This is a genomic window from Actinophytocola sp. (assembly GCF_035634895.1).
Lineage (GTDB): Bacteria > Actinomycetota > Actinomycetes > Mycobacteriales > Pseudonocardiaceae > Actinophytocola.
The window spans coordinates 56,832-110,415 of the sequence record NZ_DASQCC010000189.1 but is presented as its reverse complement, the minus strand read 5'-3'; the positions used below and the strand labels follow the sequence as shown (position 1 = coordinate 110,415).

The window sequence follows — 53,584 nt, the reverse complement described above, 5'->3', positions numbered from 1 at the left end:
GAGATGCCGAGGCCGGCGTCGAAACCGTCCTCGAAGCGCACGGCCAGCTCGGCGAAGTAGGCGGTCAGGCAGTGCCGGGCGTGCGGGTGGTCCGGGTCGGCCGGCGCGACCGTGACCAGGCCGGCGGTCAACAGGCGGTCGACCCCGCGCATGGCCTCGACCAGCCGCGCCCGCTGCCTCGCGTTCAGGGGCGCCAGGAGCGAGCTGGCGAGGTCGTCGGCCCGCTCGTCGAGGATCGCCCGCTCGCGCCGGCCGGGCGCGGTGAGGCGGGCGATCCGGACCCTGCGGTCCTGGTCGCTCGGTTCGACGGTCACCAGCCCGGCCGACTCCAGCGAGCGCAGCAGCCGGCTCAGGTAGCCGGAGTCCAGGTCGAGCCGGGCCCGCAGGTCACGTACGTCCGCGCCCTCGTCGATCTCCCACAGCAGCCGCGCCTCGCCCAGCGGGCGGTCCCGTGCCAGGTAGTGGTCGTTGAGTGCCCCCACGCGCTGGGTCACCAGCCGGGTGAACCGTCGAACCTCCGCGACAGCGTCCATTCGCTGACTTTAGTCAGAGATTCGAGGCGTACGCCAGTACTCGCGTCTCGCCGTCCCACGTACCGGTCAGCGCCGGCCGGCTCGTCCCGGTGTCGCCGATCCGCCGGAGGACGGTCAGCTCGACGGTGTCCGTGACCACGACGGTCGGGTCGCCGTCCTCGACGCGGCGAACCTGCCCGACCCCGGGTGCCCCGGCCCGTCCGCTCCCGGCGATGGCCATGGTCGGCTCGCGGTACACCCGCCTGCCGTCGTCCTCGAAGTACTCCTCGGCCTGGTCGTCGCCGGCGAGGATCGCGCGGGCCAGCGCCGCGGCGTAGACGGGGTCCCCGCACGCGTCGTACACCCAGCGCGTGCCGAGCGTGCCGTGTTCGGCGGTGGCGACGAGGAAGTCGTCGGCGCCGGGCAGCGGCGTCTCGCGGTAGGACAGCGGGACCTGGTGGACCGGCCCGCCGGCCGACCGGACCAGCATGGTCTCCATGCCGACCGCGCCGGCGGGGTCGTCGAAGCGGAACCCGGCGACCCGCTCGACCTCACCGTCCCCCTCGTACCAGCGACGGGTGGGCAGCCAGACCGACAGCAGCTCGAGCTTCGTGGGACGCAGTGTCGTGCGGTGGAGAAGTGCCATGCGGCAGATCGTAGGGACTCCTACGAGACGGCGAACCCGTGTCGGCGCGCCACCGTGCCGTACACCCGCGCGTTCGGGGGCAGCTCGTCCAGATGCGCGGTCACCACGTGGGCGAAGTTCACCGCGACCGAGGCGCCGTCCGCCAGGCCCACGGAGTCGACCTTCGCCGCCGACAACAGCTCCGGCAGTCTCGGCGCCAGCTCGCGCGCGACCTCGTCGGACAGCGCGAACACCACCGGCTCGCCACTGCCGGTCATGTGCAGCACCAGCGCGTGTTTGGGATCAGCCATACCCCAACACCACCACCGACCGGCGCGCGGGGCAACGAGAGTTCGCCGCCAGCGGATCCGCTAGAAGCGGAAGAACCTCTCCCGCCTGCCCTGCCGCACCAGCTTGAGCCACTGCATGAACGCCTTCGGGTCCCGCTTGGTGCCGAGGAAGTACAGGCCGAACCGGACCAGCTCCAGCATGCCGATCTTGCGCAGTCCCGGCTGCGACAGCAGGTACCCGCGGTTGCGGTAGGTGTAGTACCGCTTCACCTCGTTCTCCGGGTCCTGCGCGTGGAACCGGCCGCCCAGCATCGGCTTGAACTCCTCGGAGCCGTCCGGGTGCAGGTAGGCGGCGCGCAGCGAGGTGCCGAACGGCAGCCCGGACCGCACGAGCCGCCGGTGGATCTCCACCTCGTCGCCGCGGAAGAACAGGCGGTAGTCCGGCACGCCGATGACGTCCAGCGTCGCCGCGCGGAACAGGGCGCCGTTGAACAGCGAGGCGATGCCGGGCAGGAAGTCCGTGCCCAGCTCGGCCGCGCTGCGCTTCCACGTCAGGCCGCGCCGGAGCGGGAACGCCAGCTTCGCCGGGGACTCGATGTTCGACACCACCGGCGAGATCTGCGCCAGGTTGCGTGACCGAGCCTCGTCGAGCAGGATCTCCAGCACGTTCTCGTCCGCCGGGCGGCCGTCGTCGTCCGCGCACCACACCCACTCGGCGCCCATCGACAACGCGTGCAGCATGCCAAGGGCGAAGCCACCCGCCCCGCCGAGGTTGCGGTGCGAGGCGAGGTAGGTGGACGGCACCGGGCAGCTCTCGACGATGTCCGCGACCGGGTCGTCAGGGCCGTTGTCGACCACGACGAGGTGGTCCGGCGGCCGGGTCTGCGCGCCGATCATCTTCAGTGAGTCGGCGAGCAGCTCCCTGCGATGGCGGGTGACCACCACGGCGACCACCGCGTTCGACGGCAACTGCCCATCGAAGTTCATTCAGACCTCGCCGCCGTTGGTTGTGAGCGCCTTCTCGACGCCGAGACGGTCGAGAGTCTCGGTGTCCATGCCCGGGAACGGGTCCCTACCCTTGTAGCCGGTGATGACCTCGCGCAACGAGCCGTGCATCTTCACGTGCCCCTCGTCCATCCAGATGGCCGTGTTGCACAGCTCGAACAATAGGTCGTCCTGGTGCGAGGCGAACACCAACATGCCGGAGCGCTTCACCAGATCCACCAGACGGGTCCGCGCCTTCGCGAGGAACGCCGCGTCGACCGCGCCGATGCCCTCGTCAAGCAGCAGGATCTCCGGGTCGATCGAGGTGACCACGCCCAGCGCGAGGCGGACCCGCATGCCGGTCGAGTACGTCCGCAGCGGCATCTGCAGGTAGTCGCCGAGCTCGGTGAACTCCGCGATGTCGTCGACCCGCTTCTCCATCTGCTTGCGGGTCATGCCGAGGAACAGACCGCGGATCATGATGTTCTCGAGCCCGGAGATCTCCGGGTCCATGCCGACGCCGAGGTCGAAGACCGGCGCGACCTTGCCGATGGTCCTGGCAGAGCCGCGGGTCGGCTCGTAGATGCCGGCCAGCAGCCGGAGCAGTGTCGACTTGCCGGCGCCGTTGTGGCCGACCAGCCCGACCCGGTCGCCCTCCTTGAGCGACAGTGAGATGTCGTGCAGTGCCTCGATGATCGGCACCTTCTGCTCGGTGCCGATCTTGCCGCCCACCTTGCCGAGGACGAGCTTCTTCAGGGAACGGGACTTCGCGTCGAAGATCGGGAAGTCGACGGAGGCGTTCCAGACGTCGATACTGACCATTGGCTTCTCTCTCGCCTCGCTCAGACCCAGTAGGAGACTCGGGCACGGTAGTTACGCATGGCCACGAAGGCCAGCGCCCACCCCACAACGGTAAACCCGCCGACGACAGCCCAGTGATGCCAGCTCTGGGAGTTGCCGATCAGCGGTGCGCGCAGGATCTGCACGAAGTGGTACAGGGGGTTCAGCTCGGCGATCAGGATCTTCCAGTCGGCGCCGCCACCGATCCGGTTGGTCAGGATGTCGGTGGTCCACACGATCGGCGTCATGAAGAACAGCAGGTTCACCACGCTCGAGATGACCGGGGGGATGTCCCGGTAGCGCGTGGAGATGATGCCGAAGAGGATCGCGACCCAGCCGCCGTTCAGGGCCAGCAGCGCGAACGCGGGGATCGCCAGGAGGATCGTCGCGCTGATTCCCGGCTGCGGGTCCCCACCCGGCGAGATCTCGTAGCCGGACGTCGTCAGGTCGCTCCAGAAGATGACCACGATGACCACGTACACCAGCAGGTTGTGCGCGAGCATCAGGGTGAGCCGCCACACCGTGCGCAGCGCGTACACGGTCAGCGGCGCGGGCAGGTGCTTGATCAGGCCCTCGTTGCCGATGAACGTGTCGGTGCCCTCGATGAGGCAGCCGAGCATGAAGTTCCAGACGATGAACCCGACCGTGACGTACGGGAGGAACGTCGGGATGTTCGCGCTGAACAGCTGTGAGTAGAGCAGGCCGAGCCCGATGGCGGTGATCGCCATCGAGAGCGTGATCCACAGCGGGCCGATCACCGACCGGCGGTAGCGCTGCTTGATGTCCTGCCAGCCGAGATGCCCCCACAGCTCGCGCTGTTTGACGCCCTCGACGATGTCCTCCCACGCACGCGACCAGCTACGGCTGGAAGGGGGTGGAGGTGCCTGCTCCTGCTCGGCAGTGCTCGTTACTGACACGGTTATCGAGCGTACCGGCGGCCACCGTGCGTGCCGCAGGGGATGCGGTTCGCGCAGACCGTTACGTTGCGTGCAGGGAAACCGTTACGTTCCAAACAGGGCATTCGTTTCAGTGTGTAGGCCTGGTAACTTCTCCGCCCATGGTCGACGTCGTCCCTGTGCAGAGCGTCATGCGCTCGCTTGTTGACGTCTATGCCGAACACCCGGAACCACGCACCGTGGCCGTCGTCGGCAACATGCCGATGGCGGCGAACGAGGAGCGCGCCAAGGCGATCGACGCCTGTGACCTGGTCTTTCGGGTCAACGGCTTCGTGACCGACGAGCCAGGTGCGCCGCCGACGGTCGGCAGTCGTTGTCACGTCGTGGTGTTCAACCGTGCACTGCGGGCGACGAAGTACGTCTTCGAGAACTACCGCAAGCGGCTGTACCTCATGGTCGAGCCGGGCCGCCTGCACTGGGAGCCGGACATGCTGCCCGGCTGGTGGCCCGAGGACCTCGGCCTGGTGCCGGTCAACAACGCGGAGGTCACGCTGCCGTTGTCGGACGCCCTCGGCCTGCCCACTCGTGCCGAGGGCACCTGGGCGACCACCGGCACGATGGCGGCGTGGATCGCGCGAACCTGCTACCCGGAGGCTGAGCTGCTGCTGACCGGGTACTCGTTCATCGACGACCCGAACCAGACCTCCTGGATGCACGCGGCCGGCGACTCCTGCATCGTCGGACCGGAGCACCAGATCGCCGCCGAGGGGCGGCTGCTCGACTCGTGGACCAAGACCGGCCTGACCAGGCTGCTTCGCTGAGGGAATGACATTGAGCAACATTCGCAACCTGTGGGGCGCACGGCAGGTCGTGTCCGACCGCGTCAAGCGCCTGATCGACTACCGGATCAACGAGCGGGTCCCGCTCGAGGAGTTGCGGCACTACTACGACAAGATCAACCGGCTCCACGACGAGTACCACGGCACGGTCGGCGACATGCGTGGGCGCCTCGACGACCTGATCCGGCGCTTCGACGAGGTTGAGCGGTTGCAGAAGTGGAGCGCCAACGAGCTGGAGCGGATCATCCCGCAGGTGGCCGCCCAGGAGTCCCAGCTGGAGTCGCTGCGGGAGAAGATCAGCGCCGTCCCGGCCGCGGACGGCCCGCAGGTCGACGAGGCGCGCTCGCTGATCGACGAGATCCGCCGTGAGCACATGCAGATTCGCGTGCGTCTTACCGCCGTGGCGCAGTACGAGGACCGGCTGCGGAAGCTCGAAGATCGCGCTGAGTGATCGTTAGGGTTCTCGAGTCACTTTCCGTTGCCGTTCTTAACAGTTTAACGTTCAAGTGGGAAATGTTGAACTGTGTAGTCTTGGGATCAACTCTGTTGCCCGCTACTCCATTCGTGGACCCTGAATCCTGTATACAGGCGCGATAGGGGTCCGGGACATGGTTGAAGTGCAGTGGTGGCGGTCCGCTTACGACAACCGGGTGCATGCCTTCGGCAACGAGGAGGCTGGACGCGACTTCGGGGAGGCGCTGTGCGAACACTGCGTCCCCAATTCCAAGATCCAGTGCACGGACGACGGTGAACGCTGTCTGGCGTGCATGTTGATCTTCGGGGATCTGTTGGCGGACACGTATGGCGAGTCGTCCTGGCGGGCTTCCTGAGCCGGTTTTCCGGAGTTTGATAGGAGGCCTGACCAGTTCGGTTTCGGGCATCGGCCCGGGCGGTGGCGGCATGGTGGGGGCCATGTCTTTCGCCCGGGGTACGTTGCGTGTATGCGTGAAGTCCGTATCGGTAAGCACACTGTCGGCCCGGGGCACCGGCCCTTCGTCATCGCCGAGATGTCCGGGAACCACAACGGGTCGCTGGACCGTGCCCTCGCGATCGTCGACGCCGTGGCCGCGTCGGGGGCGCAGGCGCTGAAGCTCCAGACCTACCGGGCGGACACGATCACCATCGACGTCGACACGCCCGCGTTCCGCATCTCGTCCGACCACTCGCTCTGGGGCGGGGAGAACCTCTACTCCCTGTACGAGAAGGCCCACACGCCGTGGGAGTGGCACGCGCCCATCTTCGAGCGGGCGGCCGCGCAGGGGCTCACGGTCTTCTCCAGCCCCTTCGACCCGACCGCGATCGAGCTGCTGGAAAGCCTCGACGCGCCGGCATACAAGATCGCATCGGCCGAGATCGTGGACCTGCCGCTGATCGAGCTGTGTGCGCGGACCGGCAAGCCGCTGGTCATCTCGACCGGGATGGCCAACGTGGCGGAGATCCACGCCGCGGTCGCCACCGCCCGGGCCGCTGGCAACGACCAGCTCATCGTGCTCGGGTGCACGGCGTCCTACCCGGCGTCCCCCGCGGACAGCAACCTGCGAGGCATCCCGCTGATCGCCGACGCCTTCGACGTCGTGCCGGGGCTCTCGGACCACACTCCGGGCATCGGTGTGCCGGTGGCCGCGGTCGCGCTCGGGGCGTGCGCCATCGAGAAGCACGTCACGCTGGCCCGGTCGGACGGGGGAGTGGACAGCGACTTCTCGCTCGAGCCGGCGGAGCTGGCCGCGCTCGCCGTCGAGACCGAGCGGGCGTGGCAGGCGCTGGGTGTCCCCCGGATCGGGCCCAAGGAGAGTGAGCGGGAGGTCCTCCGGCTGCGGCGGTCGCTCTACGTGGTGGCCGACGTTTCGGAGGGGGACGAGGTGACCATCTCGAACGTGCGTTCGATTCGACCGGCCGGTGGGCTGCCACCCGTCGAGCTGTCCACAGTCCTGGGTCGGCGGTTCCGTGTCAGCGCGGTGAGGGGCACGCCGCTGACCTGGGATCTCATCTAGTTATCCACAGGCATGTGTATCGCAAACGCTTGCTGGCACACAGGTTGTCCACAACAGGGTCAGTTATCCACAAAATGATCCACAGGCAGGCGAGCGAGGCGGCGGCGCGCATACGTTGGCTCCATGAACCACGCATTCGCCACCTCCCAGGCGTCGACGGCCGCTCTCGCGCTTGCCGTCGCCGCTGCTGTTGACCCTGCCGCTGTCCTTGCCGTCGTCCTTGCCGTCGTCGTCGCTGTCATAGTCGCTGTTGTCGCCGGGACCTGGTGGCCGGGTAGGTCGCCCAGGTCCAGCCACGGGTGGTCCACGCGCGCCTCGTCCCAGTCCAGGAAGCCGATTCCGCCGTCGTCCTGGACGCGGATGTTCGCCGCGCAGGGGTCGCCGTGGACGACGGTCGTCGGGCCGGTCAGGGCTCGCCACGCTTTCCGGCACGTCGCCACGACGGATGCCGGCATCCTGGTGAGGTCCACGTCGCCGCCCTGATCCCGGGTCAGCAGCTCACGGGTGCCGGGGAAGTCCGGGCGCGGTGGCCAGCCGGCCATCAGGGCATGGAGCCTGCGCAGCTCGTCCGCCACGAGCGGCCAGTCGCCGTCGGCCGGCTCGCGGCCGGGCAGCCACTCCTGCACCACCACGCCGTCGACGTGGCGGCGGCCGTCCCGTGCCGGAACCACCGTCGGAACGGTGAAGTCGTTGCGGGACAGGTGATCCAGGAGGTCCAGCTCCCACTCCAGGGACGCCGGCGAGCGTCGGGAGCGTCGGGCGACCCGGTCGCCGGCCCGGTAGACCTCGTTGCGGTGACCGCCACCCAGGCGCGCACCGAGCGGTGGCGAGCCCCATGGCGACAGGTCCATCAGAAAAAGCCACGCACCAGGTCGATCACACGGTCCACGTCCGCGTCGGACAGGTCCGGGAAGAGAGGTAGGGACAACTCTTCGGCATAGAACTGCTCGGCGTTCGGGCACATGCCGCGCTGGTAGCCGAGGTCCTCTAACACCGGGTGCCAGTACACGGGAAGGTAGTTCACCTGCACGCCGATTCCGTTGGCGCGTAGGTGTTCGTAGAGATCCCGCCTGCGCCCGTCGAGCACCCGCAGCGCGTACAGGTGCCACATCGGGTCGGCGCCCGGCAGTGTCACGGGGGTGCGCACGCCGTCCACATCGGACAGGCCGGCGGTGTACCTGGCGTGGATCTCGGCGCGGCGTGCCCTGAACCGGTCCAGCCGCCGGAGCTGACTGGAGCCCAGGGCACACAACACGTCGGGCAACCGGTAGTTCAGGCCGAACTCGTGCACCTCCTGGTGCCAGCCGCCCTCGTCGGGGTAACGCAGCCGGTCGGGGTCGCGTACGAGGCCGTGGTTGCGGAACTCGGCGGCCCGCCGTGCCAGGTCCGGGATCGGCGACGCGACCGCGCCGCCCTCCGCGGTGGTGAGGTTCTTGGTCGGAAAGAAGGAGAAGGTGGTGATATCGGCCAGTGTGCCGACCGGTCGGCCCTGCCAGGCGCCACCGATCGAGTGCGCGGCGTCGTCCAGCAGCAGGGCGCCGCCGTCGTGCGCGATCTTGGCCAGCTCGTCGTGCTGGGCGGGGTGGCCGGCGTAGTCCACGGCGGACACGACACGGGTGCGCGTGGTCATCGCGGCCGCGGCGGCGTCCGGCAGCAGGTTGCCGGTCTCCGGTGACACGTCCGCGAAGACCACCGTGGCGCCGCGCAGTATCGCGGTGGCGGCGGTCGCCACGAAGGTCATGGGCGCGCAGACGACCTCGTCACCGGCGCCGATGGCCGCCGCGGCGTACGCGACGTGGAGTGCGGCGGTGCCGGACGTCACGGTCACGGTCGCCGCGCCGCCGGCCAGCGTGGACAGTTCCTCCTCGAACTGGCGTACGGCAGGCCCGGTCGTCAGCCAGTCACCGCGGAGGACCGCCGCGACCGCGTCGATGTCCTCATCGGTCACCGACTGCCGGCCGTACGGGAGTGTCGGACGGGTAGCTCCGTCCCTCGGCTCCCGAACGTCACCCATACTGCGCCACCAGCGTCCGCAGGTCGTCGTCGGACAGCCACAGGTCGTTGGTGTCCGAGCGGTACGCGAAGCCCTCCGGCACGGACTTGCCGCCCGCCGGGGGCTCGTAGCCCCAGCCGGCGATGTGCGGCATCACGACATACCGGTCGTCGAGCAGGAGGGTCCGGCGGGAGTCGTCCGGGGCGATCATCTCCTCGTGGAGCTTCTCGCCGGGGCGGACGCCGACCTCCTTGGTCGGGCTGTTCGGCGCGATCACCCTGGCCAGGTCGGTGATCCGCATGCTCGGGATGCGTGGCACGTACAACTCGCCGCCGTGCATCTGGTCGAAAGAGTTGACCACGAACTCCACGGCCTGCGGCAGCGTGATCCAGAAGCGGGTCATCCGGTAGTCGGTGATCGGCAGGGCCTCGCCACGCTCGGCCAGGGAGCGGAAGAACGGGATGACACTGCCGCGCGACCCCATGACGTTGCCGTAGCGCACGACGGAGAACCGGGTCACATGGCCGGCCGCGTAGTGGTTGCCGGAGATGAACAGGCGGTCCGCGCAGAGCTTGGTCGCGCCGTAGAGGTTGATCGGGCTCGACGCCTTGTCCGTCGACAGGGCCACGACCTTCTTGACCCCACAGTCGATGGCCGCCTCGATCACGTTCTGCGACCCCGTGACGTTCGTCTGGACGAACTCGAACGGGTTGTACTCGGCGGTGTCGACCTGCTTGAGCGCCGCGGCGTGCACCACGTAGTCCACGTCGTGCATGGCGCGCTCGAGCCGGCGCCGGTCCCGCACGTCGCCGATGAACCAACGCAGCCGTGGGTCGTCGGCGAACTGCTGGCGGGCCTCGTACTGCTTCAGCTCGTCCCGGGAGAGGATCACCAGTCGGCGCGGGTTCAGGTGCTCCAGCGCGTAGGCGATGAACGCCTTCCCGAAGGACCCCGTCCCGCCGGTGAGCAGGATGCTGGCCCCTTCCAGGAGCGCCATGGTGTTACCTCCCCGGTCGGCGTGTTTCTGCCAGTGCGCCATCATGACACCCGTGCGAGTCAACGCGGTCATCCAGGCACGGTTGTCCTCGACCCGGCTGCCCGGCAAGGTGCTGCGGCCGCTGGGCGGAAAAACCGTGCTGAGCTGGGTGATCCGCGCCGCGGCGCGGACACACAACGTGGACACCGTGATCCTGGCGACGTCCACCGACCCGGCGGACGACGCGGTCGCCGAGGAGGCACGACGCTGCGGCGCCGCCGTCGTCCGCGGCCCGCTGGACGACGTGCTGACCCGGTACATGCTGGCGGTACGCGCACACCCGTGCGACGCCGTGCTGCGCCTCACGGCCGACTGCCCCCTGCACGACCCCAGGCTGATCGCGCAGGTCGTGGGCCTGTGGCGGGCCGACCCGACGCTCGACCACGTGTCGAACATCCTGGGCCGGCACTACCCGCGCGGACTGGACGCGGAGGTGATCCGGACCGCCACGCTCGAGGAGCAGGACCAGGTCGCGACGGGCACCCACCGTGAGCACGTGACGTCGGACATCTACACCCGACCGGAGGCCTACCGCTGTGCCGGGGTGGTGTCCGCCGTGGACAACTCGGACCTGCGCGTCACCCTGGACACCCCCGAGGACGCCGAACTGCTGGACGCGGTGGTGCGGGCGCTGGGCGACGACGTGCCGCGCTGGGAGGACGTGGTCGCGTTCCTGCGCTCCCGGCCGGACGTGGTGGCACTCAACGCGGCCGTGGCACAGAAGTCCTGATGCCGTCCCTGCTGCTACGCGCCGACGCGACCGCCGAGACAGGCGTGGGACACCTGTCCCGCTGCGTGGCGGTGGCGACGGCGGCCCGAGCCCGTGGCTGGGACGCCACACTCTGCGGAACCTTCACGGCGGGCCAGTGGCTGCTGGGCGACCTCCCCGTGGTCCCGTCCCCGCAACCGGCGGACGCGGTGCTGATCGACCACTACGGACTGGGCGAGGTGTCGCTCCAGTCACTGGTGGTGTCCATCGAGGACGGACGGTTCGGCCGCCGCCGAGCGGACATCGTGGTGGACTCGAACCTGTACACGACGGACCGTCCGGCCGACGGCTCACGGTTGGTACTGCGGGGTCCGCGGTACGCCCCACTGCGAGCGGAGATCCTCGCGGCCAGGGCGGCACGCGGCGGGGGATCGACACCGCCACGAGTCGTGGTGGTGATGGGAGGCGGCGCGGCCCCGGCGGCAGTGGCGGCAGCCGTGGAGGCATTGCGAGCGACCGGCGTGCCCGTGACGGTGACGGCGATCTCGTCGGCGCCCGTGCCGGGCGTCGAGGTGGTCCCACCCACGCCGGCGCTGCCGTCCCTGCTGGCGTCCGCGGACCTGGTGGTGAGCGCGGCGGGCGTGACGCTGCTGGAACTGTGCTGCATCGGCGTCCCGGCGGCACTGGTCCGAATCGCGGACAACCAGAAGGCCGGGTACGAGGCGGCGGTCACGCAGGGCCTGGCAGCGGGCCTGGGCACCGACCCCCGCGACCACACAGCCGACCTGCGCGCCCTGCTCCTCGACCCCGAGCGACGAAAAGCCATGGCGGCCAAGGCAATGACAGCCGTGGACGGCGAGGGCGCGAACAGGATCCTCAACGCGATCGAGACCGAGACCGCCGAGGCCGAGACCGCCGAGACCGAAACCGCCGAGGCATCCCTGTCGCACCCGCCGCACGAAAGTCCCATTGGCACGCGCGGGGGCCCCCCGTTCTCAACGCTACCAGCGGGGTCCGACGAATCCGGGGCGCGCGAGGGGTTGTCCACAGCCCCGATCGGGTTGGGCTCGCACGAAAGGGACTTTCGTGCGCCCGAGGGTCCCCCGGTTTCAACGCTACCGGAGGGCACCGACAACGCCGACAACTCCGACGGCACCGACAACGCCGTCGGCACCGGCAACGCCGGCAACACCGACGGTTCTGTGGTTCTCCGGGCCGCGACCGTTGGTGACTCCGGCCTTCTTCTTGCGTGGCGCAACGATCCCGGGACCCGGGCGTGGTCCCGCACCACCGACCCCGTCGCGCCCGCCGACCACAGTGGCTGGCTCGCCCGTGTCCTCGACGATCCCGGCCGCCGGCTCCTGATCGCCGAGCACGGCCGTGAACCCGTCGGCACCGTCCGGCTGGATCGCGAGGACGACCACTGGGAGATCAGCATCACGGTCGCGCCCGCGGCTCGTGGCCGCAAGCTCGCCGTCCCCATCCTTCTCGCCGCCGAGCGTGGCCTCGGCCGAACCACCATCCGGGCGTGCGTCAACCGGGACAACGCCGCCTCCTTGGCGATCTTCCGTCGTGCCGGCTACCGGCCGCTCGGCGCCGACGGCCCATGGCTCTGGTTCCACAAGGCCGTGTGACGCCCGCCGTAGCGCAGAAGACCCCCGCCACGTGCGACGATGCGCCCATGCCTGCGAGCTTCAAAGATCTCTGTCTCGACGCGGACGACCACCAGGCCCTCGCCGACTGGTGGTGCCGGGCCATGGGCTACGTCCGCAAGGACGTCCACCAGCCGCCGAAGGACGACTGGGCGCGGCCGGCCGCGTGGCCGGTCCCGATCGTCGACCCGGCGGGCGTGGGGCCGCTGATCTGGGTCGTCCCCGTGCCGGAGAAGAAGACCGTCAAGAACCGCATGCACCTCGACGTGGTCGGGGACCGGGACGAGCTCGTGCAGCTCGGCGCCACCGTCGTGCGCCGCAAGGACGACGACATCGAATGGGACGTGCTCGCCGACCCCGAGGGCAACGAGTTCTGCGTCTTCGCTCCCCGGTGACACCGCTGGAGATCGCGATCGTGGTGGTCGCCGGCTTTCTCGCCGGCGGCATCAACACGGTCGTCGGGTCGGGGACGCTCGTCACGTTCCCGGTCCTGCTCGGGCTCGGCTACCCACCGGTCGTCGCGAACGTCTCGAACGGCCTCGGGCTCGTCCCCGGTTCGGTCACCGGCGCCATCGGCTACCGCCGGGAGCTGAAGGGACAGGGCGGGCGCCTGGTCAGGTTCGGCATCGTCACGGTGCTCGGCGCGGTCGTGGGTGCCCTGCTGCTCCTCACTCTCCCGGCCGGCGCCTTCGAAGCTGTCGTGCCGGTGCTGATCGTCGTCGCGATCGCGCTCGTCCTGTTGCAACCCCTCATCTCCAGGAAGCTCGCCGAGCGCACTCCTGACCGGCATCCGCACGGTGGGATCCCGTTGCTGCTCGGCGTGTTCGCGACCGCCGTCTACGGCGGCTACTTCGGCGCCGCGCAGGGTGTGATCCTCATCGCGCTCATGGGCATCCTCATGGAGGAGACGCTCCAGCGCCTCAACGCCGTCAAGAACGTCTTCGTCGCCACCGCCAACCTCGTGTCCGGTGTGGTCTTCGTGTTCGCCGCGGACGTGGACTGGCTGGTCGTGGCCCTGCTGGCCGGCGGATCCGTCCTCGGTGGCGTCGTCGGCGCCCGGATCGGCCGGCGGCTGCGGCCGATCTGGCTCCGAGCGGCCATTGTGGTCGTGGGGTTGGCGGCCATCGTCAAGCTGATTGTCACGTGATTACTCCGATCGGCTGGGAATCGTTGACTCCCGTTCACCTCGGCGTGGTTGGGTAGGCGGATGTCCGCAGCCACCCGCACCGAGCCTGTCCAGCTGGCCGACGGTCGTGCGCTCCGCATGACCTTCGCCCAACCGCACGGTGTCGTCAGAGGCGGCGTCGTGGTCCTGCACGAGGAACGCGGCATCACCCACACCATGCGGGCGCTGGTCTCCGGGCTGGCGGACGAGGGTTGGCTGACCATCGCCCCGCACATCTACGACGGCGACTCCACCGAGACCGATGCCGACACGGCACGGGACCGCGCCAGCACGCTGTCCGGCGACTCGGTGCTCGCCCACACCGACATCGCGTTCGGCTGGCTCGCGCAGCACGGCATCGAGGCGGACCGCATCGGCGTCGTGGGCTTCGAGCTTGGTGGCGCGGTGTCGCTCGTGGTGGCCGCGAGCCGCGACATCGGCGCGGCCGTCTCGGTCGCCGGCGGTGGCATTCTCCAGCCCGCGTCGCCCGGGCTGCCGGCGCTGGTGGACGTGGCGTCCGAGCTGCGGTGCCCGTGGCTGGGCCTGTTCGGCGACAAGGTGGCCGACGAGGTGGCGCTCCTGCGGGAAGCGGCGCGGCGCTCCGAGACGGCCAACGACGTCGTGCTCTACCCGGCCGCGGACCACAGGTTCGACATCTACCCGGACACGGCCATGGAGGCCTGGCAGCGCGTGCTGAACTGGTTCGACGCGCATCTGCGTTGAACGCCTCCCTGACCCATCAGGAGTTCGACCTCCTCTGGGAGCACCTCGGCTTCACCGAACGTCCCTACCCCCTCGACGTGGCCTCCTTCGGGCACACCGCGGCCGAACGCGCGGCGCTGCGTGCCGAGGTCCGGCAGTCCTTGCTGCACAAGGGGCTGCACGACGGCGCCGAGGTCGCGCCCGTGCTGGAGGAGCGGCTGGCGGTGCTCGGCCGGCACACGTTCAGCGTAGACGGCCGGTTGTCGGTCGGTGAGCACCTGAAGGTCCTGGCCGCGAGTGACGGCCGGCGTGGCGTGCTCGCCGCGCAGAACGACGCCGAGGTCCGCATCGCGTCCGTGCGGGACGCGCGGCTGGTGCCGGCGGTCGTCGTGTTGGTGCCGGACGAGAAGCCGGGGCCCGGCGGGGTCGCCAGGCTGCCGCGCGAGGTGTTCGACGCGGCCGTCGACGAGTACGCCAGGACCGGGTACGCGGGCCTCGAACGCACGCTGACCGGGGGCGGCCTCACCGGCCGGGAGCTGGGGGCGGTGACCACGCTCGTCGAGTCCGCCCGGCACGGCGGTGGCCAGCTCGCCGCCAACGAGGTCGACCAGCTCGGCCGCCGCACCCGCACACCCGTGCTGAACTGGTTCGACACCGCCGCCGGCCGCTACCTCGTGCACGGCGAGTTCGACCGCGACCGGGTCGAGTGGCTGACGGTGGCACCCGCGGACACCGCCCGCCTCGAACAGCGGCTCACCGCACTGGCAGCCACGTTGAACAGCACGTGAGGCTGCCTCAGCGGCCTGGTGACGCGTACGGGGTTCGAACCCGTGTCTCCGGCTTGAGAGGCCAGTGTCCATACCGCTGGACCAACGCGCCCTCGGTGAAACCGTCGGATGCCCGCGAGTCGAACGCGGTGTCTCCTGATCCCAGGTCAGGTGGGTTGCCGTCCCCCTCGCACCCGTACACACGCACCCCGCGCGCTCTGCCCACCCGAGCCACGGAGGTATATCGAATTAATGGCATGACAAACAGCAGAGCCGCCTACCGGAATTCCCGGCCGACGGCTCCCGAAAGCATCCCCGCGATGCGGGTCACGGTGGGGAGCCAGGGCGCCGTTCCCGCAGCTCACGCGGGCACGGCTCGGGCAGCACGCGGCCACGGAGGCCCTGCTCCGGTCGCCGCTCGATGCCCGTCATGACCGCTCCTTCGAAGGTTTGTCCCACCGCCAACAATGGTCACTGAATCACCTGTTCGCGTCAACGTCATTTAATTGCGCGGGTTGACACAACCGTTATCCTGATCGACGACCTGCCCGCGAACGAACATTACGGGGATGATCATGCCGCGGCTATCGTTCGAGGAGCCCAAGGGCGGCCCCCTGGCGAAGGCGGCGCGGGCCAGAGAACAGGCGGAACAGCCGGAACAGGCGGAACAGCCGGAAGAGCGGGATGGCGACGCCACCGTGCTGTTCGAGCAGTTCACCGACGAGGCGGCCGACGCCCCGGACGCCGAGACGGAGCGCCGCGGCAACCGCGACACGGTCGTCGTCGTCCTCCGGGTCGCCACGGTCGCCGTGGCCATCGCGCTGGTCGGGTTCATCGTCCTGCTCACCACGGGTGGCGGCGAGGACCCGGAGGCAAACACGCCGGGCGTGCCCAAGATCGCGACCAGCCACGAGCCGTCCACGGGACCGACCACCTCGACCCCGCCGCTCGGCGCCATCGTCGCCCCGCCGGTGTACTCCCAGACCGCCGAGATCGTGCCTCCTCCCGTCACCCAGCCGACGGTCCCGACCAACCCCCAACCCGGCGGTCCGCAGCCACAGTTCGTCCGCCCGGGTGAGCCGTGTGACACTCCCGGTGCCTACGCGTTCACGGAGAGTTTCCAACCAATGGTGTGTGACGGGGGTCGCCGCGGCGAGCAACTCACCTGGCGCCGGATGTTCCGATAGGTCCAGACCAATCCGCACGGTGACGGGTCAGCAGCGCATTGCGACGAAATGACCCGTTTGGGGGAGTGTTTCGGGTCGTTATGCACCGCCCGCTGGTCTGGCCGGTTACCAGTTTTCTCGATGTGTACTGCATACCGGTAACAACCACCGTGACAATATTTGACTCGCCGTCCGACGGTGTTTACCGTTCCCGCTCGGGTCCGGGACGGCAAGTAGCGGTGCCCTAACGACAACCAGTGGGAACGCCGGAAGGAAAGCGGACCGCGGTGAAGAATACGTCCATCCGGCGGCGCCGGGCTCTGTCAATTCGTACCCGTGTGCTCACCCTCGCACTCGTGCCGAGCATCGTATTCTTGCTCGCCGGGGCGCTCGGTGCGGGATATCTGATCTTCGACGCGGCGAAGACCAAGAATTATTACCAGATCGCGAGCTCCGCGCAGGATCGGGTGCTCCCGCTGATCGTCTCGCTCCAGGAGGAGCGCCGCCTGACGCTGCGCCGCCTGGCCAGCTACGGCACCTTCCAGTCCGACCTCATCAAGCAGCGTGCCGGTACCGACTCGGTCGCCGGCCAGGCCATCGAGGGCCTCGACGAGCTGGCCTCGGTGGCGCCGGACAACGTGGACAAGTCCATCAGCCAGTTCAAGAGGTTGATGGGCGAGCTGCCCACCATGCGGGCCCGCGTCGACGGCGGCCAGGTGCCCATCAACGAGGCGTTCGACCTCTACAACGACATCGTCGACCAGTTCGTCGCCGGCGCGAAGGGCCTCGCGCAGTTCGCGCCGGACGCCGAGATCGCGTACCGGCAGATGATCGTCGCGCCGCTGCTGCAGGGCGCGGACCTCATGCAGCGCTCCGACGCCCTCGCCGCAGCGGAGCTGGTGGGCGGCGGCCTCACCCGGGTGGACTTCAGCACCTACCAGGGCCAGGTCGGCTCCTACCACCTGGAGCTCGAGGAGACCATCCCGCTCACCGAGCCGGCCGTGCAGGCGCAGTACCGCACGCTCACCGGCAGCTCGGCCTGGCTGCGGCTGATGTCGGTCGAGGACACGCTGGTCGGCGGCAGCAACAACATCCCGATCAGCGAGGACCTCTGGCGTGGTGCGGCCGGTGACGTCGCCAAGGCGCTGACGGTCATGCTCCAGAGCCAGAACGACGCCACCAACGCGCTGGCGCTGTCGAAGGTCAACGGCACGCTCACCGAGTCGATCATCGCGGCCGTGCTGGTGCTCCTGCTGGTGAGCGCGGTCTTCATCCTCGCGCTGCGGCTGTCGCGCCGGCTCATCGAACGCCTCATCCGCCTGCGGACCGAGACCCTCGAGCTGGCCGAGACCCATCTGCCCGGACTGGTCGAGCGGGTCCGGACCGGCGCGGACGTCCAGGCCAGCGAGGTCATGCTGCGTGAGTACGGCTCCGACGAGATCGGCGAGGTCGCGGACGCGTTCAACAAGGCGCAGCAGACCGCGGTCGCGGCGGCCGTCCAGGAGGCCAAGACCCGCGAGGGCACCAACAAGGTGTTCCTCAACATCGCCCGCCGCAGCCAGGGGATCGTGCAACGCCAGCTCAAGACGCTGGACGAGGCCGAGCGCAAGCAGGAGGACCCGGAGCAGCTCGAGGTGCTGTTCCAGCTGGACCACCTGACCACCCGCCAGCGGCGCAACGCGGAGAACCTGATCATTCTCGGTGGCGGTCAGCCGGGTAGGCGCTGGCGCAACCCGGTCAGCCTCACCGAGGTCGTCCGCGGCGCGGCCGCCGAGACCGAGGACTTCGCGCGGGTCAAGACGTCCAAGCTGCCGGCGCGCAAGGTCATCGGCCCGGTCGTCGGCGACCTCGTGCACCTGCTCGCCGAGCTGATCGACAACGCCACCACCTTCTCCCCGCCCGGTTCGCGGGTCGAGGTGCGGGGCAACATCGTCGGCCGTGGAGTCGTTCTCGAAATCGAGGACCAGGGACTCGGTATCGAAGCGGACCGCATCGGCGATCTCAACAGCATGCTCGCCAACCCACCGGACTTCGGCATCATGGCGCTGTCCGCCGAGCCGCGGCTCGGGCTGTTCGTGGTCGCCCGCCTCGCGGCACGCCACGGCATCGGCGTCTCGCTGCGGGACTCCGCGTACGGCGGCACCAGGGCGATCGTGCTGGTCCGCAACGAGCTGCTCGGCCCGGACACCGAGGCTCCCACCTCGGCCGACGAGGGCATCAAGCCGGAGCGGAAGGCGCCGCCGGAGACCCCGTCCGAGCGGACCGACAACAACCTCCCGGCCGTCACCTCGGTGTCGGGACCGGCGCCCGGCACGTCGATCAGGCTGTCGATCCCCGGCGCGGTGAACCTGCCCGGCCTGCCGCCGCTGCCGATGGTGGAGTCGCGGCCGGGCGAGGACCTGTTCCGGCCGCAGCTGCCCGCCGACGGCGACCTCAAGCCGAGCCTGCCGACGCGCCGGCCGCAGAGCCCGCCGCCGGAACAGCCGCCCGAGCCACCCAGGACGGCCACACCCGAGCCGCCTCGGGCGCCCGCGCCCATGCCGGAACCCGTCGCCGAGGAGCTCGCCGAGCCGGCCCCGCTGGACTCGGACACCCGCCAGCTGCCACCGGCACAGCCGGACGCGGCGCAGCCCCAGGCTGCACAGCCCCAGGCGGCACAGCAGTCGGCACAGCAGCAGGCGCAGCAGTTCGCGCCGCAGATGGCGGGCAGGCCGCCGCTTCCCCAGCGCCGGCGCCAGCAGAACCTGGCACCGCAGCTGCGGGAGGAGCCCGCTCCGTCGTGGCCCACGTCACAGGGCAACTCGGAGCTCGGCCGCGAGGACTCCCCGGAGCAGGCCCGGAGCAGGCTGGCCGCCTTCCAGGCGGGTAGCCGGCGGGGCCGGCACGCGCAGGGCGCCGAGGAGACGTTGAACGGGAGGAGCCCAGGCAATGGCCAACACCGCAGTGAATGAGCTGGACTGGCTGCTTGACGAGCTGGTCAAGCGAGTCGCCGGCGTCGACCGTGCCGTGGTGCTCTCTGCGGACGGCCTCCTGATCGGCCGGTCGAGCAACCTGTCCACCGGTGACGCGGAACACCTGTCGGCGGTCGCGTCCGCGTTCCAGAGCCTCGCCAGGGGCACCGGCCGCCACTTCGGCGGCGGGCACGTCCGGCAGACGCTGGTCGAGATGGACCACGCGTTCCTGTTCGTGACGGCGGCCGGGCACGGCGCGTGCCTCGCGCTGCTGGCCGACGAGCAGGCGGACGTGGGCATGATCGCGTACGAGATGAACATGATGGTCAAGCGCGTCGGCGCGGTCCTCACCGCCAAGCCGCGAGAGTTCCTGGATCGACCAGTGCCATGACAGCCAAGGACGAGGATTGGATCGACGAGGCCGACGGCTCGCTGGTTCGGCCGTACGCCATGACGGGTGGTCGCACGCGGTCGGACACCCTCGGTCTCGACCTGATCACCCTCGTCGTCGCGATGCACCCGGCCACGGAAGTCGACATCGAGCCGGAGTACGAACGGATCATGTCCGCCTGCCAGTTCCCGACCTCGGTGGTCGAGATAGCCGCCAAGGTCGACCTGCCACTGCAGGTGGTCAAGGTCCTGCTGAGCGACCTCATCAACCAGCGCCTTATTATTTTCCGCTCACCGGTCGCGCCGGCGAACGAGCGGCCAAGCCAACATGTTCTACAGGCGGTTCTCGATGGCATACGCAAGCTCTGACCCGCAAGCCAGGGCGACCAAGCTCGTGATCGCCGGCGGCTTCGGCGTCGGCAAGACCACCATGGTCGGTTCGGTGAGCGAGATCCCGCCGCTGCGCACCGAGGAGCTCATCACCGAGGCGTCGGAGGGCGTCGACGACCTGTCCGGCGTCGAGCAGAAGACCACGACGACGGTCGCGCTGGACTTCGGCCGCATCACGATCAACCCGCAGCTGATCCTGTACCTGTTCGGCACGCCCGGCCAGAACCGCTTCTGGTTCATGTGGGACGAGCTGGCCAGGGGCGCCATCGGCGCGGTCGTGCTGGCCGACACCCGTCGCCTGGACAGCTGCTTCGGCGCGGTGGACTTCTTCGAACGGCGCGGACTGCCGTTCGTGGTGGCGGTCAACTGCTTCGACAGCGCGTACCGCTACGGCACCGAGGAGGTCCGGGGCGCCCTCGACCTGGACGACAGCACCCCGATCCTGCTGTGCGACGCCCGCGACCGCGAGTCCACCAAGCAGGTCCTGATCACCCTCCTCCAACACGCGATGTCCGAGGCCCGCCTGACCGGCGCCCCCAGCTAACCCCGCGAGTCCCGCGTTCAAACACCCCGAGTCCCGCGTCGGGACACACCGAGTTGCGTTTTCGTGCACCCCGCCGGTTGACAGCGCCTGGGCCAATTCCAGATGATGACGTCATATGACAACAAAATCTGGAGCTGACATGTACGAGGTCGAGCTGACCGACCCCGCGGTGATCCGCGACCCGTTCACCGCCTACCGGCATGCCCGTGAGGCGGCACGGGTCGTGCGCCTGAAGGTCCCCGGCATGCCGATGTGGGCGCTGACCGGGCACGGCGACGCGCGGGCCATGCTGACCGACCCCCGGTTCGCGATCACGTCGAGCAGCTTCGTCGGCATCCCGGGCGTCCCGGCGGGCTACGACGAGTACCTGCGGACGATGTCCGAGCTGGACGGCCCCGACCACCTGCGCCTACGCCGCCTTGCCGCGCCCGCGTTCACCGCCCGGCGCGCCCAGGACTTCCGCGCGGACGTCGAGCCGGTGGTGGCGAAGCTCCTCGCCGAGCTGCCGCCGGCGCCCGACCTGCTGCGCGACTTCGCGAAGCCGCTCCCGATGCACGTGATCTGCGAGCTGGTGGGCATCCCGGCCGGGGAACGGCCGGCCTGGGTGGAGTGGGGCGCGATCGTCGCCGACTTCGACGCTCCGCGCCTCGGCGGGGCGATACCGGGCATCGTCGAGTCCGCGAGGTCCATCGTCGCCGCCCGCCCCCGAACGGGCCTCCTGGCGGATCTGGTGGCCGCGGAGGACCGCCTGACCGACACGGAGCTCGTCACCCTCGTCTGGCACCTGGTCCTGGCCGGCCAGACCCCGGCGAACCTGATCGCGAACGCGGTGGCCGAGCTGTGGGCCCGCCCGGACGCGCTGGCCGCACTGCGCGCCGACCCGTCCCTCCTGCCGGGCGCGGTCGACGAGCTGATGCGCTGGTGCGGCCCCCAGCTGCTGACCGTCCCGCGCCACGCGACCGAGGACGTCGACCTGTTCGGCACGGCGGTGAAGGCCGGCGAGCCGGTCACCGTCGCGATAGCGGCCGCCAACCGTGACCCACGGGCGTTCCCCGACCCCGACGACTTCGACATGACCCGCGGCGCGGCGACCCACCTGGGGTTCGGTCATGGCCCTCACTTCTGCCTCGGCGCCGCGCACGCCCGGGTGCAGACCGAGGTGGCCCTGTCCGCCCTGCTCGCCCGTGGGCTGACGCTCGCCGCCGACCCGGTGGAACTTCGCGCCCCGGACCCGGGCACCTGGCGTCTCACCGCCCTCCCGGTCCGCCTCGGCGGCTGACGATCACCCGGCGTCCGAGTTGGATCGGACTTGACGGTCGACTAAAAACACGCGTTTTCCCTTGCGGTACAAGGAATCCACAAAGGCAGTCGCCGTATGCAACTTGCAGATCCAGCGCTGATCATCACACTAATGGAGCAGCCTGACAGCTTGACTAACCGTTTTTTTCGGACAGCACTGGCAGACTTCCGGCTCACGTCTTGACAGGCAAGCTTGGTTCCGATTGTCTCCTGATCCGGCGCCCAGGTCGGGACAGCAGCAAGCAACTCGTGACGCCGGTGCAAGGGCGATCATCTTGTGCGCGTACAGCGCAGCTCGAGTTAGGCGGAATGTCAGATGGGCAGTGGGGCCCCGGAGCCAACGAAGCGGGTTTCCACCAGATGGCGCATCGACAACTGGAACCTGCGCACGAAGGTCGCGGCGGTGCTGCTGCTACCGGCCGTCATCGCGCTCGTGCTCGGTGCCATCCGTGTCGAGGGGCGACTGGACGAGGCCAACCGGCTGAGCACGATCCGCGACCAGATGGTCGTGCTCGGCGAGTCGCTGAAGCTCGCCGACCTCGTGGTCGACGAGATGATCACCGCGGTGATCAACGACCCGGCACAGCGCCCGCGGCTGCGTGCCCAGCGCGCCGCCGTGGACCAGCAGGTCATCAAGGTGCGCAACGCGGTGGACTTCGCGCAGCTGCCCCCGGAGGTCGACCGCACACTGTCCGACTCGCTCGGTCGCCTCGCCGCGGTCCGCGTGCAGACCAGCAACGACGTCGGTGACCCGGTCACGGACCTCGCCGCGTACCAGGAGGTCGTCAACGGCCTCACCGAGCTCGTGCCCGGCGTGGTCGGCGTCGCACAGAGCGACGACCTCGACGAGCTGTCCAACTCGGTCCGCGCGCTGGTGCTGCTCCGGTCGGCACTCGCCGCCGAGGAGGCGCTGATCCGGTTCGCCGGCCAGCCGCCGCAGACGCCGCAACGCATCGCCTCCGCCGCGCAGCAGTCCGCCGCGGAGGAACGGGTGCTCGGCGAGCAGCTGCAGATCGCGCTGCCCGAGTTCCAGCAGACCGACTTCTCCGCGGCGACCGAGACCGCGCCGACCCGCCGGGCCACCCTGCAGGACGCGGTCGTCACGCCGGACGCGGTCGACCTGCGCAGCCTGCTGCCGAACATCCAGACCGAGGCCTCCCGCGTCCGCGACCTGTCCACCGACCTGGTCAACTTCCTCGGCGACACGGTCACCAACCGCACCAACGACGCCCGCTCGGCCGCGCTGCGTGACACCGCGATCGTCATCGCCGCCCTGCTGATCGCCCTCGCGGTCGCGCTGGTCGTGTCCCGCTCGCTGCTCGACCCCGTCCGCCGCCTCCGCCAGGCCGCACTGACCGCCGCGCGCGAGCAGCTGCCGAGGGCGGTCGAGCGCGTGCGCGCCGGTGAGCAGATCTCCTGGAGCACCAGGCAGTCGGTGCCGGTGCGGACCACCGAGGAGATCGGCCAGCTGGCCCGCGCGTTCGACGACATGCACGAGCAGGCCATCCGCCTCGCCGCCGAGCAGGCCGAGCTGCGCCGCCAGGTCAGCGAGATGTTCATGACACTGTCCCGCCGCAGCCAGACGCTCGTCGAGTCGCAGCTGGAGGTCATCGAGGGCCTGGAGTCCGACGAGCAGGACCCGCGCCGGCTCTCCGGCCTGTTCCGCCTCGACCACCTCGCGACCCGCCTGCGCCGCAACGGCGAGAACCTCCAGGTCCTCGCCGGCGGCTCGCCCGCCCGCCGGGACAGCGCGCCGGTCACGGTCGTCGAGCTGCTGCGTGCCGCCACGTCCGAGATCGACGACTACCGCCGGATCACCCTCGCGCACGCGCCGAGCGGCTCGGTCCGCGCGGTCGCCGCCGCGGACGTCGTGCACATCCTGTCCGAGCTGCTGGAGAACGCGACCCGCTACTCGCCGCCGGACCAGAAGGTGGTCCTGTCCGCCGACCGCGGCGCCGACGGCGGCCTGCTGTTCGAGGTGGTCGACGCGGGCCTCGGCATGGCGTCCGACGACATCGAGGCCGCCAACCACCGCCTCGCCGCGACCGACTACGTCGGCCCCGAGACCACCCGCCGCATGGGTCTGTTCGTGGTCTCCCGCCTCGCCGCCCGGCACGGTGTCACCGTCCGGCTGCGGCCCACGTTCGAGCGGGCGTCGCGGGCCGGCATCACGGCCAGCATCCACCTGCCCGGCGCGCTGGTGATCGCGGGGACGACCCCGGAGAACATGGTCACCGCCGTGGCCACCCGGCGTGAGCTCGTGGCCGCGACCGCGAAGCTCGAACCAACGCCCATCTGGCCGACCGCGCACCTCGACCACGGAACCGACCACCGCTTCGAGGAGTTCGCCGCGGCGCAGCCGGCCACCTCGAGCTGGTTCGTCGAGGAGACCTACCCGGACACCGGGAAGACCGGGAACGGCAACGGGGGCAACGGCGAGGGCAACCGCGCGCCGCACAACAAGTGGCTGTCGCCGACCGCGCGTCCCGCGGCCGAGCAGACGCCCGCGCGTCAGGCCGCGACCACGTCGGCCGGCCTGCCGGTCCGCACTCCCGGCGCACGAGCGGTGCCGACCGAGCGGTCGCACGCCAGCACCCCCGATACCGGTTTCCGGGATCCGGAGTCGATCCGGAACAACCTTTCGCGACACTACGACGGCGTACTCGCCGCGCGTCGCGCGCGGGAGGAGCCAGAACCGGGCGGGAATGGCAAAGGGAGTGACTGACTGATGACTGAAGGCACGACGGCGACCGAACCGTCGTTGGGCTGGTTGGTTTCCGCGTTCACCAAGGAAGTTCCAGGGGTGGCGCATGCGGTGTTGGTGTCGGCGGACGGGTTGCTGGTGGCTGCCAGCGACGCGCTGCCGCGTGACCGCGCTGACCAGATGTCCGCGCTGACCGCCGGGCTCACGAGCCTCACGGTCGGCGCCGCCGAGCTGTTCACGGCGGGCCGGGTCGTCCAGTCGGTGATCGAGATGGAACACGGCTTCCTGCTGCTGATGAGCGTCGGCGACGGCTCGCACCTCGCCGTGATCGCCGCGGCGGGCTGCGACATCGGACTGGTCGGTTACGAGATGACACTGCTCGTCGACCGCGTGGGCCGCATGGTCGACACCCCCGTCCGCGGAGGCGAAGCCGCAGAGCAGGGTTGAGGGTAGGCACACGTGAGTGACGTCCATGACAACGGGGCGCCGCCGCCGGCGTTGGCCCGCCCGTACTCGTGGACCGACGGCCGCACGGAACCGACCGTCGACGTCGCGATCGAGGCTCGGGTGGTGACGACGCGGTCCGGCCGGGACATGACCCCCCGGCTGACCAGCGCGCTGTGGACGGTCACCCAGCTGTGCTTCCAGCCGAGGTCCGTCGCCGAGATCGGCGCCTACCTCGCGGTTCCACTCGGCGTAGCAAAGGTGCTCGTCGCGGACCTCGTCGCCGAGGGACTGGTGAACGTCGAGGCGACTCTCGCCCACGACGCGGACGACGCGGAACGGCGCGAGCTGATCGAGAGGGTCCTCAGTGGACTACGGGCAACCAGGTAGGCGCAAGCGGATCACCTCCGCGAAGATCGTGATCGCCGGCGGGTTCGGCGTGGGCAAGACGACGTTCGTCGGCTCGATGTCCGAGATCACGCCGCTGCGCACCGAGGCACTCATGACCAGCGCCAGCGTGGGGATCGACGAGCTGGCACGGATCCCCGACAAGCTCGCGACCACGGTGGCCATGGACTTCGGCCGGCTCACCCTCGCCGAGGATCTCGTGCTGTACGTGTTCGGCACGCCAGGCCAGCACCGGTTCTGGTTCATGTGGGACGACATCGTCCAGGGCGCCATCGCCGCGATCGTGCTGGTCGACCCGGAACGCCTGGCCGACGGCTTCTCCGCGGTCGACTACTTCGAGTCCCGCGGCATCCCGTTCCTCGTTGCCATCAACGAGTTCGACGGCGCGCGGCGGTTCACCCCGGACCAGGTCCGCGAGGCGCTCGTGCTCGGCGACGACATCCGGATCATCCCCTGCGACGCCCGCTCGACCGAGTCCACCAAGCAGGTGCTGATCTCCGCGAGCGAGTACTCACTGTCCGCGCTGGACGCACGCGCGGGCTGAAACCCTGCTGTCACAACCCAATGAGGCGTAATGGTTCATCAATTCGAGATGGGCATCTGGCTGCTGTTCCTGGCCTACTTCGTGTCGGTGGCCGGTTCGACGATCGGCCTCGCGTGCGCGAACCAGGCCCGCACCGCGACGGGCAGTGCCCGCATCGGCTGGCTCACGCTCGCCGCGGTCTCGCTCGGCGGCGTCGGCATCTGGCTGATGCACTTCATCGGCCTGCTCGGCTTCGCGACGCCGGGACAGCCCATCCGCTACGACATCGCGCGCACGCTGCTGTCGGCCGTGCTCGCGATCGCCGCGGTGTTCGTCGGGCTGCTGCTGTTCGGTGTGCAGAAGCGCTCCGCGCTGTGGCGGCTGCTGGTGGCCGGCACGATCACCGGTCTGGCCGTGAACGTCATGCACTACACGGGCATGTGGGCGGTGAACATCAAGGGCACCATCGACTACAACCCGTTCCTGGTCGTCCTGTCGGTCCTCATCGGCATCGGCGCCGCGACGGCCGCCCTGTGGTTCACGGTGTCCGCGGAGGGCCTGTCGCAGCGGTTGATGGCCGGGCTGGTCATGGGCGTCGCGTCGACGGGCATGCACTACACGGGCATGGCCGCGGTGAACGTCACCCTGAACGCGGAGGCTCCCGACCCGGCCGGGGTGGAGGTGTTCAGCTTCCTGTTCCCGGTGTTCATCCTGTCCGCGGCGGCACTCGCGGTCCCGATCGTCGCGCTGCTGACGGCGCCGAGGGAGGACGCCGAGAACGAGCCCGCACAGGTGGGCGACAACCGCGCCCTGGGCGCGGCGCCTGCGAGGTGACCCGGGTCACGGCGCGGGCGCGACCGCCTCGATGTTGGCGACGGTGAACTCGCGGTCGGCGCCGCGCAGGTGGCAGAAGGCGGTCAGCCACCGGTCGTAGAACCGGCCGGGCCGGATCCGGCGGACGCTGTGGCTGCCGTTGTTGTCGCGATAGCCGATCACCACGTCGTCCCGGTTGTCCACCGCGTGGCTCAGCAGTGTCAGCTCCGCGTCGTCCAGCATGGGGTTCAGGCGGGCGAGCCGGTCGAAGGTGGCGCCGCCGACGGCCCGCGCACCGCCCGGGTCCGCGACGAGCCGCGCGACCAGTTCCGCCGGGGTGAGCCGGGGCCTCGGCCGCGTCTCGACGGCGGGCTCGCTCTCCGCCCGGTGTTCGTGCCGGTTCTCGACGACGACCGTCCCGGCCTCGTCCTCGGCCGTCGGCGACAGTCCGGCCGCCCGCAGCAGTTCCAGCACCCGGTCGGGCTCGGCCGGGCTGGTCAGCACCGTCGGTGCGACGCGGGCGAGCTTGAGCTTGGCCAGCGACCGGGTGTTGAGGATCTCGGTGGCCAGTGCCTCCTCCGCGACGACGCACGACCGCGTCCGCCGCACCCGCACGTGGCCGTGCTTGCGGGCGGCGTCGTTGATCAGGTAGTCGAGTGGCTGCGGCACGGGCCGGTCGGTCAGGGCGTCCAGCTCGTCCAGCAGTTCCGGCGCGGTCCAGCCCGCGTCGAGCGCGGCCCGGATGCTGGCCGGGCTGAACCGCCAGATCGTGGCCTGGCCGCGGGTCTCGGTGACCGCCGTGGCCGCCAGCAGCCGTGCCACCGCGGCACTCGGCTGCCCGGACACCACGGCCGTGAGATCGGACTGCAGGATCACGGCGCAGTCGGCCTCGGGCAGCAACACCGCACACCGTCGCGCCAGGTCGTCGGCATCGTCGCAGGCCAGCAGGTGCGCACCCAGCTCGGTCACCCGGTCGCCGGCGACGACACCCAGCAGCTCCGCCTCCCGCACGGCGGCGACGGTCTTCTCGTCCCTCGCCTGCCGTTCGTAGCCGTGCAACGGGAAGAACCAGTCGATCTCCGCGCCGGCACCCCGCACCGACAGCCCGTCGTGGGCCGCCCGCAGCGTCGCCCGCCGCATCTCGCCGGCCATCGACATCAGCGGGAGCGGTGGCGGCAGCTCCTTGTCGTCGTCGATCTCCCGCATCAGCGGGGCGTGCTCCAGTTCGTGCCATGCCCTGGCCAGGACCGCCCACTGCCGGCCAGGTTCCGCCGCACGCCACGCCGGGTAGGCGTCGGTCGGCGCGTAGCCGCCCTCGACCTCGCCCAGCAGACCGGCCGCATAGGAGACGTCGATCCACAACGTCAGGAGGTCGTCGCCGGTGGACAGCCGTTTGGCGAGCCTGCTCCGCTCCCGCGCGCCGACGCCGCCTTTCTTCAACGCGGCGATGGGGGTCCGGCCGGCCTCGTCGAGCAGCGTGGCCGTCCCGCGGACCGCCTCCCGCGCCGCGGCCTGGGCGGTCGGACGCACCGCCTCGGCCGTCGTGCCGGCGGTGGCGATCTCCGGCGGCCCGGTCAGCCCGGTCGGGTTCTGGGCCAGCCACGCCGCGACCGCCACCTCACGCGGCACCTCAGGCTGCCGGTTGGGCCGCAACAGCAGCCCGGCCCTGGCGAGCACCTCGTCCGGGTTGGTCGTCCGCCGGTCCACGAAGCCGAACATGATCCCGAACCTGCCGAGGCGCAGCTCCTCCAGGCGCACGCGGGCCGGCGCGGGCAGGTCGCCGATGACCTTGGCGATCCGTCGCGGGTCGGCCATCGCCTCGGCCAGCCCTGCGACCAGGTCGGGCTTGCGCAACCCGTCGACCGCGACGCCCAGCGCCGACGCGGCCTGCCTGAGCTCGTCGACCAGCACGGTCGTCGCCATCTTCGCGACCGGCCGGCCACCGCCCAGCTCGGCGGTCCAGTGCTCGAGGAGCAGCTCGGGCAGGCGAAGCGTGTCCGACTCGGTCCACGCGAGCCCGACGCCGCACAGGTGCGCGACCTCGTCCCGCACGGCCCGCTCCGGCGAGTCGAGCAGCCGCGCCACCGTCGGCACGGTCGCCGCCTCGCCGAGGAACGCGATCGCCTGCCCGACGGCCAACGCGTCCCGGTGCAGCCCACGAATGGCGGCGCCGAGCGAGTCCGGCCCGGAAAGCCGCTGCGCGAGCTGCGCGAACCCGTGCGGCGCCGGCTCGATGCGCACGTCGGGACGCACCGTGAGCAAACCGGTCAGCGCAGCCTCGTCCAGCCTGGACAGGTAACTGGCGAACGACTCAGTCATGCCCGCATTGTGATACCGCCGCGGCTGTCGGTGACATGTGGGTCGGTGTGTGCGCGGCCACCATGGCTGCTGGCCGCGATATGGGATAGGAACAGGGGTATGACCGACACACCGTTGTGGCGCCCGGACCCCGCCAGGGTCGAGCAGAGCAGGATGGCGGAGTTCCGCAGGTGGCTCGCCGCGGAGCGGGGCGTCGAGGTGGGCGACTACCAGGCGCTGTGGGAGTGGTCGACGAGCGACCTGGAGGCGTTCTGGGGGGCGCTGACGGAGTTCATGGGCGTCCGCTTCCACACGGGTTACGACCGGGTCCTCGGCTCGGCGGAGATGCCCGGTGCGGTCTGGTTCCCCGGCGCGACCCTCAACTACGCCGAACACGCGCTGTCGGTGGGCGCTGACGACGCCCAGGCGGTCATCTTCGAGCGGGAGGACGGCCTGTCCTCGACGCTGACGTACGGCGAGCTGCGGTCCGAGGTGGCGGCCGTCCGGGCCGCACTGGTCGAGCTGGGGGTGCGGCGGGGCGACCGGGTGGTGGCGCTGGCGCCGAACATGCCCCGCACGCTGGTGGCGTTCCTGGCGGCCGCGAGCCTGGGGGCGACGTGGTCGTCGTGCTCCCCGGACTTCGGTGTCAAGGCGACAGCCGACCGTTTCACGCAGATCGAGCCGGTGGTCCTGTTCGCGGTGGACGGTTATGTCTACAACGGCCGCGCGTTCGACGTCCGGCCGACGATCGCCGCGCTGCAGGAGCAGATCCCCACCCTGCGCGCGACGGTGCTGATCGACTACCTGTCCGCCGAGGCGGTCGCGCCCGACACGGTCCGGTGGTCCGACTTCGTGCGCCCGGGTGCGGAGCTGGCCTTCGACCCGGTCCCGTTCGACCACCCGCTGTGGGTCCTGTACTCGTCGGGTACGACGGGCCTGCCGAAGGGGATCGTGCAGGGGCAGGGCGGCATAGTCGTGGAACACCTGAAGATGCTGGCCCTCCACGCCGACTTCGGCCCGGGCGACCGCTTCTTCTGGTTCACGACGACGGGCTGGATGATGTGGAACTACCTCGTCTCCGCCCTACTGGTCGGCGCGACGGTGGTGATGTACGACGGGAGTCCCGGGCATCCCGACCTGGGCACCCTGTGGCGCCTGGCGGCCCGTCACAAGGTGACCTACTTCGGCACGTCGGCCCCGTACATCCAGTCGTGCCTGAAGCAGGGCCTGACCCCGGCGAAGGACAACGACCTGACGGCGCTGAAGGCGCTGGGGTCGACGGGCGCGCCGCTGAGCCCGGAGGGCTTCCAGTGGATAGCGGACGCACTCGGGACGTCGGTCCAGATCTGCTCGGTATCGGGCGGCACGGACCTGTGCACGGCGTTCGTCGGCTCGGCCCCGGACGTGCCGGTGTGGCTGGGGGAGCTGTCCTGCCGAACACTGGGCGCCGCGGTCGAGTCGTGGTCGCCGGAGGGAAAACCCCTGGTGGACGAGGTGGGCGAGCTGGTCATCACGAAGCCGATGCCGTCGATGCCCCTGTACCTGTGGGCCGACGAGACGGGCGAGAAGATGCGGGAGTCGTACTTCGAGCCCTACCCGGGAACATGGCGCCACGGCGACTGGATCCGCATCACGAGGAGGGGCTCGGCCGTGATCTACGGCCGCTCGGACTCCACGCTGAACCGAGGCGGCGTGAGAATGGGCACAAGCGAGTTCTACCGAGTGGTGGAGGCGTTCGACGAGGTGGCGGACTCGCTGGTGATCGACACGTCATCCGACCGCGAGGGCGAACTGGTGTGCTACCTGGTTCTCGCGGACGGGGTGACACTGGAGGCGGTCGAGCCCCAGCTCCGGTCGGCGCTGCGGTCGGCCCTGTCCCCCCGCCACGTCCCGGACAGGTTCGTGGTGATCAAGGAGGTACCGAGAACCCTGAACGGCAAGAAGTGCGAGGTACCCGTGAAGAAGATCCTCGCCGGCGTCCCCCCGGAGCGGGCGGTGAGCAAGGACGCGCTGGCCAACCCGGGTGCACTGGCCGCGTTCCTGCCGAGCTAGGCCCCCAGTTTGGCCGCGCGGAGACCCGCTGTGTAAGGTAACGGCGAGCGGTCTCCGGGGAGGCTTCGCCTAGTCTGGTCTATGGCGCCGCACTGCTAATGCGGTTGGGGGCAACCCCTCCCGGGTTCAAATCCCGGAGCCTCCGCCCATCACAACTGAACATGCGCCCGTAGCTCAACGGATAGAGCATCTGACTACGGATCAGAAGGTTAGGGGTTCGAATCCCTTCGGGCGCGCTCGTTGCTATGGTTGAGGCAACCGTGGGCCCGGACTTTCGAGTCCGGGCCCACACTTTACCCACACAAAATTTGCGGATCCCGTGGCAGCGTTCTCGCTTGCCGAAGTGGTGTGCGTCACAGTCTGGATGCGAGTGCGTCAGGCACTGGCCGCCCGAGGCTGCGTAGCGTAGCCACGCATGAGACCATCCTCCGTTAGTTCATGTGATGCTGCCTCGTCAGAAGGATGTGCATATGGACATACCGGTGTTCGTCTCCTGCCCAACTTCGTTGAGTCCGGCGCAAGAATCCTCTCGAAGCAAAATCCTCAAGCAGCTTGAAAAGCTTCATCTCGCGCCCAGGGCACTCGGGCGATCCGATTATCCTACCGAACTCCCGCTACGGGAGGTCTTCGTTATTGCCAAGCATTGTGCCGGCGGCGTAATTCTCGGTTTTGAGCAGTTTAGGGCAAGTGGCGGTACTTTTAAGCCAGATGCTCCGGATGAAAGGGTAGACACTGGAACTATTAGCTACCCGACACCATGGAACCACCTTGAAGCAGGCATCCTATTTGGGTTGGGAGTCCCCCTTTTGATCTTTAGGGAACCGGGAATAGCTGGTGGAGTGTTTGATCCAGGTGTAACAGATGTATTTGTAAACCGCATGCCAACCGGTGCTGATACGACCGAGCAAACGAAGAGTCTTAACGAAGTGTTCCTAAAATGGCAAGCTAGCGTGCGGGTAAAATACTATGAACGATAGATCTGCTTAGTTATATGCGCTCACGAGAATCCTATAGGTCGATTACGTCGAGCAGTTTCGCGACCTTCGGACTCGGCTGTGCGCGGCCGAGGTAGGTGTCCAGCGTCTCGCTCACTCGCTTGTGCCCAAGTTGGTCGGCGATCTCCCGAACGGTCAGACCACCATCGTCGAGAAGAGTCGCCGCCGTCTTTCGGAAGTTGTGGCTCGTGAGCCACGTGAACCCGATCGGGTCAAGTGCATCCCGCAGGTCAGGACCTCCCCAGTGCGCGGGCCGCCTTGACAATGCTCGCTCAGGCCAAGCACGAGTTCCGTGCCCACGACGCGTACGGCGAGGCATGGATCGCCGAGCTGTTCTTGACGCTGGCCACAGTCTTCCTCACCGATCGCGACACCGCGTTCCGCCAGGCAGCCCGCCTGCTGGCGACCGCGCAAGCCGCAGACGCGCAGTGGGCGATCTCGTCGGCGTTGTGGGCAACGCCCTAGCCGAATTGCAGTTCGGCGACCTTGAGCGGGCATGTGACCTCGCGCAGGAAGGGCTGCGGATCCAGCGGGAGATCGGCGACACCTGGGGACGTGCCTGGTCCGTGTGGGCCATCGCGAACATCGCGGTATCGCTGGGTAACCACGGGCTGGCAGCACAACTGTTCGGCAGCGCGAAAATGGGACTGCGTCAAACACACACCAAGGTGCTGGGCCTACTTCCGCTCCTGCGCCGACAGCAGCAATCAGAGGGCGAAGCCCGACGCAAACTCGGCGACGACGAATTCGAGAGCCAGGTCGCCATCGGCGACCAGCTGTCCTGGTCCGAGGTAGTGGAGCTGGCGTTCCAACTGCAACCGCAGCGCAAGACCGTACCGGGCCAGGAGCGGCCTGGGGGACTGTCCGGGCGGGAGTTCGAACTCGCCGCACTGGTCGCCAAAGGCAAGAGCAACCGCGAGATCGCCGAGCAGCTGGGCATCTCCCACCGCACCGTCGAGGAGCACATCCGGAATATCAACCACAAGCTCGGAGTGACCAACCGGGTGCAGATCGCCGCCTGGTATCTGAAAGCCAGCTGACTCTCCGGCCGAGCCGCGTGCGTGGGCCCGCCACGAACCTGCCGCCACCGAGGCTCGCTGGGCACGTCCGTGCCAGGTTCACCCCACTCTCCGGTGTCCAGGTCGGGAACGCCGGTTTCTCGCGGCCACCGGCCACCTGATAATCCGCGCGGCGCCACCAGCATCTTCATCGCGCCGACGCAGTCGGCGTGCCGTGCTTGGCGGCGAACCGTCCGAGGAGCGTCGCTACACCTTCGCTGCCGTGCCAGCGGTCCTGGACGTTGCGTCGAGAAGGGCGTCGAAGGGCGTCGCCTGCAGAGCCCACCCCGGTCTGGCGGCCGGCTGGGTGCGCACGCCGTGCCCCGTACACACCGTCTCGGAGGTCAACCGCAGGGTGGGCCGAATGGCGGCGCAGTAGTCTTCGTTCGAGAACGGCTTCGGCGAGCGTAACTGGTCGACCAGGTCCTGCTGCTCTGTCAGCGCTCATGAAATTCCGCAGGTCTGAGGGGTTGTCGCTCACGTAATTCCCCAGGGTGCCGCTCATGTAATTCCCCACCGGGAAGGTGAGCGTGTCGTGCGTGCTGGGTCCTCGCGATGGGACAGGCTTCACCGGTCGCATCGGGTGGCCAGGGAGTGGGTTTGGCGAGGAGAACGTTTGACGTGACTGATGTGACGGAGATTTTGGTGCACTGGTATGCGGGTCGTTCGCAGAGCGAGGTCGCGACCAGTTTGTGCCGACACACAACACCGCGGACGCGGCCACCGGATTGCGCGCGGCGTACGAGGCGGAGCGGGTACGTGCAGCCCGCCGGGTCCGCCGTCCTTTTCCAGCGCCGAGGTGACTCATCGCGAGCCTGTGCCATTGCTGTCGCTCAAGCGCTCGAGCAGACGGAGCAGGACAGCACTGATGGTCGCGACCTCCTCCGGTTCGAGGCATCCGAGTGCTGCGGCCTCGGCAGCGGTGGCCAGCGGCTCCGCACGTCGCAGGACGTCAAGACCGGCGTCGGTCAGTGTCAGAACAAGAGGCTGACGCGGCGGGGTCGGTGCCTTGTCGATCAGATCCGCGGCGAGGAGTCGAGTCACGAGAGTGTTCACCGCTTGAGGGGTGATGAGCAGGACTCGGGCGAGGTCGCTGCTGCTGAGCGAGGGGCGGCGCGCGATGTGGGCTAGGGCGCTGAACTGGCGCAGGGTCAGCCCGACCTGACCGACAGCCTTGTCGATCCGGCGCTCAAGCAGATGCTCAACTTTGGCCATGAGGTAGGTCAAGTGCTCATCGGGACGCACATCTAACAGCTCACCGTTGGACCGCTCTTGCAACATGCTGCTAGTCTAGCAACATGTTGCAAGAGGCTGCTCTTCGATCAATGATCGACCTCACCGACCCGTCAGTCGGAATGGTCCAGTTGGTGACGTTCATCGTCGAACCGGCCCACCAGCAGGAGATCGCGGAAATCATCGTCGACCAGGTTGAGCGGACCGTGGCACACCGTCCCGGCTTCGTCTCGGCGACCTATCACCTGTCTCTCGATGGCACTGAGATCATGAACTACGCGCAGTGGGCCAGCAAGGACGCGTTCGACGCGTTCGCCGAGGACCCAGCGTCGCAGGACTTGCGGACGGCATTCGCCGATCTCGACGGTGTGGTCTCCCTCACCGGGAGCGCCTGGCAGGTCTACCGCGCTGTGACACCGGCCGCCGCCCGGTGAGCCGGCCGAGTCGTGATACCGCTCAGCAGGAGCAGGAGAGACCATGAATTCCACCGACCGCGACGGCATCGACACGCTGGTCGAGAGTCTGGTTGCCGCATTCAACCGACATGAAGCCGGCGGCTTCGCCGCCGGCTTCACCGAATCCGCATCCTTCGTGGACGTCCTCGGCCGACGAATGGCGGGACGACAGGGCATCGAAGCCGGCCACCGATTCCCCTTCGACGGCCCACTCGCCGAGGCCGTCCTGACCGTCGAGGAGCGAACCGACACCGTCGTCCACCCCGAAGTCGTCGTGGTGGACCTGGCCTGGCGAACCCGCGGCGGACGCGGCGGCGACGGCCGCGCGGTCGGCGAACGTGTCGGACTTCTCTCGTTGACGACGGTACACAGCGGCGGCCGTTGGCAGATCGCACTCGGCCACAACGTGGACTACACCAACGCGTTCGACAGGACGACCGACGGCCCCGATCGAACCACCGGGTCACGAACACTGGGCACCCCTGGCGAGGTCATTGTCACCGGGGACTCAGAAACGTCGTCGTGAACAGCACGTTCGCGGCGTCACAGCTCCCCCCAGAGACTCATGCGGATCACCTGTGGACATTGAGGTGATCGGCGGTGTTGCGGCAGCCGCGTGAGTTTGCGGCGCTGGACGGGCGTTGCCCTTGATCTCCTTGGCGAACTGTTTGACTCCGTCGACGTCGGCACCGGCGGCCAATTGAGAGTTGGGTCGTCATCGCACATCAGAGCCTCCATCAAACCCGGGGCGGTTCACTATCGGTGGGCGAGCGAGGGTGTGTGGGCCGGGATCCTGGATGAGTTGCGGCGTGGGTGTGACGAGTCGGAGGGGCCGGACTGGACAGTGGCGGTCGACGGGACCGTGGTCCGTGCTCACCAGCACGCTGCCGGTGCTCGTCACGCCCCACCTGGTCACACAGGGGGATCTGTCGAATGACAAGAATCCCGCAGAGGTCTCGGCCAAGGCTGTCGCTAGGGCTGTCGCTGAGCGGGAGGCGCTGGGGCGGTCTCGGGGTGGGTTCACCACCAAGATCGTGCTGGCCGGCGACTCGCGAGCACGTCCGGTTTCGCGTGTCACCACCGCAGGGCATCGGCACGACTCGACCGCCTTCGCCGCGGTGATGGACGGTATCCGGATCTGCCGCACCGGCCGAGGCCGGCCACGCACCACCCCGGGACACCTGTTGGGTGATAAAGCTTTCTCCAACAAGAGCATCCGCGGGCAGTGTCGGCGGCGTGGGATCACCGCGACAATTCCGGAGAAGACCGACCAGATCCGCCACCGCACCAAACGCGGCAGCCGCGGTGGACGACCTCCTGGCTTCGACACCGAACGCTACAAGCAACGCAACACCGCTGAGCGGTGTATCAACAAGCTCAAGGGGTTCCGGGCCGTGGCCACCCGCTACGACAAGCGTGACTTCATGTACCAGGCCACCATCGACGTCGCATCGATCCGGATCTGGCTCAAAGACCCGTTTCATGATCCACAGGACACGCCCTAATGCGAGGTTGTCATCTGGAGCGCCAACTGGGTTCGAGAGCTGACGCCGAGTTTCCGGTATGCGCGGCTGAGGTGGGTTTCGACGGTCTTCTCGGTGACGTAGAGCCGCTCGGCGATCTGGCGGTTGGTCAGCGCGTCGGCGGCGAGGGCGGCCACCTGTCGTTCGGACGGGGTGAGGGCGGGTACGCCGGACACCTCGATGCGGGGTGGGCGGCCACCGCGGGCGGTCAGCGTGCCCTGCAGCCGTTCGGCCAGTGCCGTGGCGCGGCATTCCAGTGCCAGCACCGCAGCCTGCCGTAGCGTCTCCCGGCCCTCACCTCGTGACTGCTGGTGTCCCAGGTCCGCTAGTGCGTGGGCGAGTTCGAGCCGTGCCGGGGAGGTGCGCAGCACCGCCACCGCCTCCTTCAGCGAGGGCACCGGGTCGCCCAGGCGCGCGAAGGAACGCAGCGCGACCCCGAGGTGGCTCGCCACCCCGAACGACCGTGCGCGGCGGAGCTGCTCCTCGACCAGCTCGGCCGCTCGCGTGCGCTGCCCGAGCCCGAGATACGCGTCGGCCGCGCACAGCCGCCACGGCACCTCCCACACGCCCGTGGCGCCCCACCGCTCGTACGCCGCCCCGCAGGCTAGGGCGTCGGCGAGTGCCGCGTCGTGGTCGCCGCGTGCCGTGTGCACTCGCATTCGGGCGCCCAGGAGCCACAGGTGCAGTGCGGTGCGTGGTTCCCGGATCTCGGGCAGCTCGCGCAGGACCTCCGCCGCCTCCTCGATGTTCCCCTGTTCTACGAGCAGGTGCGCCCGTGTCGACGCCAGGAGCGGCAGTCCGATGTTCGGGTCCGGCACGGCCCGGGTGCCGGTCTCGACATGCTCGGCAGCCTGGGCCAGGTCGCCCCGCAGCAGGGCGATCCGCGCGAGGTAGGCACGGATGAACCCCTGCGGGAACAGCTGGCCGCGGTCGACCGCGCGGGTCAGCGCCCCCTCCACCCGCTGTTCGGCCTCCGGCGTCTGGTCGGTGACCATCAGCGTCGTCACCGCGGGCCAGAACCCGGTCCGCTCCGGCGCGAGCCGGTCGCCCGCCAGGGCCTTGCGCGCCAACGCGATCCCTCGTTGCGCGGATTCGCCGGTGAGCACCGCCTCGAGCGACAGCTGTGCGGCCACCAGGGGGTCCGCGTCGCCGACGTCGTCGCGGACCCGGGCGAGCACTGCAAGGAAGGCGGTCCGGCTGGACAGGTCGGCCCTGGTGAACCCGATCAGCTCGCCGGTGATTTCCTTGACCAGCGCGGGATCCGTGTCCTCGGGCAGCTCGGTGGCGGCCTGGGACATCAGCGCGAGCGCCGGTTCGGTCTCGCCGCACGCGTTGCGGAACCTGGCCAGGCTGTAGGCACAGCGCGCGCGTTGTGCCGGGTCGTCCGCCAGTGACAAGGCCTCGATCAGGTGCTCGCCGGCGTTCGCGAGCGCGAGTTGGTGTGCCTCGCAGTTGCCGAGCCGTCGGCTGATCTCGGACCGGAACGCGGGCGGGGGTGGCTCCGCCCTGGCCCGGGTCAGGTAGGTCGACGCGCTTTCCGGAGAGCCCTGCAGCCAGGCCTGTTGGGCGGCGGACAGCAGGACCGGGAGCCGGTCCTGGTTCGCCGCGGGTGCCGTGCGCAGCAGGTGTGAGGCCAGTCGCGCGAGCGGTTCGCCCGCCTCCCGCAGCACCGACGCGGCCCGGTCGTGTTCGGCGTCCCGTTCTGGCAGTGACACCAGGGACAACGCGACGTCCCGGACCACCGCGTGGACGAAGGCCGGCGGCTCGACACGCTCGAAGATGCCGTACTGGGTAAGGCGTTCCGCCGCCGCGGCCGCGGCTTCCAGTGACACGCCGGCCTGGCGGGCGACCAGCAGGAGGTCGACGTCGTCGCCCAGGACGGCGACGGCCGTGACAACGCGCCGGACGTCGTCGGGTTGGCGCCGCAGCCGTGCGGCGACGTACCGCCGGATCGCGACCGGGCCGGCCGCCGCCACGGACAGGGCGCCGTCCGCGTCCAGCCGCACGTCGCCGCCGGCCAGCACCCGCAGCAGCTCACGCACGAACAGCGGGTTGCCGGTCGTGATCCGGTGGCAGGCGGCACAGAAGTCGTCGGTGGCCTCCGGTCCCAACTCGCGGCGGACCACGTCGGCGACCGCCGCAGCGCTCAGGTTCCGCGGCTCGATGAGCACACAGTCGTCGGCCGCCAGGATGTCGTCGAGCAGTCCGCCGTCGTCGTGTTCCGCCGCCCGCGTCGCGGCCACCACCGAGATCGCGACCGACTCCACCCGGCGGGCGAGGAAACCCAGGAACCGCAACGACGGGAGGTCGGCCCACTGTGCGTCGTCGACCATGACCACCAGCGGGCCGCGCTCCGACATCGTGACCAGGAGCCAGTACAGGCCGTTGAGCAGCGCGTAGGCCGCGGTGTCGTCCGCTGGCACGTCGGCGTCGAAGAGACCGCGGGTGGCGGCCGCGGAGCCGGTGAACAACGCCGCGCGTTCGCCGGCGTCCCGTGGCAGCGCGGGTTCGACGAGCTGGCGGACGACACCGAACGCGAAGTCCCGCTCCAGCTCGGCGCCCCGCGCCGCCAACACGGTCAGTCCCGACTCCTTGGCCAACTCCCTGGCATGACGGAGCAACGCGGTCTTGCCCAACCCCGCCGCCCCGTCGACGACCACCACCGACCCGCCCCCGAAGCCGCCGGCCAACCCGGCAAAAGCCCCACGGAGCGCGTCGACCTCGTGCTCACGCTCAACCAGCGGCCCCAGTGACTGCATACTTCAGTTCTAGCCCAACCGCCGGTCAGACCACGAGCGGACTCGTGCTCAGGGCACCGCGCCCTCGAAATCCGTGTAGGCCACGGCCAGTTGCGCCACGCTGCGCGCGAGCTGAAGGTCCATCCGCAGGGCCGAGTAGAGCGCCCGGCCGAGGATCGCCGCGCCGAACAGTTCCGGTTGTGCGTCCGCCACCTGCTGGGTGATGGCGGGCGCGAGCATGGAGTTGACCGCGGCACACAGGTTCTGCGCCATCTTCGCCCCCAACAGAGCACCGTACGTCGCCTCGTCGGTGTCCTTGTGGGGCTCGCTGACCTGCAGGCCGAACGACGCGCAGGTGAGCACCACCAACAGGCCGCCGTACCCGGCATCCACGAAACGGGTCACGTCCGCAACCCCGTAGGAGGCGGCCTCCGCGCGGAAGGACACGAAAGCGTCCGGAATGGGCGGTGGGTCGGGCAGCGGAATGTCAGGGCGGGGCGGCGACGGCGCGAGCAGACGCGCGATCTCCCGGATCGTGCCCAGCGTGGGTGGGACGATCCCCAGCACGGTGATCGCGATGTCGAGGTTCTCCCGGTCGGTGCGCTCCTTCTTCGCCAGCAGACCCGCCCCGATCAGGCCGAAGACGTAACCCGTCCAGTCGAGGGCGAGTTTGGCCAGCCGAAGTGGCCGCGGTGACGCCGCACCCGACGGGTCGAGCACGCTGCCGTCGAGCGCGATGGACAGGTACACGTTGGGCACCCGGAGAAACGCGTTCATCACCGCGAAGACCTTGCCCGCCTGCGTCTGGGCGCCGGGCGTGGCCGCGGCGGCGAGGCGCATCGGTTGGACGGACAGTGCGGTCACCGCCGCGTCCCAGGTCTTCGCGGCGCGGACCGCCTCGATCTGGCGGCTGCTGAACAGGTTGGCGTGGTCCGGCAGGACGGCCTTGCCGACGATGGTCGCGGGGATGGCGCCGAGCAGGCAGATCAGGTCGACCAGCGTCAGCTTGCTGCCGTCGCCACGGCAGATGACCTTCTCGTACAACGGTGTGAGCACCGGGATGTCCCAGCGGCTGGTGAGCATCGCCTTGACGGCCTTGACGACGAGGATGGCCGCGTCGATGACCGTCAGCGTCATGTTCTCGAGGGTGTTCACCACCGCGAGCCCGATGATCTCGGCGACGGCCTCGATGATCTCCGAGAGAGTCCTGTTGCCCAGCCCGTCGGCGAACACGGTGGCGATCTGGGCGGCCATCTGCTTGATCACCGTGATCTCCTCGCCGACCACCGTGGCCAGCAGATCCCCCGGGTCGTCGGGGATGTACTCGCCGGGTGTGGCCTGGCCGAGGTTGCCGCCGAGCTGGTGGTTGCCCCAGCTGGCCTGGGGTTTGTCCAGCGCCTTCTTGTGCTCGGCGCTCGGCTGGACGGTGTCCCGGCCGACCCGCTTGGCGAAGATGTCCGACGACGTGTCCACGACCAGCTTGTCGTCGACGAAGGAACGGCGCAGCGTGCCGAACCAGTCGTCGACCGACTTCTTCGACTCGGCCATCAGCTGGACGACGTGGTCGAACGACAGGTTGACGACCTTCGCCAGCACCCGGTGGTTGGCCAGGATGTCGTCCCACGAGAACACGAAGCCCAGCCAGTCGATCATGTCCTCGAGGCTGATGCCCAGCGTGTGCTCGAGGACCCAGTCGATCGCGGCGACCGCCTGGTGCGCGAACTCGATCACGGCCTCGTACATCTGCTCGCCGACCCACACCACGAACTTCCAGGCGGCGGAGTCCTCGATCTGCCGCACGAGGAAGTCCGTCACCTCCCGCACCTCGCCACGCAACGCCGTGAGCAGGTCGCCGACCGAGACATCGACCCAACCGTCCTGGATCCCCATGGCGGTGAACGTGGGTGCACTGTCCAGCATGGATGACCGAGCATCCCTTCTGGACAGGTCGTCGTGGGCCTGCATCAGCTGCCCGACGGCCGCCGCGGCCCGGTCGCGCGTCGCGGCGGCCGGCGGGGTGTCGAACAGTGGCTTTCCGTTGTTGCGCTTGGCATTGCCGATCGCGTCACCGGTGAGGCCGCGGAGCGTGTCCTTGGTGTCGGCGCCGGGATCGGCGGTGAGGGCCACGTCGCCGTCGACGTGGAAGGTGTAGACCGGCGCGGTCAGGTCCGCCGTCTCCAGCACTATCGTGACCACACCCTGGGCGTCGGTTCTGGCCGGTTTCGGCGTACCGGCGCGCAGGGCGTAGTACCGGCTGTTGACCAGCGACGCGCAGTCCCGGTCCGGCTCGATCAGGACTTCCTTGTCCCGCAAGGGGTTTCCGCCCTCGTCGGTGACCACGACCCTGGTGGTGTAGGTCTGCACCGGCAGGACTTCGCTGCTGGTGTGCAGCGCGACGGTCTGATGCCGCCACAACGCGGTCTGCGGGTCCTGCGTGAGCATGCGGAAACCGCCGTCGGACCCGCCGAGCGCCATCGCCACGCTGCTGCGTTCGTGCTCGGCGGCGACCTGGACGCGGTACGCCGACAACGCGGTGACCTCGGTGTCCAGCAGGAGCGGCTGCTGCCAGGCGTAGTCGCTGCCGGCTTCGGAGCGGCTCCCTTCCACGTACACCAGCGTGTCACGCATGTCGATCGCCCACACGCTGAGCTGCGCACTGTTCTGGTCGGCGGCGACGACGAGATCGCGCACACCGCGGACGTGCTCGCGGCCCATCAGGTTCTCGGTGGGCAGGTGCGAGGTGCCCTGCTTGTCGGCGGAGTAGCGGCAGACACCGTCGCCCCCGACGTAGAGGTCCGTGACCCCGTCGGGGTTGGCCACGGTGGCCAGCGCCGCGGCGGCCAGCCCGTCCGGCAGGTCGAGCTCGACCGTGTCGTACATCAGCTCACCGTCGAAATCGACGGGAAGCGTGGTGAACACCAGGCTGTGCAGGGTGGCGAGCTCGAACAGCGAGTAGATGCCGGTACCGAGGTCGCGGTGCTGGCCGACCGCGACGGACACGACCCTGGTCGCGTCCTGCGGCAACGGAACCGGCGTCGAGGACCAGGTGCCCGCGGGGTCCGGGTTGATCTGGTGGTACTCGACCCGGTTGCCCTCGTCGAGCGTGACCACGACGCTGAACGGCGTGCCGTCCCGGCCGCCGCCGACCAGGATGTCCGTCACCGTCAGCTTGTCGGGGATGCGCCGTTCGGTCAGCCCGGCGGCGAGCCCCGTCCAGTCCTTTATGGACTCGGTGTTGGCCATCCGTTCGCTGACGTAGACCCGGGACGGATGGCCGGCGCCGGCGGCCGCGGCCAGCACCACCCATATCCCGCCGTCGGGACTCTGGGACACGGCGAAGGAATGCACGACCGGCGCCTGGCCCAGCCCTGGCACGGCGGTGAGGTGCGCGGTGAGGTCGAGCTCCTCCCAGCCGGTGGAGCTGGTGGCGGACGGCAGGGTGAGGCCGAGCCGGTGTTCGTCGTTCAGCGCGAACAACAGTGGTGAGTGGTTGGCCGAGTAGACCGTGTGGAGGCGACGCTGGGCGCTGAGCGCGACGCCGGGCACGTGGTTGGTCATCAGCTGGGAATGGGCGGTGACAGGCATGGGTACTGTCCTCTCAGGACTTCTGGGAGGCGCCGAAGATCAGGTCGCCCTCGGCGTTGAAGACCGGTTTCACCAGACCGAGCTGGGCGCCACCGGGGAACACGAACGGCGTCAGGTTCATGTTCTTGGCGACGGCGGCCGCCACCTCGTCGCCGATCGCCTCGTCCAGCGCGGCCCGCACTATGTCGTTGATGACCGCGTCCAGCGTGTCGGAGACGCTCGCCCAGGCCCCGCTGGAACCCTCCGTCCTGGTGACGAGATGCCCCATGGGCAGGTCGTACAGGATCGTCGGATCCGGCTGCGGGTAGCTGGAGGACGCCGTCACCTGCAGCATGCCGTCCACGACACCGGTCATGGTCACGGTCACCGTCAGCGGAACGTGGTACCACACATGGAAGGACGAGCTGACCGCGTGCCCCTCGATGCCGTACCAGTGCGTGTACTCGAGGTCGAAATCCACCACGCGCCCGATGACCAGCCGGTCCGTGCCGGGAGTGTGGGCCACGGACACGTGCCAGCTCATGGTGGTCACGACGTCGTCGGTGCTGAAGGTGTTGGCCTGGTGGGACTTGCCGACCTCGCGGTGGCGCTGCCAGGTGAGCCGGCCGTTCACCGCACCGAGAGACCCGGCGCGGTCCGTCCGGACCAGGCCGAGGCCGTTGTCGGTGTCGCCCAACTGCCAGTACCTGGTCACGAAGGGACTGAGGTGACGGACGAGGAAGTCGTCGAAGAACAGGCTCCGCGTGATCGCCATCGCGCCGAACCAGCCGTCCTTCGCGCCGTCGTCGGGCAACACGAAGTTGCCCCACCACGGTTGCGTGGCGGCAGGAAGCTTCTCACCCCCGGTCATCATCAGGTACAGCAGGCAGTCCCGCTTGCTGTTCGCCGGGTCGGCCTTGTCGGTCGTGTACTTGTTGGTGACGAAGTCGAGACTGGTGGGCGGATAGGTGGCGACCTTGTCGTGCCAGTTGGGCGCGGTGATGCCATAACCGAGGACGTGCCCACGGGCCTGCCGGATCCAGTCCAGGTAGACGGCGAGGTAGTAGGCGAACGTGGACCGCGCGTTTTCCGGCATCTTCTCTGGGAACACCGTGCTCGCGGCGTCGTACCGGGTCAGGTCGGCCTTTTCCAGGTCCAGGAACAGCTGGTTGATGGTGAAGGACCCCGGGGGCAAGCCGGCCGCCAGTTCCTGGACGTCCTTCGGCAGCGTGCCGTGGTCGTCGACACCCGCTTTGGCGAGATCGACCAGGAAGCCGACGGTCAACCCGGCGATGTCGCACTTGTCGGGCACCGGCGGGTAGACCCGCGTGTCGTAGTAGTCCATGTGACCAGCGGAGAAGGTGACGGTGAACAGGACCGTGCTGACCGATTCGGGCACCGACACCGTGATGCCCAGCGCCGAGACCGTGCCTTCGAGCCAGAGTTGCCCATTGTCGTTGATGGGCAGCCGCACGTCCTTGAGACTCGCGCCGGTCGTGGTGTGACCGCTGGCCAGCAACCTGCTCAGCCGGTAGGCGAGATAACTCTGCGGTAAGGCGAGGATGGTGTGCACGCCCTGCATCCGCGTGGCTTCCTTGCCGTAGGGGTCGTCGGTCATGATCGCCGTCCTAGCCTGTTGGCAGGCCACGAAACCCGGTGCCGGAGCGATACTCCGCCGGGGACGAGCCTGGATGTATGCCAAGGACGCTAGATCCGCACGGGCCCCGCAGTCGTTAGGGGAACCCCGCACGCACCCCCTGATGTTTCCGGACTCCTGGCTGCAGATCGGACATCCTGACACCACGCCGAAGCCGCACCGCTCTCGGCCACACCAGGACAACGAGGACGAGTGGGAGGAGCCGCGTCCCATCCTCCGAAAAAGGCGGGGTGAGCCGACTCGTACTCCGGCTGGTAGCGCTGGTCGTCGCTGTGAGTTGCGCAAGGCCGCCGGCCAGCGTCCGGGTGGGGCGTGCGTCGATCGGCGAATACTCGACGGAGCGGAACGTAACCCGCCAACGTTCTGGCTCGTCATCAGCACGAGCGCGGAGTGGAGTCGGAGGTCCTGGACGCGCGGATGCCTTGGCACACAACGCATCGCCGGTCATGCAACACAGATGTGGCGTCTTCCGGTCGGTCGGCCGTGGTCCTGTGCGATGAGTTGGCCGGTCACCGGACGCGCCGTAGTCGGAACCAGTGTGGCGCGGTCTTCTTCAACGGTCCCGGCATGCCGCTGGTGTCGGCCGGCTCTGCCGCGACGACCTGCCAGTCCGTGAAGGCGCGTTCGATGTCGGCCTGGTTCGCGCCGCGGGGCAGCAGGGGCCGACGGCCCGGCCTGAACGCGAGCATGAGCAGGGTCGCCGTCGGAGTGGCGAGGTCGGAGACGCCGCGGGCCTGCGCGGCGCGCTGGTCGTCGGTGAGGCCGTGGAAGCAGCCGATGTCCAGGAAGAAGTCGATGCCGCCCTCGAGGTCGACCGCGCCCAGGTCGGTGACGTCGCCCAGGACGAACCGGGTTCGCTCAGCCTGTGGCCGCCGCCGGGCCTTGGCGAGGGCGTGTTCGACGGAGTCGACGCCGGTCGCGTCCCAGCCGCGGTTGGCCAGTTCGACGGTGTGGCTGCCGGTGCCGCAACCCAGGTCGAGAGCCCGGGCCGGGTGCGCGTTGCTCTCGCGTCTCTCCCGATCCAGCAGGGCCGCGAGTTGTTCGGTGGCGCCCTGGCCTGCTCGCTCCCATGGGGTGACGCCGAGGCGGTAGGCGAGCTGATAGCCGTGTGTCATGACCTGCCTCAAATTCGATCGGGTGTCCATAGAACGAATATGAAGTAGAGTGATCGCCATGGGGGAGCCTGTCAAGCCCCGGTCGTACCACTCGCCGTTGCGTGCCGACCGGGCTCGCGCGAACCGCGAGTCGGTGCTGCGTGCCGCGCACCGGCTGTTCCTCGCCGGCGGATATGCCCGTACGTCGGTCGCGGCGGTCGCGTCGGCGGCCGGGGTCAGCGAGGACCTGGTCTACAAACTCTTCGGGAACAAGCGTGGACTCGTGGTCGAGGTGCTCAACTACGCCGTGACCGGTGTCGACGACAGCCCGCCCGTCCTGCAGCAGGACCGGCCGCGCCAGGTGCGTGAGGAGAAGGACCAGCGCCGGCAGCTGGCGAAGTTCGTCGAGGACATCACCGACCGCACCAGTCGCGGCCGGCCGGTCGACGACGTGATCCGGTCGGCGGGGGAGGTCGACCCGGCGCTGGCCGCGAAGCGCACCGAGATGCACCAGACCCGGCTGGCGAACCTGCGTGCGTTCGTCGGCTGGTTGCGCGCGAACGGGCCGTTGCGCCCCGGCCTGGACGAGGACGAGGCAGCCGAGACGGTGTGGACGATCACCGGTCCCGACGTGCACCGGCTACTCGTCGACGACCTGGGCTGGGACCACGAGCACTACCGTTCGTGGGTACACACGAGCCTGGAGGCGCTACTGCTGCCGCCGAGCGGGCATCACTGATCGCCTTCAGGGTCGCGGGAGCGCACCCATGATCGCTGTCGAGACGGCGAGCTTCAGAGACTCACGCAGGTCGACGTTGAGCATCGCCAACGCGGGATCGGCCGCGTAGACGGCGAGGACGCTGGCCGGCGGCGGGCAGTAGGCCGACAGCGCGCCGGCCATGAGCAGGGCCAGCAGGCAGACCGTCTGGGTACTGTCGCCGAGCTCCGGCAGGTGGTGGCGGACGAGCTCGACCATGTCCACGAGGCTGCCCAGGGAGGCCCGCTTGTGGCGCATGACGACCTCGGCGGACACGTTGTGCTCCAGGACACCGCCCTGCGCGCCGAACAGGTCGCACAACACGGTGCGGGCGGCCAGTGAACGACTGAGGACATCGGCCAACTCGTCCGCACGCTCGGCCACGGAATGGCGCGGGTCGACGCCGTCGGCCAGCTCACCCGCCAGCTCCGTCAGCCAGGTCCGCAGGAAGTCGTCCAGCAGGTCGAGCAGCACTGCCTCGCGGGACTCGAAGTAACGCAACACGTTCGACTTCGCCAGGCCGACGCGCCGGCTCAGCTCGTTGAGCGCCAAGTCGGCCACCGGCATCTCGTCGAGCATGGCCGCGGCCGTGTCCAGGATCGCCCGACGGCGGATCTCCCGCTGCTCCTCACTGCGCGCCCGCTGGAACGTCATGTACACCACTCTAACTTACAGACTGGCGGTCTCTTGACAATGGACCGATGGTCTCTTAATGTTGGGCCTGTAAGAGACCATCGGTTCGTTAGGAGAGTTGACATGAGCGAGACGTGGACCGAGCAGGACGTTCCCGACCAGAGCGGCCGAGTGGCGGTCGTGACCGGCGCCAACACCGGCCTGGGCTTCGAGACCGCCAGAGTGCTCGCCGAACGCGGGGCGTCCGTGGTGCTGGCCGTACGCAACACCGAGAAGAGCAAGCAGGCCGCCGCCCGCATGACCGGCGACGTCACCGTGCAACCGCTGGACCTGACCTCCCTGGAGTCCGTCCGCGCCGCGGCGGCGGACCTGCGCGCCGCCCACCAGCGCATCGACCTGCTGATCAACAACGCCGGCGTGATGTACACCCCGAAGCAGACGACGCACGACGGCTTCGAGATGCAGTTCGGCACCAACCACCTCGGTCACTTCGCGCTGACCGGGCTGCTGCTGGACCGCCTCCTGCCCGTGCCCGGCTCCCGGGTCGTGACCGTCAGCAGCGTCGGCCACCGCATCCGGGCCGCGATCCACTTCGACGACCTGCAGTGGGAGCGTTCGTACGGTCGAGCCGCCGCCTACGGTCAGTCCAAGCTCGCCAACCTCATGTTCACCTACGAACTGCAACGGCGTCTCGCCCAGCACGGCACCACCGTCGCGGTGGCCGCACACCCGGGCATGTCCAACACCGAACTCCCACGCAACTCCCCGGCGGTCGTCCGCCTACCCCTCACCTGGCTCGCGCCGTTGATCACCCAGAACGCGGCCAGGGGATCGCTGCCCACCCTGAGGGCCGCCACCGACCCCGCCGTCCTCGGCGGCCAGTACTACGGACCCAGCGGCATCGGCGAGACCCGAGGACGACCGAAGCTGGTCACCTCCAGCCCACAGTCCTACGACATCGCCATCCAACGCGACCTGTGGGCGGTCTCCGAGGACCTCACCGACGTGAAGTTCCCCGTCTGAGCCCTGGTCACCCGGTCGGTTCGGCCAGCGCGACGACGATGCCGGCGGGGCCGCGGAGGTAGCAGAGCCGGTAGCTGTTCTCGTACCGCACCACCTCGCCGACGAGCTCGGCTCCGTGTGGCCGTAGGCGGTCGAGGACGTCGTCGATGTCGTCGACGGCGAACATGATGCGATGCGCGCCCAGCGTGTTCGTCGGAGCGTGCGGGTTGCCTTCCCGGCTCGGCGGTGTGTGGTACCTGGTCAGCTCGAGCCGTCCGTGGCCGTCCGGGGTGCGCATCATCGCGATGTCGGACCGGACTCCTTCGAGCCTGACGAGGCGATCCACCGCGGCGCCCTCGACGGTCGCCTCGCCTTCCAGTTCCAGGCCGAGCTCGATGAAGAACGCCTTCGCGGCCGCGAGGTCGTCGACGACGATGGCGATGTTGTCCATCCGCTGGATCGTCCCGCGCCTTGGGGCCTGCTGGCCGGTGTCGTTCATGATGATCTCCCTTCGCGGGCGGGCGCTGGCTGGTCGGAACGGACCTACTGCTCGCTGACGACCCATCGTTCGGAGTCGGCTGGTAGTCCCAGGTACTTCTCCAGCAGGCGCTTGACGATGGCCGCGAGCACGTCTCGTTCGGCGGCGTGGTCGGTCGGATGGCCGAGCGGGCCCCAGTCGACGGTCACGGAGCTGCCGGCCGTCCAGTCGTCGACATGCCATTCGACGCCGCCGAAGATGTCGTTGAAGCCGAGGTCGGACAGCACCTCTTCCGGCTTGCCGTCGTGCGGGTACGGCAGGTTGATCGAGTTGCCCCGCAGTTGCAGCCAGCGGTCGGCCAGTTCCCTGTCCTGGACCGTGATCGTGAAGTCGAAGTACTCCGCCGCGATCTCGTCGAACAGGCGGCCGACGATGTGTGAGGTGTCGAGAGCCACCGGCGCACAGTACCGGCGGGCTCGGCCGCGCGGCCTCGTCAGGTGGAGAGGAACTTGAACGCCCTGCCCCGGATGGTGATGGTCCAGGCCGCTCCCGCGCGCTCCCCGGCCATCAGGTTGAGGATCACGTTCGGCATGTGCCACTGGTACCTGACGAGGGTCCCGTGGTGTGCCGCGAGATCGGAGCCGTCATGGCTGGACGCGTCACCGTAGTTGTTGACGAAGAAACGGTGTGGAAGCTCCAGCATGTCCGCGATTCGTTCCATGCCGGCCCTCTCGATCTCCTCGACCGAGTCCCAGGACTCGATGATCTCGACCGACTCTTCCTGCCGGGCGTTGTAGTAGCGGTGGAGCTGGACGCCGCTGCTGCGCATGACCACTTCCCGGGAAATCCTCAGGAAGATCAGGAAATTACCGAGAGGCAGGTCCGACGCGTGGTACAGACCGTTCTTGAGCGTGATCATGTTCTCGCAGGACCGTGCCAGGAAATGTTCCTTCATCTCGTCGAGGTACGGGCCGACCTTCGACGCGGGCTCCACCGTCTCCCCGATCGCGAAGGGGAGGGTGCGATCGGCGTCGTTCGACCCGGACGTCGCCTTTCGTTCGGGGAGGTAGGAGACGAGATCGTCGGCACGCACACCGAGGCGCGCCAGAGTCTCCGCGACGCGGAACTCGTCCTGTTGCGTCTTGAGACTTCTCATCAACGCCTGATGGAAGAGGAAACACCGGTAGCCGTCCTGCGTCGAGACCGGAAAGGCGGTGAATATGCCCTGGATGTTCGGCTCGTTCGCGAAGGTCACGGACACGAGCAGGAAGCCGTCGAAGAAGTTCTCGTACTCGTCCGCGATCAACTCCTGGAACGAGGTCAGCGGAAAGTCGTCGACCTCGTCGAACTTCCGTTCAACCAGATGGAATCCGGCGAAGAACGGATTCTCCTTCAGGTAGTATTCCGCCGCCGACCGGAAGTCCGCCAGGGAGAAGGGGCGATAGATCCGGTAGAGCGACAGCGCGGGATAGAACTGGGTTATGTCCAGCGGTCGCGGATAGGTGAACAGGGCCAGACGCATCATCTTGTCGGGCATCGAGAGCGCGGACACCATGACCAGCCCTCCTGACTACGGTCGCGCTGACAGTTTGTCCTGCACGGCCCACCCGTGGGTCACGTCATGGTCATCGAGCCGGGTCGTCCTGGACGATCAGGTCAGATCGTGGCCGGATCCATGATGGAGTCGCTGGTCGCGGCGGGTGCTCGTGGTGTACTTGGCGGGTGTCGGATGAGCGGGTTAGGCCTGGGTGGAGGCGCCTGTGTTCAGAGGTGCTCTTCGCCTCCCAGTGGTTTGAGGTGCGGCGGGACAGCGCCTTGCGGCCGGACGGCTCGGAGGGGGTCTACGACCACGTGATCGCCCCGCCCGCGGTCACCGTCCTGGCGCTCGACGGCCGCGGCCAGGTCGTCGTCACCCGGCAGTGGATCTACACCCATCGCGAGACGCAGTGGCGGTTGCCCGCTGGGCGGATCGACGAGGGGGACTCCACGCCCGAGGTCGCCGCCCGGCGTGAGCTGGCCGAGGAGACCGGCTACTCCGCCGACAGTTGGGCCCCGCTCGGCACCATCAACTGTGCCGACTCACTGACCAACCACCAGGACCACGCTTTCCTCGCCACCGGGCTCACCAACAGCGGGCCCCGGCGGCTCGAACCGGGGGAGGCCGATCTCGAGGTGCACTGGATCGCCGTCGACGAGCTGCTCGGCCTGGTGCTCGACGGGAAGCTTCCGCATGCCGGCAGCTCGTTCGCCGTCCTCACCGCCAAGGCGCGGGGGCTCCTCTAGCCAATACCGTTTCCCGTTTCCTACTTAATTGGGAAACGGGCAATACATTGTCCGTCGATATCTTCACCATGAATTCTTCTGGTAGGCGCGAAACGCCGCCTCTCGAAAACCAGGAGGAATCATGCCGAGGTCCTGTTCTGCCTTTTTCACAGCCCGCGTCGCGGCCTTCGCCGGTGCCGCGGCGGTCGCGATCGCGGTGCCGCTCCTCTCGTCCGCCGCCACCGCCGGCGCGGCGCCCAACCAGTCGTCGCCCACGACGTCCACGCCTGCCACCACCGACGGGCACGGCTGGATCGAGTGACGGGATTCCTGGCGCCGGGTCGACGTCTCGGCGCCAGGAATATTGCCAAAGGATTCAGCCGATGGTTCACTCGCCACTGGAGCACTGGTGGGGAGACTGCCGATGGTCGAGTCGTTCGGCGCCTTGTTGCGGAAACATCGCCTTGACGCGGGAATATCCCTCGGGGAGCTGTCCCGCCGCATCAACTACAGCAAAGGCCAGGTCAGCAAGATCGAGAACGGGCACGCGCGGGCGCACCCGATGTTCGCCAAGCTCTGCGACCGCGCCCTCGGCCTCGACGGAGTGCTGGCCGCCGCGCTGCCACCCGAAACCACCGGCGCCCCGCTCGCCGACACCGCCGCGACCTCGCTCGACGACGTGTGGGTGCTGGAATTGGAGGACGGCTCGTTGCGCTTCACCGAGCTTCCCCGCCGCCAGGTCCTCGCCGGCGCCGGTGCCCTGCTGGGCTTCGCCGTCACCCGCACCGCTCGCCCGGTCGTGGACGACGCCACCCTCACGATCCTGCGTTCCTCCTTCGACCAGTACCGCGCCCTCGGCCGCATGACCAGCCCGGCCGTCGTGCTCGCACAGGTCATCGCGCAGGTCCACACCCTGCGCAGCCTCGCCGTCGCCAACCCCGAGCCCATGCGTTCCGACCTGCTGATCCTGGCCGGCCGGGTCGCCGAGTTCGCCGGCTGGATGAGCCAGGAGGCCGGTCAGGAGAACGGCGCGACGCACTGGACCGACCAGGCCGTCAAGCTCACCACGGGCCGCGACCCGCACATGGCGAGCTTCTGCCTGTTCCGGCACGCCGAGATCGCGCTCTACCGGCACGACGCCCGCCAGACCATCGAGCTGGCACAGCGCGCCCAGCAAGATAAGACCGCGAACCCACGCATCCTGGGTCTCGCCGCGCGTTGCGAGGCCCAGGGACACGCGCTCGCCGGCGACCTCCGCGCCTACCAGGAGACACTCGACCGCGCGGCCACGCTGCTGTCCATACCGCAGCACGACGACGGACCGGTCCTTGGCTCGGCGACGATCCAGGACGAGGTGGCACTGACCCGAGCATGGGCGCTCTACGAGCTCGGGCAGCCCGGCGACGCGGCCGAGCTCTTCGACCAGCAGCTCGAAACCATCCCGCTCACCGCGTGCCGGTCCCGTGCCCGGTTCGGCATCCGCCGCGCGCTCGCGCACGCCCAGAACGGCGAGATCGACCAGGCCTGCGTCGCCGCCCACGAGGTGCTGGCCGACGCCGCGCGGGTCGACTCGGCGACCATCCGCCTCGACCTGCGGGACCTGTCCCGCACCCTCAGCCGCTGGCACACCCACCGCGCGGCCGTCGACCTGCGCCGAGAGCTGGTCCCGGTGCTCAACACCCCGAGCTGACGCAGTCGCACGTGAAGCTCGCCAGCTCGGCGCGCATCACGTCGGCTTCGGGCATGCCCAGGTCGGTGAACTCGGTCAGGGCGTCCTGCCAGTGTGTGGACATGTGCTGGCCGGTGGCGTGCAGCACCTCGGCGACGCGGTGGCTCGCGCGGGCCCGCTGGACGCGTTCGCCGGTGCCGGCGGACAGGTCGAGCGCCGCGCGGTAGGCGTGCAGGGCGGCGCGGTCGTCGCGTGCCGCCCAGGCGGTTTCGCCGCGGTCGAGGTAGAGCTGGGTGCGTAGGTTGGGGTCGACGACGAGGTCGGCGACCCTGCGGGCGCGTTGCTGGTAGGTCATGGCCTCGTCGATGCGGCCGGCGAGGCGGTGGGTGTTGCCGAGGTTGTTGAGCGCGTAGGCCTCGCTGACTCGGTCGCCGATCTCGACGGCGAGCGCGCGGGCCTCGGTGTGGTTGGCGAACGCCTCGTCGAGCCGGCCGAGCCGTTGCCGCACGCAGCCGAGGTTGTCCAGGGAGTGCGCGAGGCCCATCCGGTGGTCGAGGCGTCGCAACAGGGTGACGGCGGCGAGGTGCTGCCGTTCGGCGGTCTCGAGGTCGCCGCGCAGCTCGCTGACGTTGCCGAGCATGTCGAGCGCGTTGGCCTGGCCCCGCTCGTCGCCGACCTGTTCGTAGCGGTCGCAGGCGGCGGTGAAGTACTCGGTGGCCGCGGCGTAGTCGCCGAGACTGTTGGCGGCGTTGGCGATGGCGGCCAGGGTTCTGGCCTCGCCGGACACGTCGCCCAGCTCGACCCACAGGGGCAGTGCCTGCTCGGCGAGCGTGCGGGCCTCGGTCAGCGCACCGGAGCGCCACCGGGCTCCCGACAGCCGCAGCCGCACGTGCGCGAGGCCGCGGGTGTTCCCGGTGCCGGTGAGCACGGCGGCGGCCTTCTGGAGGGTCTCGGTCCAGTCACGCAGGTGCCCGCAGAGGTAGAAGTACTGCCACAGCAGCACGGCCAGCTGCCAGGTGTGCTCAGGCCGGTCGTGGTCGGCGGCGTAGTGGACCGCGGCGACCAGGTTGACGCGTTCCTCGTCCAGCCACCGCCGCGCCGCCGCCGGGTCCGCGAACGACGGGACGACCGGGCAGGTGGCGGTCACCGCGGGTTGCTGGTCGCGGTGCAGGGGGAACATGACGCCGATCGCGGCGGCCGTGGTGACCAGGTAGAAGTCCAGCAGCCGGTCGACCGCCGCCACCGGCTCGGCCGGCGGGTGCGCGGCAAGAACGTAGTCACGCAGCGGGTCGAGCATCTGGAACCGCTCCGGCGCGGACTCCTCCAGCAGGCTCAGCCGGTGCAGGTCCTCCAGCAGCCCCCGGACCCCGGGTACGCCCACGAGCGCGGCCGCTCCCGGCGCGGACAGGTCGGGCCCGGGGGCCAGGGCGAAGAACCGGAACAGCGTGCGTTGTTCCTCGGTCAGCTGGTCGTAGGACACCGT

At 69.2% G+C, this 53,584-nt stretch carries 53 protein-coding genes and 3 tRNA genes (1 of these 56 running past the window's edge); 34 read left to right on the top strand and 22 right to left on the bottom strand.

The annotated features are described in order from the left end of the window. The 6 genes from VET29_RS28145 to VET29_RS28120 form a co-directional block, all read right to left on the bottom strand. Window positions 1–533: MarR family winged helix-turn-helix transcriptional regulator (locus VET29_RS28145; protein WP_324925849.1), on the bottom strand; the 533-nt coding region annotated here is incomplete at its 3' end. Between the two features lie 13 nt (window positions 534–546). Beyond that, window positions 547–1,158, bottom strand: coding sequence for a CG0192-related protein (locus VET29_RS28140; RefSeq protein WP_324925847.1), 612 nt, complete (start codon window positions 1,156–1,158; stop codon window positions 547–549). Between the two features lie 20 nt (window positions 1,159–1,178). Then, entirely contained in the window at window positions 1,179–1,448 is a 270-nt protein-coding gene (locus VET29_RS28135) for a hypothetical protein (protein WP_324925845.1), read from the bottom strand. Between the two features lie 60 nt (window positions 1,449–1,508). Continuing rightward, window positions 1,509–2,414, bottom strand: a complete 906-nt coding sequence (locus VET29_RS28130) for a glycosyltransferase family 2 protein (protein ID WP_324925843.1) — start codon at window positions 2,412–2,414, stop codon at window positions 1,509–1,511. Beyond that, on the bottom strand, window positions 2,415–3,233 hold the full coding sequence (locus VET29_RS28125) for an ABC transporter ATP-binding protein (RefSeq protein WP_324925841.1): 819 nt from the start codon (window positions 3,231–3,233) through the stop codon (window positions 2,415–2,417). It lies immediately after the preceding gene. A 20-nt stretch (window positions 3,234–3,253) separates the two neighbouring features. After that, window positions 3,254–4,168: an ABC transporter permease gene (locus VET29_RS28120; RefSeq protein ID WP_324925839.1), complete on the bottom strand. Its 915-nt coding sequence runs from the start codon at window positions 4,166–4,168 to the stop codon at window positions 3,254–3,256. A 170-nt stretch (window positions 4,169–4,338) separates the two neighbouring features. Here VET29_RS28120 and VET29_RS28115 point away from each other — a divergent pair, with 170 nt between their 5' ends. The 4 genes from VET29_RS28115 to pseI all read left to right on the top strand — a co-directional run bounded on the left by VET29_RS28115 (window position 4,339) and on the right by pseI (window position 6,977). After that, a complete protein-coding gene (locus VET29_RS28115; protein ID WP_324925860.1) occupies window positions 4,339–4,968 on the top strand; it encodes a hypothetical protein in 630 nt (209 codons plus the stop codon). Window positions 4,969–4,978: 10 nt separating this feature from the next. Next, complete coding sequence (locus VET29_RS28110) at window positions 4,979–5,437, top strand: hypothetical protein (RefSeq protein WP_324925837.1); 459 nt, start codon at window positions 4,979–4,981, stop codon at window positions 5,435–5,437. Window positions 5,438–5,594: 157 nt separating this feature from the next. Continuing rightward, a complete protein-coding gene (locus VET29_RS28105; protein ID WP_324925835.1) occupies window positions 5,595–5,816 on the top strand; it encodes a hypothetical protein in 222 nt (73 codons plus the stop codon). Between the two features lie 111 nt (window positions 5,817–5,927). Next, window positions 5,928–6,977, top strand: coding sequence for a pseudaminic acid synthase (gene pseI, locus VET29_RS28100; RefSeq protein WP_324925833.1), 1,050 nt, complete (start codon window positions 5,928–5,930; stop codon window positions 6,975–6,977). Between the two features lie 59 nt (window positions 6,978–7,036). On the opposite strand, the gene VET29_RS28095 is transcribed toward pseI, so the two are convergent. The 3 genes from VET29_RS28095 to pseB are packed head-to-tail and all read right to left on the bottom strand — an operon-like array spanning window position 7,037 to window position 9,967. Then, complete coding sequence (locus VET29_RS28095; protein WP_324925831.1) at window positions 7,037–7,828, bottom strand: phosphotransferase enzyme family protein; 792 nt, start codon at window positions 7,826–7,828, stop codon at window positions 7,037–7,039. Continuing rightward, window positions 7,828–8,991, bottom strand: a complete 1,164-nt coding sequence (locus VET29_RS28090) for a DegT/DnrJ/EryC1/StrS family aminotransferase (RefSeq protein ID WP_324925829.1) — start codon at window positions 8,989–8,991, stop codon at window positions 7,828–7,830. Before VET29_RS28090 ends, VET29_RS28095 begins: the two co-directional genes overlap by 1 nt. Further along, the gene (pseB, locus tag VET29_RS28085) at window positions 8,984–9,967 is read right to left on the bottom strand and encodes a UDP-N-acetylglucosamine 4,6-dehydratase (inverting) (RefSeq protein WP_324925858.1); all 984 of its coding nucleotides are present in this window, start codon (window positions 9,965–9,967) and stop codon (window positions 8,984–8,986) included. The genes VET29_RS28090 and pseB overlap by 8 nt, the downstream gene beginning before the upstream one ends. Before the next feature lie 43 nt (window positions 9,968–10,010). On the opposite strand from pseB, the gene VET29_RS28080 reads away from it, so the two are divergent. The 6 genes from VET29_RS28080 to VET29_RS28055 are packed head-to-tail and all read left to right on the top strand — an operon-like array spanning window position 10,011 to window position 15,022. Next, window positions 10,011–10,736: a glycosyltransferase family protein gene (locus tag VET29_RS28080; protein WP_324925827.1), complete on the top strand. Its 726-nt coding sequence runs from the start codon at window positions 10,011–10,013 to the stop codon at window positions 10,734–10,736. Further along, window positions 10,736–12,349, top strand: a complete 1,614-nt coding sequence (locus tag VET29_RS28075) for a bifunctional UDP-2,4-diacetamido-2,4,6-trideoxy-beta-L-altropyranose hydrolase/GNAT family N-acetyltransferase (protein ID WP_324925825.1) — start codon at window positions 10,736–10,738, stop codon at window positions 12,347–12,349. The genes VET29_RS28080 and VET29_RS28075 overlap by 1 nt, the downstream gene beginning before the upstream one ends. 47 nt (window positions 12,350–12,396) lie before the next feature. Further along, entirely contained in the window at window positions 12,397–12,762 is a 366-nt protein-coding gene (locus VET29_RS28070; RefSeq protein WP_324925822.1) for a VOC family protein, read from the top strand. Continuing rightward, a complete protein-coding gene (locus tag VET29_RS28065) occupies window positions 12,759–13,514 on the top strand; it encodes a sulfite exporter TauE/SafE family protein (RefSeq protein ID WP_324925820.1) in 756 nt (251 codons plus the stop codon). Before VET29_RS28070 ends, VET29_RS28065 begins: the two co-directional genes overlap by 4 nt. A 60-nt stretch (window positions 13,515–13,574) precedes the next feature. Beyond that, window positions 13,575–14,255 (top strand): dienelactone hydrolase family protein, encoded by a 681-nt coding sequence (locus tag VET29_RS28060; protein WP_324925818.1) that lies wholly within the window; start codon window positions 13,575–13,577, stop codon window positions 14,253–14,255. Next, window positions 14,252–15,022 carry an ESX secretion-associated protein EspG gene (locus VET29_RS28055; RefSeq protein WP_324925816.1) on the top strand — a complete coding sequence of 257 codons (771 nt, stop codon included), beginning with the start codon at window positions 14,252–14,254 and terminating at the stop codon, window positions 15,020–15,022. Before VET29_RS28060 ends, VET29_RS28055 begins: the two co-directional genes overlap by 4 nt. A gap of 16 nt (window positions 15,023–15,038) precedes the next feature. Here VET29_RS28055 and VET29_RS28050 read toward each other — a convergent pair. Continuing rightward, window positions 15,039–15,113: transfer RNA gene (locus tag VET29_RS28050), tRNA-Glu, on the bottom strand. A 463-nt stretch (window positions 15,114–15,576) separates the two neighbouring features. Between VET29_RS28050 and VET29_RS28045 the strand changes: the two genes are divergently transcribed. From VET29_RS28045 to VET29_RS27995, 11 genes are all read left to right on the top strand, one after another. Beyond that, complete coding sequence (locus VET29_RS28045) at window positions 15,577–16,188, top strand: hypothetical protein (RefSeq protein WP_324925814.1); 612 nt, start codon at window positions 15,577–15,579, stop codon at window positions 16,186–16,188. A 335-nt stretch (window positions 16,189–16,523) separates the two neighbouring features. Further along, window positions 16,524–19,118, top strand: coding sequence for a nitrate- and nitrite sensing domain-containing protein (locus VET29_RS28040; protein ID WP_324925812.1), 2,595 nt, complete (start codon window positions 16,524–16,526; stop codon window positions 19,116–19,118). Beyond that, window positions 19,096–19,509 carry a roadblock/LC7 domain-containing protein gene (locus tag VET29_RS28035; protein ID WP_324925809.1) on the top strand — a complete coding sequence of 138 codons (414 nt, stop codon included), beginning with the start codon at window positions 19,096–19,098 and terminating at the stop codon, window positions 19,507–19,509. The genes VET29_RS28040 and VET29_RS28035 overlap by 23 nt, the downstream gene beginning before the upstream one ends. Further along, on the top strand, window positions 19,506–19,877 hold the full coding sequence (locus VET29_RS28030) for a DUF742 domain-containing protein (RefSeq protein WP_324925807.1): 372 nt from the start codon (window positions 19,506–19,508) through the stop codon (window positions 19,875–19,877). Before VET29_RS28035 ends, VET29_RS28030 begins: the two co-directional genes overlap by 4 nt. Continuing rightward, window positions 19,858–20,442 carry an ATP/GTP-binding protein gene (locus tag VET29_RS28025; protein WP_324925805.1) on the top strand — a complete coding sequence of 195 codons (585 nt, stop codon included), beginning with the start codon at window positions 19,858–19,860 and terminating at the stop codon, window positions 20,440–20,442. Before VET29_RS28030 ends, VET29_RS28025 begins: the two co-directional genes overlap by 20 nt. A 139-nt stretch (window positions 20,443–20,581) precedes the next feature. Next, entirely contained in the window at window positions 20,582–21,721 is a 1,140-nt protein-coding gene (locus tag VET29_RS28020) for a cytochrome P450 (RefSeq protein WP_324925803.1), read from the top strand. A 336-nt stretch (window positions 21,722–22,057) separates the two neighbouring features. Next, window positions 22,058–24,466, top strand: coding sequence for an ATP-binding protein (locus VET29_RS28015; RefSeq protein WP_324925801.1), 2,409 nt, complete (start codon window positions 22,058–22,060; stop codon window positions 24,464–24,466). 3 nt (window positions 24,467–24,469) lie between these two features. Next, the gene (locus tag VET29_RS28010) at window positions 24,470–24,892 is read left to right on the top strand and encodes a roadblock/LC7 domain-containing protein (protein WP_324925799.1); all 423 of its coding nucleotides are present in this window, start codon (window positions 24,470–24,472) and stop codon (window positions 24,890–24,892) included. A gap of 12 nt (window positions 24,893–24,904) precedes the next feature. Continuing rightward, complete coding sequence (locus VET29_RS28005) at window positions 24,905–25,279, top strand: DUF742 domain-containing protein (protein ID WP_324925797.1); 375 nt, start codon at window positions 24,905–24,907, stop codon at window positions 25,277–25,279. Beyond that, entirely contained in the window at window positions 25,257–25,841 is a 585-nt protein-coding gene (locus VET29_RS28000; protein ID WP_324925795.1) for a GTP-binding protein, read from the top strand. Before VET29_RS28005 ends, VET29_RS28000 begins: the two co-directional genes overlap by 23 nt. 30 nt (window positions 25,842–25,871) lie before the next feature. Next, complete coding sequence (locus VET29_RS27995; protein ID WP_324925793.1) at window positions 25,872–26,654, top strand: MHYT domain-containing protein; 783 nt, start codon at window positions 25,872–25,874, stop codon at window positions 26,652–26,654. A gap of 6 nt (window positions 26,655–26,660) precedes the next feature. Here the strand turns inward: VET29_RS27995 and VET29_RS27990 are convergent, their stop codons facing one another. Next, window positions 26,661–28,952, bottom strand: a complete 2,292-nt coding sequence (locus tag VET29_RS27990; RefSeq protein ID WP_324925791.1) for a helicase-associated domain-containing protein — start codon at window positions 28,950–28,952, stop codon at window positions 26,661–26,663. Window positions 28,953–29,051: 99 nt separating this feature from the next. On the opposite strand from VET29_RS27990, the gene VET29_RS27985 reads away from it, so the two are divergent. From VET29_RS27985 to VET29_RS27960, 6 genes are all read left to right on the top strand, one after another. Continuing rightward, the gene (locus tag VET29_RS27985) at window positions 29,052–30,983 is read left to right on the top strand and encodes an acetoacetate--CoA ligase (RefSeq protein ID WP_324925789.1); all 1,932 of its coding nucleotides are present in this window, start codon (window positions 29,052–29,054) and stop codon (window positions 30,981–30,983) included. 58 nt (window positions 30,984–31,041) lie between these two features. Continuing rightward, window positions 31,042–31,128: transfer RNA gene (locus VET29_RS27980), tRNA-Ser, on the top strand. An 18-nt stretch (window positions 31,129–31,146) separates the two neighbouring features. After that, a tRNA-Arg gene (locus VET29_RS27975) sits at window positions 31,147–31,219 on the top strand. A 234-nt stretch (window positions 31,220–31,453) separates the two neighbouring features. Then, window positions 31,454–31,960 carry a hypothetical protein gene (locus VET29_RS27970; RefSeq protein ID WP_324925787.1) on the top strand — a complete coding sequence of 169 codons (507 nt, stop codon included), beginning with the start codon at window positions 31,454–31,456 and terminating at the stop codon, window positions 31,958–31,960. A 276-nt stretch (window positions 31,961–32,236) separates the two neighbouring features. Continuing rightward, on the top strand, window positions 32,237–32,443 hold the full coding sequence (locus VET29_RS27965) for a hypothetical protein (protein ID WP_324925785.1): 207 nt from the start codon (window positions 32,237–32,239) through the stop codon (window positions 32,441–32,443). Continuing rightward, the gene (locus tag VET29_RS27960; RefSeq protein WP_324925783.1) at window positions 32,407–33,018 is read left to right on the top strand and encodes a helix-turn-helix transcriptional regulator; all 612 of its coding nucleotides are present in this window, start codon (window positions 32,407–32,409) and stop codon (window positions 33,016–33,018) included. Before VET29_RS27965 ends, VET29_RS27960 begins: the two co-directional genes overlap by 37 nt. Before the next feature lie 822 nt (window positions 33,019–33,840). Here the strand turns inward: VET29_RS27960 and VET29_RS27955 are convergent. Then, on the bottom strand, window positions 33,841–34,317 hold the full coding sequence (locus VET29_RS27955) for a MarR family transcriptional regulator (RefSeq protein WP_324925781.1): 477 nt from the start codon (window positions 34,315–34,317) through the stop codon (window positions 33,841–33,843). Window positions 34,318–34,361: 44 nt separating this feature from the next. Between VET29_RS27955 and VET29_RS27950 the strand changes: the two genes are divergently transcribed. The 3 genes from VET29_RS27950 (at window position 34,362) to VET29_RS27940 (ending at window position 36,229) form a co-directional block, all read left to right on the top strand. After that, window positions 34,362–34,703 (top strand): putative quinol monooxygenase, encoded by a 342-nt coding sequence (locus VET29_RS27950; RefSeq protein ID WP_324925779.1) that lies wholly within the window; start codon window positions 34,362–34,364, stop codon window positions 34,701–34,703. Window positions 34,704–34,746: 43 nt separating this feature from the next. Beyond that, entirely contained in the window at window positions 34,747–35,250 is a 504-nt protein-coding gene (locus VET29_RS27945; RefSeq protein ID WP_324925777.1) for an SgcJ/EcaC family oxidoreductase, read from the top strand. 271 nt (window positions 35,251–35,521) lie between these two features. After that, complete coding sequence (locus VET29_RS27940; RefSeq protein WP_324925775.1) at window positions 35,522–36,229, top strand: IS5 family transposase; 708 nt, start codon at window positions 35,522–35,524, stop codon at window positions 36,227–36,229. Here the strand turns inward: VET29_RS27940 and VET29_RS27935 are convergent. From VET29_RS27935 to VET29_RS27920, 4 genes are all read right to left on the bottom strand, one after another. Continuing rightward, on the bottom strand, window positions 36,226–39,006 hold the full coding sequence (locus VET29_RS27935; protein WP_324925773.1) for an ATP-binding protein: 2,781 nt from the start codon (window positions 39,004–39,006) through the stop codon (window positions 36,226–36,228). The two genes, VET29_RS27940 and VET29_RS27935, sit on opposite strands and share 4 nt — an antisense overlap. Before the next feature lie 48 nt (window positions 39,007–39,054). Beyond that, on the bottom strand, window positions 39,055–42,570 hold the full coding sequence (locus VET29_RS27930) for a hypothetical protein (protein ID WP_324925771.1): 3,516 nt from the start codon (window positions 42,568–42,570) through the stop codon (window positions 39,055–39,057). A gap of 13 nt (window positions 42,571–42,583) precedes the next feature. Then, window positions 42,584–44,167 (bottom strand): hypothetical protein, encoded by a 1,584-nt coding sequence (locus VET29_RS27925; protein ID WP_324925769.1) that lies wholly within the window; start codon window positions 44,165–44,167, stop codon window positions 42,584–42,586. A gap of 548 nt (window positions 44,168–44,715) precedes the next feature. After that, window positions 44,716–45,321, bottom strand: a complete 606-nt coding sequence (locus VET29_RS27920) for a class I SAM-dependent methyltransferase (RefSeq protein WP_324925767.1) — start codon at window positions 45,319–45,321, stop codon at window positions 44,716–44,718. 58 nt (window positions 45,322–45,379) lie between these two features. Between VET29_RS27920 and VET29_RS27915 the strand changes: the two genes are divergently transcribed. Next, entirely contained in the window at window positions 45,380–46,039 is a 660-nt protein-coding gene (locus VET29_RS27915; RefSeq protein WP_324925765.1) for a TetR/AcrR family transcriptional regulator, read from the top strand. 6 nt (window positions 46,040–46,045) lie between these two features. Here the strand turns inward: VET29_RS27915 and VET29_RS27910 are convergent, their stop codons facing one another. Continuing rightward, window positions 46,046–46,711, bottom strand: a complete 666-nt coding sequence (locus VET29_RS27910; protein ID WP_324925763.1) for a TetR family transcriptional regulator — start codon at window positions 46,709–46,711, stop codon at window positions 46,046–46,048. Window positions 46,712–46,813: 102 nt separating this feature from the next. Here VET29_RS27910 and VET29_RS27905 point away from each other — a divergent pair, with 102 nt between their 5' ends. Further along, complete coding sequence (locus VET29_RS27905) at window positions 46,814–47,713, top strand: SDR family NAD(P)-dependent oxidoreductase (protein ID WP_324925761.1); 900 nt, start codon at window positions 46,814–46,816, stop codon at window positions 47,711–47,713. A gap of 7 nt (window positions 47,714–47,720) precedes the next feature. Here the strand turns inward: VET29_RS27905 and VET29_RS27900 are convergent, their stop codons facing one another. From VET29_RS27900 to VET29_RS27890, 3 genes are read right to left on the bottom strand one after another with little or no spacing between them, the layout of a single operon-like run. Next, on the bottom strand, window positions 47,721–48,191 hold the full coding sequence (locus tag VET29_RS27900; RefSeq protein WP_324925759.1) for a VOC family protein: 471 nt from the start codon (window positions 48,189–48,191) through the stop codon (window positions 47,721–47,723). 44 nt (window positions 48,192–48,235) lie between these two features. Next, window positions 48,236–48,625, bottom strand: a complete 390-nt coding sequence (locus VET29_RS27895) for a hypothetical protein (RefSeq protein ID WP_324925757.1) — start codon at window positions 48,623–48,625, stop codon at window positions 48,236–48,238. 38 nt (window positions 48,626–48,663) lie between these two features. Then, complete coding sequence (locus VET29_RS27890) at window positions 48,664–49,725, bottom strand: hypothetical protein (protein WP_324925755.1); 1,062 nt, start codon at window positions 49,723–49,725, stop codon at window positions 48,664–48,666. Window positions 49,726–49,967: 242 nt separating this feature from the next. On the opposite strand from VET29_RS27890, the gene VET29_RS27885 reads away from it, so the two are divergent. Beyond that, window positions 49,968–50,453: an NUDIX hydrolase gene (locus VET29_RS27885; RefSeq protein WP_324925753.1), complete on the top strand. Its 486-nt coding sequence runs from the start codon at window positions 49,968–49,970 to the stop codon at window positions 50,451–50,453. 63 nt (window positions 50,454–50,516) lie between these two features. Here the strand turns inward: VET29_RS27885 and VET29_RS27880 are convergent, their stop codons facing one another. Continuing rightward, window positions 50,517–50,831, bottom strand: a complete 315-nt coding sequence (locus tag VET29_RS27880) for a hypothetical protein (RefSeq protein WP_324925751.1) — start codon at window positions 50,829–50,831, stop codon at window positions 50,517–50,519. 10 nt (window positions 50,832–50,841) lie between these two features. On the opposite strand from VET29_RS27880, the gene VET29_RS27875 reads away from it, so the two are divergent. Next, entirely contained in the window at window positions 50,842–52,122 is a 1,281-nt protein-coding gene (locus tag VET29_RS27875) for a helix-turn-helix transcriptional regulator (RefSeq protein WP_324925749.1), read from the top strand. Here the strand turns inward: VET29_RS27875 and VET29_RS27870 are convergent. Beyond that, a protein-coding gene (locus VET29_RS27870) for an AfsR/SARP family transcriptional regulator (RefSeq protein ID WP_324925747.1) crosses the window boundary here: on the bottom strand, window positions 52,106–53,584 show its 3' portion. 1,443 nt of this gene lie beyond the right edge of the window; 1,479 of the gene's 2,922 nt are visible here — the last part of the coding sequence; its start codon lies off the right edge, out of view — the gene reads right to left on this strand; it ends in the stop codon at window positions 52,106–52,108. The two genes, VET29_RS27875 and VET29_RS27870, sit on opposite strands and share 17 nt — an antisense overlap.

What these genes read in the sequence shown, in the direction of transcription:
- VET29_RS28140 (WP_324925847.1), bottom strand. Translation starts at nt 1,158, where the DNA reads ATGGCACTTCTCCACCGCACGACACTGCGTCCCACGAAGCTCGAGCTG.
- VET29_RS28135 (WP_324925845.1), bottom strand. Translation starts at nt 1,448, where the DNA reads ATGGCTGATCCCAAACACGCGCTGGTGCTGCACATGACCGGCAGTGGC.
- VET29_RS28130 (WP_324925843.1), bottom strand. Translation starts at nt 2,414, where the DNA reads ATGAACTTCGATGGGCAGTTGCCGTCGAACGCGGTGGTCGCCGTGGTG.
- VET29_RS28125 (WP_324925841.1), bottom strand. Translation starts at nt 3,233, where the DNA reads ATGGTCAGTATCGACGTCTGGAACGCCTCCGTCGACTTCCCGATCTTC.
- VET29_RS28115 (WP_324925860.1), top strand. Translation starts at nt 4,339, where the DNA reads ATGCGCTCGCTTGTTGACGTCTATGCCGAACACCCGGAACCACGCACC.
- VET29_RS28105 (WP_324925835.1), top strand. Translation starts at nt 5,595, where the DNA reads ATGGTTGAAGTGCAGTGGTGGCGGTCCGCTTACGACAACCGGGTGCAT.
- pseI (WP_324925833.1), top strand. Translation starts at nt 5,928, where the DNA reads ATGCGTGAAGTCCGTATCGGTAAGCACACTGTCGGCCCGGGGCACCGG.
- VET29_RS28095 (WP_324925831.1), bottom strand. Translation starts at nt 7,828, where the DNA reads ATGGACCTGTCGCCATGGGGCTCGCCACCGCTCGGTGCGCGCCTGGGT.
- VET29_RS28090 (WP_324925829.1), bottom strand. Translation starts at nt 8,991, where the DNA reads ATGGGTGACGTTCGGGAGCCGAGGGACGGAGCTACCCGTCCGACACTC.
- pseB (WP_324925858.1), bottom strand. Translation starts at nt 9,967, where the DNA reads ATGGCGCTCCTGGAAGGGGCCAGCATCCTGCTCACCGGCGGGACGGGG.
- VET29_RS28080 (WP_324925827.1), top strand. Translation starts at nt 10,011, where the DNA reads ATGACACCCGTGCGAGTCAACGCGGTCATCCAGGCACGGTTGTCCTCG.
- VET29_RS28075 (WP_324925825.1), top strand. Translation starts at nt 10,736, where the DNA reads ATGCCGTCCCTGCTGCTACGCGCCGACGCGACCGCCGAGACAGGCGTG.
- VET29_RS28070 (WP_324925822.1), top strand. Translation starts at nt 12,397, where the DNA reads ATGCCTGCGAGCTTCAAAGATCTCTGTCTCGACGCGGACGACCACCAG.
- VET29_RS28060 (WP_324925818.1), top strand. Translation starts at nt 13,575, where the DNA reads ATGTCCGCAGCCACCCGCACCGAGCCTGTCCAGCTGGCCGACGGTCGT.
- VET29_RS28045 (WP_324925814.1), top strand. Translation starts at nt 15,577, where the DNA reads ATGCCGCGGCTATCGTTCGAGGAGCCCAAGGGCGGCCCCCTGGCGAAG.
- VET29_RS28035 (WP_324925809.1), top strand. Translation starts at nt 19,096, where the DNA reads ATGGCCAACACCGCAGTGAATGAGCTGGACTGGCTGCTTGACGAGCTG.
- VET29_RS28030 (WP_324925807.1), top strand. Translation starts at nt 19,506, where the DNA reads ATGACAGCCAAGGACGAGGATTGGATCGACGAGGCCGACGGCTCGCTG.
- VET29_RS28025 (WP_324925805.1), top strand. Translation starts at nt 19,858, where the DNA reads ATGGCATACGCAAGCTCTGACCCGCAAGCCAGGGCGACCAAGCTCGTG.
- VET29_RS28020 (WP_324925803.1), top strand. Translation starts at nt 20,582, where the DNA reads ATGTACGAGGTCGAGCTGACCGACCCCGCGGTGATCCGCGACCCGTTC.
- VET29_RS28015 (WP_324925801.1), top strand. Translation starts at nt 22,058, where the DNA reads ATGGGCAGTGGGGCCCCGGAGCCAACGAAGCGGGTTTCCACCAGATGG.
- VET29_RS28010 (WP_324925799.1), top strand. Translation starts at nt 24,470, where the DNA reads ATGACTGAAGGCACGACGGCGACCGAACCGTCGTTGGGCTGGTTGGTT.
- VET29_RS27995 (WP_324925793.1), top strand. Translation starts at nt 25,872, where the DNA reads ATGGTTCATCAATTCGAGATGGGCATCTGGCTGCTGTTCCTGGCCTAC.
- VET29_RS27990 (WP_324925791.1), bottom strand. Translation starts at nt 28,952, where the DNA reads ATGACTGAGTCGTTCGCCAGTTACCTGTCCAGGCTGGACGAGGCTGCG.
- VET29_RS27985 (WP_324925789.1), top strand. Translation starts at nt 29,052, where the DNA reads ATGACCGACACACCGTTGTGGCGCCCGGACCCCGCCAGGGTCGAGCAG.
- VET29_RS27970 (WP_324925787.1), top strand. Translation starts at nt 31,454, where the DNA reads ATGGACATACCGGTGTTCGTCTCCTGCCCAACTTCGTTGAGTCCGGCG.
- VET29_RS27955 (WP_324925781.1), bottom strand. Translation starts at nt 34,317, where the DNA reads ATGTTGCAAGAGCGGTCCAACGGTGAGCTGTTAGATGTGCGTCCCGAT.
- VET29_RS27950 (WP_324925779.1), top strand. Translation starts at nt 34,362, where the DNA reads ATGATCGACCTCACCGACCCGTCAGTCGGAATGGTCCAGTTGGTGACG.
- VET29_RS27945 (WP_324925777.1), top strand. Translation starts at nt 34,747, where the DNA reads ATGAATTCCACCGACCGCGACGGCATCGACACGCTGGTCGAGAGTCTG.
- VET29_RS27940 (WP_324925775.1), top strand. Translation starts at nt 35,522, where the DNA reads ATGAGTTGCGGCGTGGGTGTGACGAGTCGGAGGGGCCGGACTGGACAG.
- VET29_RS27935 (WP_324925773.1), bottom strand. Translation starts at nt 39,006, where the DNA reads ATGCAGTCACTGGGGCCGCTGGTTGAGCGTGAGCACGAGGTCGACGCG.
- VET29_RS27930 (WP_324925771.1), bottom strand. Translation starts at nt 42,570, where the DNA reads ATGCCTGTCACCGCCCATTCCCAGCTGATGACCAACCACGTGCCCGGC.
- VET29_RS27925 (WP_324925769.1), bottom strand. Translation starts at nt 44,167, where the DNA reads ATGACCGACGACCCCTACGGCAAGGAAGCCACGCGGATGCAGGGCGTG.
- VET29_RS27920 (WP_324925767.1), bottom strand. Translation starts at nt 45,321, where the DNA reads ATGACACACGGCTATCAGCTCGCCTACCGCCTCGGCGTCACCCCATGG.
- VET29_RS27915 (WP_324925765.1), top strand. Translation starts at nt 45,380, where the DNA reads ATGGGGGAGCCTGTCAAGCCCCGGTCGTACCACTCGCCGTTGCGTGCC.
- VET29_RS27910 (WP_324925763.1), bottom strand. Translation starts at nt 46,711, where the DNA reads ATGACGTTCCAGCGGGCGCGCAGTGAGGAGCAGCGGGAGATCCGCCGT.
- VET29_RS27905 (WP_324925761.1), top strand. Translation starts at nt 46,814, where the DNA reads ATGAGCGAGACGTGGACCGAGCAGGACGTTCCCGACCAGAGCGGCCGA.
- VET29_RS27900 (WP_324925759.1), bottom strand. Translation starts at nt 48,191, where the DNA reads ATGAACGACACCGGCCAGCAGGCCCCAAGGCGCGGGACGATCCAGCGG.
- VET29_RS27890 (WP_324925755.1), bottom strand. Translation starts at nt 49,725, where the DNA reads ATGGTGTCCGCGCTCTCGATGCCCGACAAGATGATGCGTCTGGCCCTG.